The sequence below is a fragment of the Epilithonimonas sp. genome (genome assembly GCF_056329745.1).
The window spans coordinates 115,344-173,014 of record NZ_JBWEYV010000003.1 but is presented as its reverse complement, the minus strand read 5'-3'; the positions used below and the strand labels follow the sequence as shown (position 1 = coordinate 173,014).

Annotated in this window: 49 protein-coding genes (2 of these 49 cut by a window edge); 24 read left to right on the top strand and 25 right to left on the bottom strand. The window is 39.1% G+C overall.

The genetic code is table 11. The features are described from left to right. Nucleotides 1–476 carry the 3' portion of a hypothetical protein gene (locus AC00Y6_RS03860; RefSeq protein ID WP_474489297.1) on the top strand. 61 nt of this gene lie to the left of the window's left edge, so 476 of the gene's 537 nt are visible here — the last part of the coding sequence; its start codon lies off the left edge, out of view; it ends in the stop codon at nt 474–476. Between the two features lie 446 nt (nt 477–922). Here the strand turns inward: AC00Y6_RS03860 and acs are convergent, their stop codons facing one another. The 9 genes from acs to AC00Y6_RS03815 form a co-directional block, all read right to left on the bottom strand. Further along, nucleotides 923–2,851 carry an acetate--CoA ligase gene (gene acs / locus AC00Y6_RS03855; RefSeq protein ID WP_474489368.1) on the bottom strand — a complete coding sequence of 643 codons (1,929 nt, stop codon included), beginning with the start codon at nt 2,849–2,851 and terminating at the stop codon, nt 923–925. 328 nt (nt 2,852–3,179) lie between these two features. Continuing rightward, a complete protein-coding gene (locus AC00Y6_RS03850) occupies nt 3,180–5,075 on the bottom strand; it encodes an AMP-binding protein (RefSeq protein ID WP_474489296.1) in 1,896 nt (631 codons plus the stop codon). 34 nt (nt 5,076–5,109) lie between these two features. After that, nucleotides 5,110–5,472, bottom strand: a complete 363-nt coding sequence (locus tag AC00Y6_RS03845) for a response regulator transcription factor (protein ID WP_474489295.1) — start codon at nt 5,470–5,472, stop codon at nt 5,110–5,112. Beyond that, nucleotides 5,469–8,126: an ATP-binding protein gene (locus AC00Y6_RS03840; protein WP_474489294.1), complete on the bottom strand. Its 2,658-nt coding sequence runs from the start codon at nt 8,124–8,126 to the stop codon at nt 5,469–5,471. The genes AC00Y6_RS03845 and AC00Y6_RS03840 overlap by 4 nt, the downstream gene beginning before the upstream one ends. Next, nucleotides 8,119–8,313, bottom strand: coding sequence for a hypothetical protein (locus AC00Y6_RS03835; RefSeq protein ID WP_474489293.1), 195 nt, complete (start codon nt 8,311–8,313; stop codon nt 8,119–8,121). The genes AC00Y6_RS03840 and AC00Y6_RS03835 overlap by 8 nt, the downstream gene beginning before the upstream one ends. Before the next feature lie 154 nt (nt 8,314–8,467). Next, nucleotides 8,468–8,695, bottom strand: a complete 228-nt coding sequence (locus AC00Y6_RS03830) for a DUF6814 family protein (RefSeq protein WP_474489292.1) — start codon at nt 8,693–8,695, stop codon at nt 8,468–8,470. Between the two features lie 106 nt (nt 8,696–8,801). Then, on the bottom strand, nt 8,802–10,382 hold the full coding sequence (locus AC00Y6_RS03825) for an MFS transporter (RefSeq protein ID WP_474489291.1): 1,581 nt from the start codon (nt 10,380–10,382) through the stop codon (nt 8,802–8,804). A 26-nt stretch (nt 10,383–10,408) separates the two neighbouring features. Next, entirely contained in the window at nt 10,409–11,725 is a 1,317-nt protein-coding gene (locus AC00Y6_RS03820; RefSeq protein WP_474489290.1) for a DcaP family trimeric outer membrane transporter, read from the bottom strand. Between the two features lie 145 nt (nt 11,726–11,870). Then, nucleotides 11,871–12,287: a transposase gene (locus AC00Y6_RS03815; RefSeq protein ID WP_474489289.1), complete on the bottom strand. Its 417-nt coding sequence runs from the start codon at nt 12,285–12,287 to the stop codon at nt 11,871–11,873. A 161-nt stretch (nt 12,288–12,448) separates the two neighbouring features. On the opposite strand from AC00Y6_RS03815, the gene AC00Y6_RS03810 reads away from it, so the two are divergent. From AC00Y6_RS03810 to argH, 8 genes are all read left to right on the top strand, one after another. After that, nucleotides 12,449–13,027 (top strand): GNAT family N-acetyltransferase, encoded by a 579-nt coding sequence (locus AC00Y6_RS03810; protein ID WP_474489288.1) that lies wholly within the window; start codon nt 12,449–12,451, stop codon nt 13,025–13,027. Beyond that, nucleotides 13,020–14,213 (top strand): argininosuccinate synthase, encoded by a 1,194-nt coding sequence (locus AC00Y6_RS03805; RefSeq protein ID WP_474489287.1) that lies wholly within the window; start codon nt 13,020–13,022, stop codon nt 14,211–14,213. The genes AC00Y6_RS03810 and AC00Y6_RS03805 overlap by 8 nt, the downstream gene beginning before the upstream one ends. Before the next feature lie 196 nt (nt 14,214–14,409). Next, the gene (argC, locus tag AC00Y6_RS03800; RefSeq protein WP_474489286.1) at nt 14,410–15,375 is read left to right on the top strand and encodes an N-acetyl-gamma-glutamyl-phosphate reductase; all 966 of its coding nucleotides are present in this window, start codon (nt 14,410–14,412) and stop codon (nt 15,373–15,375) included. Nucleotides 15,376–15,679: 304 nt separating this feature from the next. Then, nucleotides 15,680–16,849, top strand: a complete 1,170-nt coding sequence (locus tag AC00Y6_RS03795; RefSeq protein WP_474489285.1) for an aspartate aminotransferase family protein — start codon at nt 15,680–15,682, stop codon at nt 16,847–16,849. A gap of 218 nt (nt 16,850–17,067) precedes the next feature. Further along, nucleotides 17,068–18,018 (top strand): Rossmann-fold NAD(P)-binding domain-containing protein, encoded by a 951-nt coding sequence (locus AC00Y6_RS03790; RefSeq protein ID WP_474489284.1) that lies wholly within the window; start codon nt 17,068–17,070, stop codon nt 18,016–18,018. Nucleotides 18,019–18,054: 36 nt separating this feature from the next. Beyond that, nucleotides 18,055–18,846 (top strand): acetylglutamate kinase, encoded by a 792-nt coding sequence (argB, locus tag AC00Y6_RS03785; RefSeq protein WP_474489283.1) that lies wholly within the window; start codon nt 18,055–18,057, stop codon nt 18,844–18,846. Continuing rightward, entirely contained in the window at nt 18,821–19,903 is a 1,083-nt protein-coding gene (locus tag AC00Y6_RS03780) for a M20 family metallo-hydrolase (protein ID WP_474489282.1), read from the top strand. Before argB ends, AC00Y6_RS03780 begins: the two co-directional genes overlap by 26 nt. Nucleotides 19,904–19,993: 90 nt before the next feature. Then, a complete protein-coding gene (gene argH / locus AC00Y6_RS03775) occupies nt 19,994–21,298 on the top strand; it encodes an argininosuccinate lyase (protein WP_474489281.1) in 1,305 nt (434 codons plus the stop codon). A gap of 18 nt (nt 21,299–21,316) precedes the next feature. Here argH and AC00Y6_RS03770 read toward each other — a convergent pair whose 3' ends face one another. Next, nucleotides 21,317–21,778, bottom strand: coding sequence for an Lrp/AsnC family transcriptional regulator (locus AC00Y6_RS03770; RefSeq protein WP_474489280.1), 462 nt, complete (start codon nt 21,776–21,778; stop codon nt 21,317–21,319). A 254-nt stretch (nt 21,779–22,032) separates the two neighbouring features. On the opposite strand from AC00Y6_RS03770, the gene AC00Y6_RS03765 reads away from it, so the two are divergent. The 5 genes from AC00Y6_RS03765 to AC00Y6_RS03745 all read left to right on the top strand — a co-directional run bounded on the left by AC00Y6_RS03765 (nt 22,033) and on the right by AC00Y6_RS03745 (nt 29,272). Continuing rightward, nucleotides 22,033–22,935, top strand: coding sequence for an aspartate carbamoyltransferase catalytic subunit (locus AC00Y6_RS03765; protein WP_474489279.1), 903 nt, complete (start codon nt 22,033–22,035; stop codon nt 22,933–22,935). A gap of 111 nt (nt 22,936–23,046) precedes the next feature. Beyond that, nucleotides 23,047–24,126, top strand: a complete 1,080-nt coding sequence (locus AC00Y6_RS03760) for a carbamoyl phosphate synthase small subunit (protein WP_474489278.1) — start codon at nt 23,047–23,049, stop codon at nt 24,124–24,126. Between the two features lie 75 nt (nt 24,127–24,201). Next, a complete protein-coding gene (gene carB / locus AC00Y6_RS03755; protein WP_474489277.1) occupies nt 24,202–27,381 on the top strand; it encodes a carbamoyl-phosphate synthase large subunit in 3,180 nt (1,059 codons plus the stop codon). A gap of 220 nt (nt 27,382–27,601) precedes the next feature. Continuing rightward, complete coding sequence (locus AC00Y6_RS03750; protein ID WP_474489276.1) at nt 27,602–28,873, top strand: sugar MFS transporter; 1,272 nt, start codon at nt 27,602–27,604, stop codon at nt 28,871–28,873. A gap of 96 nt (nt 28,874–28,969) precedes the next feature. Further along, nucleotides 28,970–29,272, top strand: coding sequence for a hypothetical protein (locus tag AC00Y6_RS03745; RefSeq protein WP_474489275.1), 303 nt, complete (start codon nt 28,970–28,972; stop codon nt 29,270–29,272). A gap of 66 nt (nt 29,273–29,338) precedes the next feature. On the opposite strand, the gene AC00Y6_RS03740 is transcribed toward AC00Y6_RS03745, so the two are convergent. Together AC00Y6_RS03740 and AC00Y6_RS03735 are read right to left on the bottom strand one after the other, a co-directional pair. Continuing rightward, the gene (locus tag AC00Y6_RS03740) at nt 29,339–31,480 is read right to left on the bottom strand and encodes an endonuclease MutS2 (RefSeq protein WP_474489274.1); all 2,142 of its coding nucleotides are present in this window, start codon (nt 31,478–31,480) and stop codon (nt 29,339–29,341) included. A 114-nt stretch (nt 31,481–31,594) separates the two neighbouring features. After that, entirely contained in the window at nt 31,595–33,316 is a 1,722-nt protein-coding gene (locus AC00Y6_RS03735) for a cellulase family glycosylhydrolase (RefSeq protein ID WP_474489273.1), read from the bottom strand. Between the two features lie 102 nt (nt 33,317–33,418). Here AC00Y6_RS03735 and AC00Y6_RS03730 point away from each other — a divergent pair, with 102 nt between their 5' ends. Beyond that, complete coding sequence (locus tag AC00Y6_RS03730) at nt 33,419–33,724, top strand: hypothetical protein (protein ID WP_474489272.1); 306 nt, start codon at nt 33,419–33,421, stop codon at nt 33,722–33,724. On the opposite strand, the gene AC00Y6_RS03725 is transcribed toward AC00Y6_RS03730, so the two are convergent. Next, nucleotides 33,662–34,813, bottom strand: coding sequence for a hypothetical protein (locus AC00Y6_RS03725; protein WP_474489271.1), 1,152 nt, complete (start codon nt 34,811–34,813; stop codon nt 33,662–33,664). The genes AC00Y6_RS03730 and AC00Y6_RS03725 overlap by 63 nt on opposite strands. A gap of 129 nt (nt 34,814–34,942) precedes the next feature. Further along, the gene (locus tag AC00Y6_RS03720; protein ID WP_474489270.1) at nt 34,943–36,040 is read right to left on the bottom strand and encodes a helix-turn-helix domain-containing protein; all 1,098 of its coding nucleotides are present in this window, start codon (nt 36,038–36,040) and stop codon (nt 34,943–34,945) included. Nucleotides 36,041–36,329: 289 nt separating this feature from the next. Between AC00Y6_RS03720 and AC00Y6_RS03715 the strand changes: the two genes are divergently transcribed. The 3 genes from AC00Y6_RS03715 (at nt 36,330) to AC00Y6_RS03705 (ending at nt 40,015) form a co-directional block, all read left to right on the top strand. Continuing rightward, nucleotides 36,330–38,174, top strand: coding sequence for a chloride channel protein (locus AC00Y6_RS03715; RefSeq protein ID WP_474489269.1), 1,845 nt, complete (start codon nt 36,330–36,332; stop codon nt 38,172–38,174). 222 nt (nt 38,175–38,396) lie between these two features. Next, entirely contained in the window at nt 38,397–38,594 is a 198-nt protein-coding gene (locus tag AC00Y6_RS03710) for a hypervirulence associated TUDOR domain-containing protein (protein WP_474489268.1), read from the top strand. A 53-nt stretch (nt 38,595–38,647) separates the two neighbouring features. Then, on the top strand, nt 38,648–40,015 hold the full coding sequence (locus tag AC00Y6_RS03705; protein WP_474489267.1) for an aldehyde dehydrogenase: 1,368 nt from the start codon (nt 38,648–38,650) through the stop codon (nt 40,013–40,015). Nucleotides 40,016–40,039: 24 nt separating this feature from the next. Here the strand turns inward: AC00Y6_RS03705 and AC00Y6_RS03700 are convergent, their stop codons facing one another. From AC00Y6_RS03700 to AC00Y6_RS03650, 11 genes are all read right to left on the bottom strand, one after another. Continuing rightward, nucleotides 40,040–40,900: a GLPGLI family protein gene (locus AC00Y6_RS03700; RefSeq protein WP_474489266.1), complete on the bottom strand. Its 861-nt coding sequence runs from the start codon at nt 40,898–40,900 to the stop codon at nt 40,040–40,042. A gap of 258 nt (nt 40,901–41,158) precedes the next feature. Beyond that, a complete protein-coding gene (locus AC00Y6_RS03695) occupies nt 41,159–41,914 on the bottom strand; it encodes an SDR family oxidoreductase (RefSeq protein ID WP_474489265.1) in 756 nt (251 codons plus the stop codon). Between the two features lie 193 nt (nt 41,915–42,107). Further along, on the bottom strand, nt 42,108–43,700 hold the full coding sequence (locus tag AC00Y6_RS03690; protein ID WP_474489264.1) for an MFS transporter: 1,593 nt from the start codon (nt 43,698–43,700) through the stop codon (nt 42,108–42,110). Nucleotides 43,701–43,704: 4 nt separating this feature from the next. Beyond that, nucleotides 43,705–44,814: an HlyD family secretion protein gene (locus AC00Y6_RS03685; RefSeq protein WP_474489263.1), complete on the bottom strand. Its 1,110-nt coding sequence runs from the start codon at nt 44,812–44,814 to the stop codon at nt 43,705–43,707. Between the two features lie 20 nt (nt 44,815–44,834). Beyond that, a complete protein-coding gene (locus tag AC00Y6_RS03680) occupies nt 44,835–46,145 on the bottom strand; it encodes a TolC family protein (protein ID WP_474489262.1) in 1,311 nt (436 codons plus the stop codon). A gap of 91 nt (nt 46,146–46,236) precedes the next feature. After that, a complete protein-coding gene (locus AC00Y6_RS03675) occupies nt 46,237–47,079 on the bottom strand; it encodes a helix-turn-helix domain-containing protein (RefSeq protein WP_474489261.1) in 843 nt (280 codons plus the stop codon). Between the two features lie 49 nt (nt 47,080–47,128). Continuing rightward, a complete protein-coding gene (locus AC00Y6_RS03670) occupies nt 47,129–48,880 on the bottom strand; it encodes a hypothetical protein (protein WP_474489260.1) in 1,752 nt (583 codons plus the stop codon). A gap of 320 nt (nt 48,881–49,200) precedes the next feature. Continuing rightward, nucleotides 49,201–49,407: a hypothetical protein gene (locus tag AC00Y6_RS03665; protein WP_474489259.1), complete on the bottom strand. Its 207-nt coding sequence runs from the start codon at nt 49,405–49,407 to the stop codon at nt 49,201–49,203. Nucleotides 49,408–50,060: 653 nt separating this feature from the next. After that, nucleotides 50,061–50,672 (bottom strand): Crp/Fnr family transcriptional regulator, encoded by a 612-nt coding sequence (locus tag AC00Y6_RS03660; RefSeq protein ID WP_474489258.1) that lies wholly within the window; start codon nt 50,670–50,672, stop codon nt 50,061–50,063. 55 nt (nt 50,673–50,727) lie between these two features. Further along, nucleotides 50,728–51,447 carry an MBL fold metallo-hydrolase gene (locus AC00Y6_RS03655; protein ID WP_474489257.1) on the bottom strand — a complete coding sequence of 240 codons (720 nt, stop codon included), beginning with the start codon at nt 51,445–51,447 and terminating at the stop codon, nt 50,728–50,730. A gap of 41 nt (nt 51,448–51,488) precedes the next feature. After that, nucleotides 51,489–52,076, bottom strand: coding sequence for an NAD(P)H-dependent oxidoreductase (locus AC00Y6_RS03650; protein WP_474489256.1), 588 nt, complete (start codon nt 52,074–52,076; stop codon nt 51,489–51,491). Nucleotides 52,077–52,328: 252 nt separating this feature from the next. Between AC00Y6_RS03650 and AC00Y6_RS03645 the strand changes: the two genes are divergently transcribed. The 6 genes from AC00Y6_RS03645 to pstB all read left to right on the top strand — a co-directional run. Beyond that, nucleotides 52,329–53,135, top strand: a complete 807-nt coding sequence (locus tag AC00Y6_RS03645) for an SDR family NAD(P)-dependent oxidoreductase (RefSeq protein WP_474489255.1) — start codon at nt 52,329–52,331, stop codon at nt 53,133–53,135. Next, nucleotides 53,125–54,033, top strand: a complete 909-nt coding sequence (locus AC00Y6_RS03640; protein ID WP_474489254.1) for a helix-turn-helix domain-containing protein — start codon at nt 53,125–53,127, stop codon at nt 54,031–54,033. Before AC00Y6_RS03645 ends, AC00Y6_RS03640 begins: the two co-directional genes overlap by 11 nt. A 336-nt stretch (nt 54,034–54,369) precedes the next feature. Then, nucleotides 54,370–55,227, top strand: coding sequence for a substrate-binding domain-containing protein (locus AC00Y6_RS03635; protein ID WP_474489253.1), 858 nt, complete (start codon nt 54,370–54,372; stop codon nt 55,225–55,227). A gap of 2 nt (nt 55,228–55,229) precedes the next feature. Then, complete coding sequence (gene pstC, locus AC00Y6_RS03630) at nt 55,230–56,120, top strand: phosphate ABC transporter permease subunit PstC (RefSeq protein ID WP_474489252.1); 891 nt, start codon at nt 55,230–55,232, stop codon at nt 56,118–56,120. Beyond that, nucleotides 56,110–56,967: a phosphate ABC transporter permease PstA gene (pstA, locus tag AC00Y6_RS03625; RefSeq protein ID WP_474489251.1), complete on the top strand. Its 858-nt coding sequence runs from the start codon at nt 56,110–56,112 to the stop codon at nt 56,965–56,967. Before pstC ends, pstA begins: the two co-directional genes overlap by 11 nt. Then, nucleotides 56,957–57,671, top strand: partial view of a phosphate ABC transporter ATP-binding protein PstB gene (gene pstB / locus AC00Y6_RS03620; protein ID WP_474489250.1) — the 5' portion only. Its footprint extends 32 nt past the window's final position; the window shows 715 of its 747 coding nt (coding positions 1–715); it begins with the start codon at nt 56,957–56,959; its stop codon lies off the right edge, out of view. The genes pstA and pstB overlap by 11 nt, the downstream gene beginning before the upstream one ends.

Here is a 57,671-nt window from a genome sequence, read left to right as displayed (position 1 = left end):
ATAATTTTTACAATCCTGAAAAATCTGTCAAATGGGAGAGGATAACATACACTCAATTAAATTTTGATCAATTACTAAGTGAGGTGAAAAACTCCGGAAGATTCTATGATATTGAACAAACTGACAATAAAATAATCGCAAGGTTTAAGGATCTAATTCCAAAATATAGGGAAGCTGGATTTACTCTTTTGGGGACAAATGCTTATTTGACAAGTGGTGTGTTGGCCGGGAGTGTCGTTATCGACTTCAAAGAGGGTAAATATAGATTTACTGTAAATAATGTCAAAATTAGACATAAAGTGACAACTTTGAATTATTCGATGGTGGATCAAACAACCGGATTAGAAGATGTTGCTTTAAATCGAAATGGTGATTTTAGAAAAGGGTTTTTTAATAAAGATTCAAAAATTTTCGATTACACTTTTACTCAATTCACAACATTTAAACAAGCCGAAAAACCCTCCGATAATTGGTAATTCTTACACTATTATCCCACCAACAAACCCGTTAATTAACACAAACCACCTACGACAGACACTTTACAAGTTTTTTTTAACTACCATGGAAGCTAGTTTACGGGTAACTGTTTAGAGGGTTAGAATCACTTTTTATCTGAAAAAATGTATTAATTACAGACTTTAAAAATACTTAATAAACCTAAAGAAACTAAAAATAGAAACCCAATGATATATCCTTAGAAAATAAATATGTTTACAACTTTCTCCTAGAATTGGCTCGGGATCTAAAGCAAATGGTAATGGAAAGTATTAATATTTACAATACAAAAGGCCACATCTTAGTCTGAAGATGAAAACACAGGAAGCAATGCATAAAAAATCCGGAAAAATGAAATCTTCCGGATTGGTATTTTAACTTATAAATTGTAATCTTATTTAGGACTGCCTCATTGCTTAAGAAATTTTTAGATTCTCTGGTTTTTTATTTCATCTACAACTTCAGGATTAAGAAGGGTAGAGGTATCACCAAAATTGGAGAAGTCACCTTCTGCAATTTTTCTGAGTATCCTACGCATAATTTTCCCCGACCTTGTTTTTGGAAGCCCGGATACAAATTGTATTTTATCCAGTTTTGCAATGGGCCCTATTTGTTCGGATATCAGTTGATTAATCTCTTTGGCCAAGTTCTCTCTGTTTCTTTCTTCGCCGGATTCTTTCAGGATCACAAAACCATAAAGTGCGTTACCTTTGATATCGTGTGGATAGCCAACAATGGCAGATTCTGCTACTGCCGGGTGTTCATTGATGCTGTCTTCTATAGGTGCGGTTCCCAGGTTGTGGCCGGATACAATTACCACGTCATCTACACGACCAGTGATTCTGTAATAGCCTACTTCATCTCTAAGCGCGCCGTCACCGGTAAAATATTTTCCCGGAAAAGCAGAGAAATAAGTTTCCTTGTACCGCTGATGGTCGCCCCAGATAGTTCTCGCAATTCCTGGCCAAGGGAATCGGATACACAGGTTTCCTGTTACCTGATTGCCGGAGATCTCATTACGCTTATCGTCCATCAGCACAGGCTGAATGCCAGGCAACGGCAAAGTGGCGTAAGTCGGTTTTGTAGGGGTTACAAATGGGATTGGAGAGATTAAGATTCCACCGGTTTCGGTTTGCCACCAGGTATCCACAATCGGGCATCTTTTGTGTCCAACATTATCGTTATACCAATGCCAAGCCTCGTCATTAATAGGTTCACCTACAGAACCGATTACTTTTAGCGATTCCAGGTCGTGTTTCTGTACCCATTCTATATTTTCTTTGGCTAGGGATCGGATGGCTGTTGGTGCAGTATAAAATTGGGTCACCTTATGTTTCTCAATCACTTCCCAGAACCTGCCTGCATCAGGGAAAGTAGGGATACCTTCAAAAATAACAGTGGTAGCGCCATTCAATAACGGGCCATAAAGGATATACGAGTGCCCTGTAATCCAGCCAATATCGGCCGTACACCAATAGATGTCATTCTCTTTGTAATTGAAAACATTCTTAAAAGTATAAGCCGTATACACCATATATCCCGCGCAGGTATGTAGCATCCCTTTTGGTTTTCCTGTAGATCCCGATGTGTAGAGAATAAACAATGGATCTTCTGCATCCATAATGACAGATACAAAATCGGCTGAAGCTTTGTCATAGAAATCGGACATCCAGTGGTCACGTGGTTCTTTCATTTTCACATCATTGTGTGTTCTTTTTACCACAAGCACATTTTCTACGCATTCGCATTTTTCAAGGGCTTCATCCACAATGCTCTTCAGGTCAAGAACTTTGTTTCCCCTGTAACTTCCGTCTGAGGTAATGACCATTTTTGCGCCGCAATCATTCACCCTAGATGCCACCGCAGAGGCAGAAAACCCAGCAAATATCACCGAATGTACCGCTCCTAATTTTGCACAAGCCAGCATCGTTACCGCCAGTTCCGGGATCATTGGCAGGTAGATGCACACGCGGTCGCCTTTTTGGATTCCCAGTTCGCGCAGGACGTTTGCTGTTTTGTTCACGCGTTCATAGAGCTCGTTATAGGAGATATGCTGCGCTTCTTCTTTGGGATCGTTTGGTTCCCAGATGATGGCCGTTTTATCACCCCGTACAGACAAGTGCCTGTCCAGACAGTTTTTGGTAATATTCAATTTTGCATTTTTAAACCATTTGATCTGGGCTTCATTCATATCATAATCCACCACTTTGGACCATCGCTGGTACCACACAAAGTTTTCGTCGGCAATCTTGTCCCAAAACTTTTTCGGGTTTTTGATTGATTTCTTATATTCCTTAAAATAGTCCTGCAAATTCTGAATGTGATAGTTTCTCATATATTTTGTTTTATAATTTATTGATTTAAAATTAGAAGCACGATGTTTATGTTATCGTACACTTTTGCAACCCGCTTTCCGCACTCGCTTCCCAATCTCCGCCGCATTTTTCCACTGCCTATTGGGAGAGCTCAGACAATTGCTGCAATCGGGGCTAGGTTCAGGCTTTGTATTTCTTTTCCTTTTTTATTAATGTTTTCATTTGTGAAAATATAATTCTTTAGCTAAGGGCTTACAGAGGCTCATTCTGGTACTTTTATTATTTTTGCCTAACAAGCGTTTAATATTAGCGATGTCAGGCTGAGCCTGTCTAACCTTAACTATTCATCAATATCTAAAATTCCGAAAATTATTTGGCACTGCTTCTATAATTTTCGATTTTATTTTGGATTTCTTCAACAATTATTTCATCATCTATCGTCGATGGGATTTGGAAATCTTTCCCGTCCAGCATGGTACGGATAAGCTTCCTCAAGATTTTTCCGGATCGCGTTTTTGGCAGGCGTTTCACAACCATTACATTTTTGAGGCAGGCAACAGCCCCAATTTTTTCCCGTACACTTTGCACAATTTGTTGTTCCAGATCTATTTCAGAGATGTCGGTACCACTTTTCAGGACGGCACAGGCAAACGGGATTTGGCCTTTCAGACTGTCTTCTATCCCTACAACAGCGCATTCTGCAACGTGTGAGTTGGAAGAAACCACTTCCTCCATTTCCGAAGTTGATAACCGGTGACCCGCCACATTGATGACATCATCCACACGACCGGTGATGAAGATGTAGCCGTCTTCGTCCATAATAGCGCCATCTCCAGAGAAATAATACCCCCCAAACTGTGAAAGATATCCACTTTTGAACCTTGGGAAATCTTTCCAGATGCCTAGCATTGCACCGGGTGCCAATGGTAATTTGATCACCAAATATCCTTCGTGGTGCGGTGCAAGTTCGTATCCGTTTTCATCAAAAATTTTAATGTCATAACCCGGAACTGGTTTTCCTGCCGAGGCTCTTTTGATGTGGTAATCATTATTTCCGGTGAGTAATCCCAGCATTGGCGATCCGGATTCGGTTTGCCACCAGTGGTCTATGGCAGGCAATCCAATATGCTGCTCAAACCAGTCGAGGGTTGCCACATCGCAGCGTTCGCCCGCCAGAAACTGCTTTTTGAAATTCGATAAGTCATATTTTTTAACCAATTCGCCATTCGGATCTTCTTTTTTAATAGCCCGGATGGCAGTTGGTGCCGTGAACATCGCTGTAACCTTATATTCGGAAATAATTCTCCAATAGGTTCCGGCATCGGGTGTCATGATGGGTTTGCCTTCAAAGATAATGGTCGTGTTCCTGTTAATCAAAGGTCCATAAACCGAATAACTGTGTCCAACAGCCCAGCCAAAATCCGAAGCGGCCCAGAAGGTTTCCCCTTTGTCAATGCCATAATGGTATTTCATAGAAAATTGAAGTGCCGTAGCATAACCGCCGGTATCTCTCACAATTCCTTTCGGTTTCCCTGTTGTGCCGGATGTGTAAAGCAAATACAGCGGATGTGTGGATTTTACAGGAATGTAGTCTGCGGGTTCTGCATGGTTCACGATTTCTTCGTAATCAATAATGCCTTCGAACATCTCGTGTTGGTTATCTACCAATCGCCTATTGTAAACAATGATGTGATCTACTTTGTCTTGGGCTAGCTCAATGGCTTTTTCTACCAGTGGGAGATAGGGAATTCTTTTGGAGATTTCTACGCCTGCGGTGGCTGTTATTAATACTTTTGGTTTGCAATTGTCTATTCTTACGACCAATTCGTGAGGTGCAAATCCTCCAAAAACGACATTATGAATCACGCCAATTCTCGCACACGCCAGCATAGCGAACAAAGTCTGCGGGATCATCGGCATATAGATGACGGCGGTGTCGCCTTTTTCCAAACCCAAGGATTTTAATGCACCGGCAAGTCGCGAAACTTCATTTTTTAATTGATTAAAAGTGAAAGTCTGTTTTTGCTTTGTCACCGGAGAGTCGTAGATGACGGCAGTCTGATCGCCAAAACCATCTTCGATATGTTTATCGATGCACAGGTAACTCATATTCAGTTCGCCGTCTGCAAACCATTGGTTGTAGTTGTTCTCATCGGGAGAGGTGATGGTTTTTGGAAACTTGAACCAGCTGATTTCCCGTGCCTGCTTTTCCCAAAAGGATTCTTTATCTTGGATGCTGTCGTTGAATAATTGGTCAGAATTCATAGCTTTCTAAGTTTATCTTCGTTTTTTTATCTTTTTACGCCAACATTTCTTCGATCTGCTGAATCAGTTTTTTGATAGAGTAGGGTTTTGTGACATAAGCATCAGCTCCCAAATTCAAGCCTTTTTCAATATCCTTTGGATTGGTTTTAGCACTCAGGAAAATCACTTTGGTCTGGTCTAATTCTTTCATCGTTTTTATTTCTCCTAGCGTGCTGTAACCGTCCAGGTTCGGCATCATAATATCGAGAAGGATAGCATCCGGCGTAATGGTTTTCAGCAATTCCAATACTTCGGTTCCGTCTCGGGCTATAAAAACCTCGTACCCCTGTTTGCGGAAGCTGTATTCCAGAGACATCAGTATCTTATGTTCATCATCAGCAATTAATATCTTTTTCATAGTATAATCTTTATTGTTACGCCCAAACCGCTGTTTTCTGCCAAAATTTTCCCCTGATGCGCTTCGATGATTTTTTTGCAGATCGATAATCCCAATCCGCTTCCCAAAGGTTTTCTGATGTTTTGGTTTTTCGATTGGTAAAATTTATCAAAAATCAAATCCAGGTCTTCTTCCGGAATCTGTTTTCCTGTATTGAACATCGAAATCACCAGTTGCCCATCTTTTTCCTGAAACTTGGTTTGTATCGTCCCTTGCTCATCGGTAAACTTCAGCGCATTGCCCAAAATATTTTGGAAAACCTGAATCATCCGCGCTTCATCGTACTCAAAGTTAGCATTGGACAGTAGATTAACCTCGCTCAGGTGGATGTTTTTTTGGTAAATCAGATGGCTGATTGGCTTTAAGGCTTTTTCGTAAGTTTCGGTAATATTGTTATTTTGGATGTTCAAAGCAATTTCGCCGTGTTCTAGCTTGTCTAGGTACAGGATATCATTGATAATCTCATTCAATCGGTCAGATTCTGTAATGATATTATTGAGGAACTCCCTCTTGATGTCCAAAGGCATATCGTCATCATCGGCCAAAATTTCCCCAGCAGAGCGGATGGCGGTTATTGGTGTCCTGAGTTCGTGCGCCACCGAATCCAAAAAGTCATCTTTTTGTTTGTCTTTGTAGATCAGGTTTTCGTTGGCAGAGCTTAGTTCGTCTGATAATTGCCGCAATTCCCGGCTTTGTTCCGTGAGTTTTTTGTTGAGGCTGATGTTTTCTTTGGATTCTTCTAGGATTTCCAAAACTTCTTTCAGTGAGATTTTATCTTCGTAAGTCACGCCTTCGATCAGGATTTTGGCAGATGCCGTCCCAATTCTTCCGGACAAAAGGTTTTCGGAAAATTTGATAAACCGCGCATCGGCAGACTCATTACGTGTATCGATATTATATTTCAGGTTAAAGATGCGCATCGCCTGCTCGGTTTTTTTCTCGCCAAGAAATTTCACCAAAATATTACGGATGTCTGCTACGTAGGCTTTTCCACGCCAGATAAAAGCATTCTCGTGATTTTGGATATACTGATCAATATCAACATATATTTCGGCAAAATTCCGTTCGCGGTAATCTCCTTTTTGGCTGACCGAAATGATTGTAAACAATGCCAAATTAACCAAAATTGACCAGAAGAAAACCTGCGAAATCCTATCCAGATAAGAAATGTTGAAAAAGCTGAACCAGTCATACAAATCCCTCAAAAATCCTTTGAACTCTTGATTGTATGAGAAATAATATTGCGGAATAATCAATCCAAAATAACAAATAACGAGCCCGGCAATCAGCCCGAAAACAGCACCTTTGTAACTGCCTCTTCTCCAAAATATCGCTCCGAAAAACGACGGCCCCAACTGGGAAATCACCACAAACGAAATGAGACCTACCGAATATAAACTGTTCTGTAAAATGAAAAATTTATAAAAAATGAAAGCCGTGACAATTAGGATAAAAATACTGACTTTACGGATGTTGGTGATGTTTTTTGTGTTTTTGGTTTCGTTGTCAGATTTCAGTTTATCCAGCCAGCTATAAGGGATAATGAGGTTGTTGGATAACATGATAGACAAGGTGATGCTGGAGATAATCACCATTGATATTGATGAACTCAACCCGCCCAAAAATACCAAAACTGTTATCAATTGATTGTTAAAATACTGCGGAATGAGGATCGAATAAAATTCGGGGTTTACTGCCTTTCCTTCAAAAATAATCCTGCCACCCCAGGCTATAGGGAAGACAAAAAAACTAAAAATCAACAGGTAAAGCGGGAAAAACCAAATGGCCGTTTTCAGATGTTTTTCCTGCCTGTTTTCAACAATTGTTGTGTGGAACTGCCTTGGCAACAGAAAAATTGCGGAAGCAGAAATAATACTCAGAACCATCCAGTTGATGCTGCCTTCCAAACCCGAAAAGGTATTTTTCTCTTTAAAATCAGCAAATTTACTGGCTTTCGCATAAATATCGGAAAATCCGTCGAAAGCAAAAAAAGTAACGAAGATTCCTAAAACGATTAAGAAAATCAGTTTGAGAAAACTTTCCAACGCTACGGCGGAGATAATGCCTAAACGTTTTTCTGACGCATCTACGTATCTTGTGCCATAATAGGACGAAAATAGCGCAAGAAGGACTACCACATAAGTGGCATTGTCAGAAAATATATTTTTGGAAACCGGTGTCTGCGTAACAAGGTGGAAGGTCTCAGAAATCGCCTTGATCTGAAGCCCGATGTACGGGATAATCCCAAAAATACAAACCAGCGTTATAATGGCACCAAATGATCTGCTGTTGCCATATCTTAATGATATAAAATCTGCTATGCTGCTGACTTTGTTGATTTTGGTAATGCGGATAATTTTGCGGTTGATGTAGATCCAAGCAGGGATGATGATCATTGGCCCAATGTAAATCGGGAGATAATCCAGCCCGTCATTCACGGCGACGCCAATGCTGCCGTAATATGTCCAGGCGGTGCAGTAAACAGCCAGCGACAATGCATAGATGTAGGGATTGTTGACCCAAATCTTGCTCTTCTTTTTTTCTGCGCGGTGGGCAATAATAAAAAGAAGGGCGAGATAGAGAATCACCACTATAAACAGGGACAGGCTATTCATCGTACTTTTTTATAATAAAAAATGACATCAGAACCGATAAAAACCACACGCCAAAAATGTAAATATAGATCACGGGAAAGCCAAACAGTTCTTTGGCGCTATTGAACAACAGGATAATGGGTGCGCTGAAGAGTATCATCAGCCCAAAACTTAGTAAAATCAGCTTTTGCTCGTGTCGTTTTTTCATAAATGATCAATCAAAATGATAAATGATTTGCGATCCGGGGTTTTATTTTATCGTTGCATAGATTTGCCGTCCGCCACTTTCTCCACTATTTTAAAAGATAATTGATGGATGACATTTCACCCACCAATTATCAGCTATCAATTGTAATTTAGTGTCACATATTTTCTTCGGAATAATCACCGCTCAAGGCGTAATACCCGAAAACGCCCAGTCCGCCAACCACTATCGGCAAGAGAACAAAAACGATGATAATCCCAAATACCAGATCTTCTTGCTTACCCGATGTCAGTTTCGGGATTCCCATTACGGTAAGCCCAAAATAAAGAACTACGAGTGCCAGTAATATCCAGATGATGCCTAATATTTTTTTTAGTCCGTCCATTTTTCTTTGTTTTTAAAATTAATAAAACGTGAATTAATTTGTAATATATTTTTTGTTTTTTATTGATGATGAGTAATCAGTTGTTAATTATCATCCATCAATGGTATTAATCGTGGATATTTTGGTTTTTGCGCTTAAGGTAAACCAATCCAATGATCAGACAGACGGCGGCAACACCAATGGGGTACCAGAGCCCTTCCAGATACCAGCCCGGATGCCCTGCTTCTTTCCCTGTCGTAACCAGATAAGTGGCCACAGCCGGCAATAGTCCTCCGAAAACACCATTACCAATATGATATGGCAAAGACATTGATGTGTAGCGGATTCTTACCGGGAACATCTCTACCAAAAATGCAGCTATCGGCCCATAAACCATCGTTACAAAAATCACCTGAATGAAGACTAAAAATACCAGATACCATCTTGTGTCATCACTGATTTTGACTGATTTTGATACTTTTGGTTCTTCTGCTTTACCGTCTTTCATAGCGATGCCGGCCGCTGACCAATGGACAACGCTGTCTTTTTTAATTAGAGTTCCATCTGTGTAAGCAATTTCTTTATGGAAAGTAATCAGGCTGTCTGTAGTAATTTCATCGTGTACTTTGGCGGTTTTAGTTTCTGTAATTCCGCCCGCTGCTACCACTTTGTTGCTTGTATCCACCGATTTGAACATGGCGTTGTAAATAGGTCTGTAAGCCAGGATGGCTACCAGCATCCCGGTCATCATGACGGCTTTTCTTCCAATCTTGTCAGAAAGCCATCCAAAGAATACGAAGAAGGGCGTTCCTAGGAAAAGGGCTAATGCCATTAGTGAATCGACCTGTGTAGACTCGATATTCATTACTTTTTGCATAAAACTCATCGCGTAAAATTGCCCTGTGTACCAGATCACACCTTGTCCCATGGCTGCCCCGAAAAGTGCAAGCAATACAAATTTAAAATTGAAACGGTTACCGAAGCTTTCTTTCAGTGGATTGGTAGATGTTTTACCTTCACTTTTAGCTTTCGCGAAAAGGGGAGATTCTTTCATATTTTTTCTGATGATATATGAAACACCTACCATCAAAATCGAAATCCAGAACGGGATTCTCCAGCCCCAACCATCAAATTCTTCTGCTGATAATGACGTCTTAGTAATCAGGATAACAATTAATGAAATGAAAAGTCCTGCCGTTGCGGTTGTCTGTATCCACGAGGTCCAGTAGCCGCGCCTTCCAGGTTGTGCATATTCTGCCACGTAGGTTGCTGCACCGCCATATTCACCTCCCAGGGCCAAACCTTGTAAAAGTCTAAGGATCAAAACTAAAACCGGTGCCATAAAACCAATCGTTTCATAACTTGGGATACAGCCGATAAGGAATGTTGAAAATCCCATAATGAGAAGCGTAACCAGAAAGGTGTATTTTCTTCCGATTAAGTCGCCCAGTCTCCCGAAAAACAATGCTCCGAAAGGCCTTACCACAAATCCCGCCGCAAAGGTGGCTAATGTAGATAGGAACGCCGCCGTTGGATTATCCGCAGGGAAAAATTTGGTAGCCAAAACAACGGCCAAACTGCCGAAGATGTAGAAATCATACCATTCGATAAGGGTTCCCAGGGAGGAAGCCATAATTACGCTCCAGATGGTGCGGTTTTTCTGCTTATCGCTCAGGTTTTCGTACTGTTCGTGATGTAGATCGCTCATATATTTATGTTTATTTGGTTAATTAATTAGAAAGAATACATAACTCTAACGAGTCCACGTAGATTGCCGACTGTTTTAAGATTGTTTTCAGCTTTGGCTTCGGGGTTTGTATCACCCCATTTGGCAGAAGTGTATTCTATTTCTGGAGTAATACTGAATTTATTTTTTTTGAAATCAACTCTGGCAGAAGTTCTCCAAACATGGTCAAGAATCCGGTTACCTGAGTTGCCTCTTATGTAAAGATTTTGAAAGCCAGAGTCAACACCACTATTTCTAGTGTAGCCAAAAAATATTCCCGGTGCAATTTTGGGGTTGGCACTTGCAAGATCTGCCCAGGCAGATGTTGTTTTGGTAGGCTTATAAGATTCTTGTCCATTGGGTTCTTTGTATCCTGCAAATCCACCTAACATGACAAAGTGATTGAGATTTCCTCCCGTTATTCCGTAAGCTTTTGCGATAATTTTATCATTGGAATAGAGAAAGTAAGCTAAGAAATTAGAAGAATTTACTTTTTCGGTAGAAGCGAGATTATTAGACTCGATAACAGGTTTCAAAGATTGATATTCTGCAGCTACCCCTACCATTATATTTTTCGTTTTGTATTGTAATCTTGCGTGTAATGACGGTATGCTGGAGTTGAAGGTTGCGCTGTTTGCCGATGCGCCGCTTGCAGAAGCAGTCTGGAACTCACGGTCTTTATAAGCAGCAGCGGTAAAAGAAAGTTCTTGTGTTAATTTTTGGGTTACTTTAACTTGGCCAGCCCATCCAAAAGGATTAAACAAGATGCCGGTGTTGAAGTTAGCAACGCCAGGATAAACCTCTGGTATAAATGCAGGATACCAGGTTTGTCCAAAGGTGACAACAGTTTTTCCCCAATCCAATGTTGCGAATGCATGTCTTAATCGCAATAAGCCAGTGCTGCCAGAGCCTGCGGATGTTTTGTTTAGCTCTGTATTACCAAAAAAATCGGCTTCTATTTGGCCACTTGCTTTAGCGCCCCAAACATCTGGTCCTTTAATCTTGGTTCCTAAGCGGGTGGTTAGGGAAAGGAAATTGCTTGCACCTGCACCGTTGATGTCTTTGCCATTGGCGTCTCTTTTTTCATCAAGTGGGTATAGATTGAGATTGTATTCCCTTACATAAGCAGATTGTCTAGAATCAAAAATATAATCTGTCCTAACCCAACCGTAGAAAGAAACATCCCATTCTTTAACCTTGTTTTTATCGGCCTCAAGAGCTTCAATTCTTTTAAGAAGTTCTTCCTTAGTCACCTCTTGTGCTTGAAGTTTATTTTGATGAAGAATCAAAAAAACTATTCCTAATGAATAAAAAATTTTCTTCATAAATTAATAATAATTTGGTGTTTATTTTGTGATTGCCAAATTGTTATTAATATTTTGTTTACGAAAATTTAATATATATTATTGCTAATGATATAGTTTTGTCTATAATTGATCAATTTTATTGATGAAATAATTTTGAAACCTCTTACTTCTTGAAACGTTCCCATTTAATCAACATATACTTATCAGCGAATTGTGTGATAATTAATCCAGAATTGTCCAAGTTACCTTCCTGAGAAATGTATTCAATTAATTCATTCTGTTTCAGGATTTTATAAACCGGATGAAAGTCTGAGTGTGGTGGCCTTACAATATTGTATTTTTTGATCCAGGCACTGATGGTAACGTGCGAAACGCCGATGATACGCTCGATTTCCCGATAGCTTAATCCTTCCAGATAGAGTTGAAGAGCCTTGGTTACGTAATAATCATCAATCTGTTTTCCCAGCTTTTTAACCGTGAAATAATAGTTGCAATTTTTGCAATAGAACCTTTGCTTATCATTAATGATACCGCTTTTTGATACTTGCGTATTGCTACATTTCGGACATTGGTTTTGCATAGCTATAGTATTTTAGCAAAGATATATTAATTTAGCAAAATTGGTTTTGTACTCAAAGATAATAATGTTGTTAAAATATAATTAACAGATAAAATTATCTGTAATATTTGGTTTATAAAGTAAAATAATTATACTTTTGCTCCTTAATTTAGATAATATCAATGAAATTAGAAGTTTCTACAGAGAATCATTTGATATATGTAGAAGAAATTAGAAACGAAATGGAAGATTCCGCGAAAAAGCGCGGAACAGGGATTGCTAAGCGTTCTTCTGACTATCTGAGTAAAAAAATCTCAGAAGGCAATGCTGTGATTGCTATTGATGATGATGGCACCTGGGCAGGCTTTTGTTATATAGAAACCTGGACCAATGGCGAATATGTCGCCAATTCGGGCTTAATTGTATCACCACAGTTTAGGAATGCTGGTTTGGCGACCCATATTAAGGAAAGGATTTTTCAGCTATCTAGGGAAAAGTATCCCAATGCCAAGATTTTTGGTCTGACTACTGGTTTGGCTGTAATGAAAATTAACAGCAAAATGGGGTACAAGCCGGTCATCTATTCTGAGCTGACTCAGGATGACCAGTTCTGGAATGGCTGTAAAAACTGTATTAATTATGATATCCTGATGAAAAAAGAACGCAAAAACTGTCTTTGCACGGCGATGCTTTTTATCCCGGAAAACCTTAAAGAATCGAATAATAACAATTTTGAATCAATCAAAAATAACAATGCATAAAAAAGTTGTTTTAGCCTTTAGTGGTGGTTTGGATACGTCTTACTGTGCTAAATATCTAAGTGAAACTTTGGGTTACGAAGTTCACGCCGTTACGGTGAACACTGGTGGTTTTGACCAATCTGATGAGGTCTCTCTTCAGGAAAAAGCACAAAAATTGGGCGTTGCTTCTTACCGTTTTGTGGATGCATCAGAGAAATATTATAATGACTGTGTTAAGTATTTGATTTTTGGCAATGTGCTGAAAAACAATACTTATCCATTGTCTGTAAGTGCGGAGAGAACCATTCAGGCACAGACGATTGCTGAGGTAGCTTTGGAAATAGGTGCTGATGCCATTGCGCACGGAAGTACCGGCGCAGGCAATGATCAGGTTCGTTTTGATTTGATTTTCCAGGTAATGTATCCGAAAATCGAAATCATAACACCTATCCGTGATCTTAGCCTATCCAGACAGCAGGAAATCGATTTTCTGAAAGATCATAACTACGATATGGATTTTGAAAAAGCCAAATATTCCATTAACAAAGGGCTTTGGGGAACTTCCGTTGGTGGAAAAGAAACGTTGACATCTGCAAATAACCTTCCAGAAGAGGCTTTTCCGTCTCAGGTAGAAAAAACAGAGCCGTCTCAACTGGAAATCGAATTCAAAAAAGGTGAATTATTCTCCGTCAATGGGGAAACATTTTCGCATCCTGTTTTGGCAATCCAGAAAATCGAAGCCCTGGCTTCGCCGTACGGGATTGGGCGTGATATCCACGTTGGAGACACCATTGTTGGCATCAAAGGCCGTGTTGGTTTCGAGGCTGCTGCGGCATCCATCATCATCAAGGCGCATCATTTGCTGGAGAAGCATACCTTGTCAAAATACCAGCAAACCATCAAATCACAACTGGCAGATTGGTACGGAAACTGGCTTCACGAGGCACTTTTCCTAGATCCTGTGATGCGTAATATCGAATCTTTTTTGCAGGATTCCCAAAAAACCGTGAATGGCAAAGTCTTCATCACGCTTCATCCTTACCGTTTTGTTTTAAACGGCATCGAATCCAAAAATGACTTGATGGCTTCAAAATTTGGTAGCTATGGTGAAGAAAACTTGGCTTGGAGTGGCGATGATGTCAAAGGTTTTACCAAAATCCTTAGCAACTCGCTCAATATATACCATCAGGTTAATAGGCAGGATTAGAATCATTAGGGCAGCTTAATCCGTCTTCCGCTCCCGCTTTTTTCTTTTTTTTCAAAAAAGAAAAAGAGCTCCGCTCAAGCCGGGCTGCGTGCAATTCAATGATAAACCTGTTAAATCAGAAAAATCTGCGACTTAAAAGCAGTTTGAAAATAAAAAAATCTTTGCGCTCTTTGCGTTCAAAATATTAAAAATTAAAATGAAAAAATCAGTCGGAATCATCGGAGCCAATGGTTACACAGGAAGCGAACTTGTTCGGTTACTGGCTTTTCATCCGAATACAGAAGTAAAGTTCTTGTTCAGCCGTTCCAATGCCGGAATTAAAATTTCGGATTTGTATCCGGACTTGGAAGAGGTTTGCGAACTGACTTTAGCTGATGCTGTTCAGCCGGTGGATATTCTTTTCCTTTGCCTTCCTCACAAAGAAAGTCAAAACTGGCTAAATGAAAATCCAATTTCCGACGACACTTTAATCATCGATTTGGGCAATGATTTCCGTTTAGATGGTCATTTTAAAAACAGGGATTTTATCTACGGTTTGCCAGAGATTTATTTTAATGAAATCGCGGGAGCTAAAAGCATTGCCAATCCGGGATGTTTCGCAACATCCATCCAGCTGGTATTGTTGCCTTTGGCAAAAGAAAATCTGCTGAAGGATGTTTACACAACGGGAATTACAGGTTCTACAGGAGCCGGGCAATCTCTGCAAAAAACCACATATTTTACGTGGCGTAACGATAATATTTCGGCTTACAAAACTCTGAATCACCAGCACGTAGATGAGATTTTACAGCAGGTTAATTCTTTAAATCAAGATGAAGTAGAACTTAATTTTGTGCCTTGGCGCGGCGATTTTGCCCGGGGGATTTTCACCAGTTCTATTATAAATTGTGATTTGGAATTAGAAAAAATTTACACATTATATCAAGACTTTTATAAAGAGTCACCTTTTGTAAAAATTTCAGAAAAACCGATTGATATGAAGCAGGTGATTAACACCAATTTCTGTGCGATCCAAATCGAAAAACAAGGAAACAAAATTGCCATTCATTCCACGATTGACAACCTTTTGAAAGGTGCATCGGGACAGGCAGTTCAGAATATGAATATCGCCAACGGCTGGGAACAAAATTTAGGTTTGAATTTAAAACCTTTAGCATTTTAAAAAACATCAATAGGATTGGGCTTTAGCCCATTCAACAAATGATAAATATAAATTGGCTTTAGCCAAAAAATTAAAGAAAGAATTAGTTATAAGTCTTCGAGAACCTCAGGCTGACAATGCTTAACATTAGAATGCTACGCTGAGCGGAGTCGAAGCGTTTATAAATAAAAAAAATGATGTTTTGAGCTTATCTGAGCGAAGAGGCTTTGTGAACTTAAAAACTGTTAGTAGTAAAAGAAACTTTGTGACCTTTGTGTTCAAAAATTAATCAATAATCATTTATCGATTATCAATTATAAAAATTATGAATTTATTCAACGTATATCCACTTTTCAATATCAATCCGGTAAAAGCCCAGGGTTCTTTTCTTTGGGACGAAAACGGACAGCAGTACCTCGATTTTTACGGTGGTCACGCTGTGATTTCCATTGGTCACAATCATCCGCATTACGTAGAAAAACTGAGAAATCAATTGGAGAAAATCAGTTTTTATTCCAATTCTGTAGCGAACAAAATTCAGGAAGAATTGGCAGATAAACTGGGGAAATTATCAGGTTATGAAGATTACTCTTTATTCCTGTGCAATTCTGGGGCGGAAGCCAATGAAAATGCTTTGAAACTGGGATCGTTCCATAACGGGAAAAAGAAAGTGGTGTATTTCTCAGAGTCTTTTCACGGTAGGACTTCTGCGGCAGTTGCGGTAACTGATAATCCAAAAATCGTAGCGCCGGTCAATGAATCCGATAATTTCATCAAGTGTGAATTCAATAATTCAGAAGAACTGAAAAGGATTTTTGCAGAAAACCAGAACGAAATTTCCGCGGTTATTGTAGAAGGGATTCAAGGTGTTGGCGGTATCAATTTGTTGACTGAAGATTTCATTTTAACGGTTGAAAAGTTGTGCCAAGAAAACGATGCGGTTATGATTCTGGACGAAGTTCAGTCGGGTTACGGACGTTCAGGAAACTTCTTTGCGCATCAGGAATTCGACATCAAACCGGACTTGATTACGGTGGCAAAAGGAATGGGGAATGGTTTCCCGATGGGCGGCGTTTTGATAAGTCCAAAATTCAAGGCCAGTTACGGATTGCTGGGAACCACATTTGGCGGTAATCATTTGGCCTGCGTTGCCGGATTGGCAGTTTTGGAAGTCATTGAGAATGAAAACTTAATCGAAAATGCTGAAAAAATTGGTAAGTACATCGAAGAGAAAATTAAACATTTCCCTCATATCAAAAAAATCAAAAGGCGTGGCCTAATGATGGGTATTGAGCTGGATCAGCCTTGTGCGGATGTCAGGAAAGAATTGTTGTTTGAGCATTTTATTTTTACCGGAAATGCCAATGACAAAAGTGTTCTAAGGATTTTACCTGCGCTCAACATCACCGAAAAAGAATCCGATTTGTTCATCAATGCTTTGGAAAAAACTTTGAAAGCGATTGATGAGAAACAACAGGTTTTAACAGAGAATTAAAAACGTAATTTTTGTCATTCCGTAGGAATCTAAACATTGGGATTCCTACGGAATGACAAAGTGAATGTTTTAAAATTGTATAGCTGAGCGTAAGCGCCTTTATATCAATTTATTATTTGATTTTAAAGGCATCGATGAATCTTCGATTTGCGAACCTTAAAATATTTTCAATAATTAGTAAAAATCTTTGCGCGCTTTGCGTTCAAAAAATCTTCAAAATGAAAAATTTCACATCCGTTTACGATATAGATAATTTGCAAGACACCATTGCAAAAGCTTTAGAAATAAAAGAAAACCCGTTGGTAAATCCAACCAAAGGTAAAGGGAAAACGATTGGTCTTGTTTTCTTGAATTCCAGCCTTAGGACAAGGTTAAGTTCACAAATTGCAGCTCAGAATCTCGGACTGAATGTTTTGATTCTTAACGCCGCGCAGGAAGCCTGGAATCTCGAATTCGCCGACGGAACTGTGATGGATGGCAATACGGTGGAACATGTCAAAGATGCAATAGAAGTACTAAACCAATACTGTGACATCATTGCCGTGCGATGTTTTGCAGGGATGAAAAATAAGGAAGATGATGTGAAAGAAAGTATCCTCAGCCAGTTCCTGAAATATGCAAAAGTTCCGGTTGTTTCCCTAGAATCAGCGACAAGACATCCCTTGCAAAGTTTGGCGGACTGCATTACGATTACAGAAAACTGGACAGAAAAACGTAAACCAAAAGTTGTTTTGACCTGGGCACCGCATATCAAACCGATTGCCCACGCCGTCGCCAATTCTTTTACCGAGTGGATGCAGCAGATGGATGTTGATTTTGTGATTACCAATCCGGAGGGCTATGACTTGGACAAAAAATTTACAAAAGATACGCCTGTCATCCATAATCAGGACGAAGCTTTAAAAGATGCAGATTTTGTTTATGTCAAAAACTGGTCGTCATTCGATGATTATGCCGCGATGCCAAAAGTGGAGGATGAGTGGATGCTGACTAATGAAAAGTTGGAAAATACCAATCAAGCCAAGGTGATGCACTGTTTGCCCGTTCGTAGAAATCTGGAATTGAGTGACGAGGTGATGGATGGCGATCATTCCATAATTTATCAGCAGGCCAAAAACAGGATTTTTTCTGCCCAAACAGTTTTCAGCGAAATTTTGGATAATTTATAAAAGTTCCCTCTACTTTTGGGAGGGTTAGGGAAAGGAATGCAAAAATTATATATCATAAAAATTGGCGGGAATCTAATTGATGACGAAAAGTCATTGAACGATTTTCTCATTCAGTTTTCCGGGATCGATGCTCCCAAAATACTGGTGCACGGTGGTGGTAAATTAGCCAATACGCTTGCTGAAAAACTAGGCGTTCCTCAGCAGATGATTGATGGTCGTAGGATTACGGATAAAGCCACGCTGGATATTGTGACAATGGTGTATGCCGGGAATATCAATAAAAATATCGTGGCCAAACTGCAGCATCTTGGTTGTAATGCCATTGGGTTTTCCGGGGCCGATGGCAATGCTATCCAGGCAAGCAAACGCCAGCACCCAAGCATTGATTTTGGTTTTGTAGGCGATATCGATAAAAATAGTATCAATCAGGAGTTGATTGTTAATATGATAAATCTGGGTTTGGTTCCGGTGTTTTCTGCGATCACTCACGATAAAATGGGAAATCTGTTCAATACCAATGCGGATACGATTGCCGGAACTATCGCTCAGTCTTTATCAGAAAAATGGGATACGGAACTGCTGTTTTGTTTTGATAAAAACGGCGTTTTGGAAAATGTGGAGGATGACCATTCCACATTGCAGACCATTAATAAAGAAGAATTCCTTCAGCTTAAATCCGAGGGAAAACTTCACAAGGGTATTTTACCCAAATTACACAATGCTTTTCTGGCCAAAGAAAATGGCGTGAAAAAAGTATTTTTGATTAACGAAAAAAAACTGTCAGCTCAAATATTACAAGGAAATGAAGGAACTGAAATCTGTCTTTAGCCGCGAAGAATTAACGGAAAATGCCGTCAAGTTACTTAAAAAATTGATTGCAACACCCTCTATGAGCCGTGACGAATATAATGTGTCACTTATTATAGAAGGTTTTTTTAACGAACATCATATTGCTGTCAACCGATTCAAAAATAACATCTGGGCAACCAACAAACATTTTGATCCGGCCAAGCCGTCCATCCTGCTCAATACGCACCACGACACGGTAAAACCCAACAAAGCTTATACGCTGGATCCCTTTATTCCGGTGGAAAAAGACGGAAAGTTATTCGGTTTGGGAAGCAATGACGCCGGTGCATCTTTGGTGGCAATGGCACAGACATTCCTTTATTTTTATGAAGCCGAAGATTTAGCTCACAACCTCATTATTGCGTTGACGGCAGAAGAGGAGATTTCAGGTTTAGACGGCATCGAAGCTTTGTTCCCACAACTTCCAAATGTAGAATTGGCGATTGTTGGCGAGCCTACCAAAATGAACCTTGCGATTGCAGAAAAAGGTCTTTTGGTTATTGATGGCGAAATGACGGGAACGCCTTCCCACGCGGCACATCCAAATGATGACAATGCTATTGTAAAGTGTATGAAGGATTTGCAGACCATCCTGGACTTTAAATTTCCTAAAGTTTCAGATTATTTGGGTGAAGTGAAAGTAACTTTATCGGTTATCAATGCCGGCACGCAACATAATGTGGTTCCCGAGAAATGCAACTTCACGCTGGACGTGCGTGTGACGGATGAGTATAATAACAGGGAAGTTTTCGAAATTATCCAGTCGCAGATGAAATCCAAACTGACGCCAAGATCTTTCCGCCTCAACTCGTCTAGGATAGATATCAGTCATCCGTTTGTTCAGGCTGGGATTGCGTTGGGCAGGACTACTTATGGTTCGCCAACATCCTCGGATCAGGCCATTATTCCGTGTACATCGGTAAAATTGGGTGTGGGCGACAGCCTGAGGTCTCACACGGCAGACGAGTTTGTTTACATAGACGAGATCCGGGAAGGGATTGATATTTATATCAAAATTTTAGAAAAAGTTCTTTAACAGACATTAGAATTGAGCTTTTAGAAATTAGAAAACCAAATTGAATCTAGCTTCTAATCTCTATAATCTAATGTCTTAAAATTGATTAAAATGAAAAAAATCTGGCAAAAAGACAATATCAAAACCAATGATTTAGTGACCAAATTTACAGTTGGTAAAGATCTTGATTTTGATGATAGGCTGGCAAAGTACGATGTTGTAGGCTCCATTGCCCACGCCAAGATGCTGGCAGAAGTTGGACTGATACGTCTGGATGAGGAGCAGGCAATCGTTTCGGTTTTGGAAGAAGTTCTTTCCGAAATCGAAAAAGGCAGCTTCGAGATCGATAAAACGGCAGAAGATATCCATTCTCAGATTGAAGCCATCCTGATTGAAAAACTCGGCGAAACCGGAAAAAAAATCCATACCGCAAGATCAAGGAATGATCAGGTTTTGACGGACATCAAACTTTATTTGCTTGATGAAATCCGGGAAATTACCGAGCTTACAGATTCATTTTTTCAAATACTGAAAGACAAAGCCAATCAACATAAAAATGTGTTGTTGCCAGGCTACACGCACTTTCAGGTCGCAATGCCATCATCTTTCGGCTTGTGGTTTGGCGCTTATGCAGAATCTCTCGTAGATGATTTGGAGCTGCTGTTCGCAACCAAGAATATCATTAACAAAAACCCCTTGGGTTCGGCAGCCGGCTATGGTTCATCATTTCCTGTGGATAGGGAAAGTACGACTTATAAGTTAGGATTCAGGACTTTGAATTATAATGTGGTTTATGCACAGATGACGCGTGGGAAATCAGAAAAATTACTGGCTAATGCATTGTCCGTTTTAGCAGGAACTTTGTCTAAGTTTTCTTATGATGTTTGCCTTTACCTGAGCCAGAATTTTGATTTTATCAGCTTTCCGAAAGAATTTACAACCGGAAGCAGTATCATGCCGCACAAAAAAAATCCGGATATTTTTGAGCTGGTAAGAGCAAGATGCAACCGGATCCAGTCTTTGCCTAACGAATTGATTTTGGTGACCAATAATCTCCCATCTGGCTATCACAGGGATTTGCAGATGACTAAGGAAATCCTTTTCCCGGCCATCGATTCCCTAAAAGAATGTTTGGAGATCTTGGCTTACACACTGCCGAATATTGAGGTAAGAGAACATATTCTGGATGAGGATAAGTATAAATATATCTTCAGCGTAGAGAAAATCAACGAAGAAGTGAAAAACGGGAAATCGTTCCGGGATGCATACATCCAAATCGGGCAGGAGATAGAGAATAACGCTTTTGAATACGATTACAAAGAGCTGAACCATTCTCACCAGGGCAGTTTGGGTAACCTTTGCCTGGATGAAATCGAATATCAGTTCAACAAATTGAGGGATAAATTATTGGGTTAAGTTGGATGAGGAATTGGTCTAATCCAGCTTGAACTTAGTGGTTTTTTTAACCTCGTGAAGAACAATAGAGCTGTGATATTGACCGATGTTGGGACTATTAGAGATGACCTTTACGGCAAATGTGTTGTATGAATTAATATCTGTAGCCAGGATTTTCAGCATATAGTCATATTCGCCAGAGAGGCTGATGATTTCTTGCACCTCGTCGTAAGCGGTAATATATTCTTCAAAATCCATCAGGGTTTTTTGGGATTGCTCTTTTAGGCGGACATTGCAATAGACCACGATGTTGATGCCGAGTTTTTCCCGGTTCAGGATCGCCACATATTTTTCTATAATGTCCTGTTTTTCGAGGTTTTTAATCCGCTCATAAGTAGGGGTAAAAGTCAATCCGATTTTTTCGGAGATTTCTTTGACCGAGAGGGTAGAGTCCTCCTGAAGCAGCTGAAGAATTAATTTGTCTTTTTTGTCAAGGCTCATAGCAAAATATCATTCTTTCAAAAGTAAAGAAAAAAAATGACAGAAAGGACCACGAACAGAAGTTCATTGATTTAACATAAAATATTGTGAATAAGATTTCATAATAAAAAAAATAGTGGTATATTTGCACGCAATGAATCTGATAAAGAATTTAGCGACAAATACAGTTGGCAGCTTTGCCGACAACAACAATATTTTTTATATTTAACGAAGTCTTTTTAGGCTTCGTTTTTTTTTATTTAAAAATCTGAATTATGATTAAGCTTTCACGCATTTCCACCAGCAGTCTGGAGAAAATTTTAACAGAGGCACAGCAGTTTGCCGATGGCAAAACCAGCAAGATCAACGGTGATGTTTTTGCTGCCAACCTATTTTTTGAAAACAGCACCAGGACCAAAACGAGTTTTGAGGTTGCCGAGAAAAAACTGGGACTGAAGGTCATCGATTTTGAAGCCGATAAAAGTTCTATTGCCAAAGGCGAAACCCTTCTGGATACCATTAAAACCCTAGAGGCGATAGGAGTGGAACTTGCTGTAATCAGGCATCCTCAGAAACGCTATTATGATGAGCTGAAGGATACCAAGCTGAGCATCGTTAATGCTGGAGACGGCGCAGGCAGTCATCCTTCCCAAGCTATTCTGGATGCATTGACCATCACGCAGGAATTTGGAAAAATAGAAGGTCTTAAAATTGGGATTGTTGGCGATGTAAAGCATAGCCGGGTGGCCAATTCCGGGGCAGGGCTTTTCAGGAGATTGGGTGCCAAGGTGTACTTTTCCGGACCCGAATTTTGGTTTGATGAAGGGATGTTGGTAAACGGGACTTATATGCAGTTTGATAATCTGGTGAAAGAAGTGGACGTTTTGATCCTGTTGAGAATTCAACACGAGCGCCACGAGAGAAGCTTTAATTTTAGATCAGAAGATTATCTGAAGAAATTTGGCTTGACCAAGGAACGCGAAGCGATGATGAAACCCACTGCCATTGTGATGCATCCGGCGCCTATCAATAGAGGTGTAGAGATAGATTCTGATTTGGTAGAGTGCAAGCGATCGCGGATTTTTAAACAGATGCAAAACGGCGTATTTGCAAGAATGGCAATTTTGAAATTTGATTTGGAAGAAAAAGGTTTCAAATTTACCGATTCCGAAATTTAAATATATAATTCACGCTTAAGGGCGTGTTTTTTTTGAGTAAAAATCTAAAGTAAGTCTTTAAACTGTCACTCTGAGCTTGTCGAAGAGTTTGACGTTTGATAAAAATTAAAAATGAAAAAGAAATTAATATTAGAATCCGGCGAAGTATTTCATGGGACAGGGTTCGGTGCAGACCAGGACACTTCTGGTGAAGTGGTTTTCAATACCGGTATGACGGGCTATCAGGAACTGATTTCTGATCCCAGTTATTGTGGGCAAATCGTTTGTATGACCTATCCGCTGATTGGGAATTACGGCATCAACCGTGATGATTACGAAAGCATAGAACCTGCCATTAAAGGTCTTATCGTAAAAGAATTGTGCGATTTGCCATCCAATTTCAGGACACAATTGACATTGGATGAATTATTTAAAAAGAAAAACCTTTCCGGAATTTCAGGGATTGATACCCGAAGATTAACCCGTTTAATCCGTAATAAAGGCGTTGTAAAAGGCAAAATCGTGAATGCTGATGCAGATGAAAACACAGTTATTCAGGATCTTGATACTACGAATTTCCCAACCAATCAGGTGGAGTTTGTATCTACAAAAACGCCTTATGCAGCGCCAGGAAGAGGTTTTAAAGTGGTGCTAATGGATTTTGGATCTAAGTTGGGAATCATCCGCGAACTTTCTGCCAGAAATTGCGATATTATCGTGGTTTCCCAGGATACTACTGCCGAAGAAATCCTTTTGATGGATCCGGACGGTATTATGCTTTCCAACGGTCCTGGTGATCCGGAGGATGTACCTCACGTTCACGAAACTATCCGAAAATTACTGGGTAAAGTTCCGATTTTCGGGATTTGCCTAGGCCATCAGTTGATTGGTTTGGCTTGTGGTGCAAAAACCTACAAACTGAAATTCGGGCATAGAGGTGGTAATCATCCGGTTTTGGATTTGGCAAAAAACAAAGTCGCCATCACTTCCCAAAATCACGGTTATGCAATTGATCAGGAATCTTTGAAAAACACCGATTTGGTAGAAACGCACATTGCTTTGAACGACCGTACTAATGAAGGCATCAAGCACAAGACTCATCCTTGTTTCTCGGTACAATATCACCCGGAAGCCAGTCCTGGCCCGGAAGATGCCAATTATTTATTTGATGAGTTTATTGAGTTAATGGAGGAGTTTAAAAGTAAGAATTAAAGAAATATTTGTCATTCAAGTGAGCCACAAAGTGGTGCAACAATAATAGCCACAGGTAAAGCCTGTGAAAAAAAAATGAAAAGAACAGACATAAAAACAATTTTAGTAATCGGCTCGGGGCCAATCATTATTGGTCAGGCGGCAGAATTTGATTATTCGGGGACACAGGCTTGTTTGTCTCTGAAAGAAGAAGGTTACAAAGTGATTCTCATCAATTCCAATCCGGCAACCATTATGACGGATGTGGAAATTGCCGACAAAGTCTATATCGAACCGATTTCTTTGGAATTCGTTTCCCGAATCATTCGCAAAGAAAGACCCGATGCTTTGCTGCCAACTTTGGGCGGACAAACCGGGCTTAATATGGCCGTACAACTGGAAAAATCTGGAATCCTTGAAGAATGCAAAGTGGAAGTTTTGGGTACAAAATTGTCTGCGATTAATCAGGCAGAAGACCGGGATCTGTTCCGCGAATTGATGCGTGAGCTGGGCGAGCCGGTGCCCGACTCTGACATTGTGCATACGGTAGAAGAATCTTTGGCTTTTGCAGAAAGAATCGGTTATCCTGTGATTGTGCGTCCTGCTTTTACAATGGGCGGAACAGGTGGCGGAATTGCTGCCAACGAAACAGAACTAAAGGAGATTTCAGAATTAGGACTGAAATACTCTCCAGTAACGCAGTGCCTGATTGAGAAATCCATCGCTGGTTTCAAGGAAATTGAATATGAAGTCATGCGAGATTCCAACGACAATGCCATTGTGGTTTGTAATATGGAAAACATCGATCCTGTCGGCGTTCATACCGGGGATTCTATTGTGGTGGCACCTTCGCAAACACTTTCCGACAGAGAATATCAAATGCTCAGAAATGCATCTTTGAAAATTATCAGAGCTTTGGGGATTGAAGGTGGTTGTAACGTTCAGTTAGCACTCGATCCGCATTCATTCAATTATTTTATTATTGAAGTTAATCCAAGGGTTTCGCGTTCTTCGGCTTTGGCAAGTAAAGCTACGGGTTATCCGATTGCCAAAATCGCTGCTAAAATCGCAGTTGGTTTGACTTTGGATGAAATTATGAATCCGGTAACCGGAACCTCTTACGCTTGTTTTGAACCGGCTTTGGATTATGTAGTGACCAAGTTTCCAAGATTCCCTTTCGATAAATTTGAAACTGCTGATAGAAGATTGTCAACCCAGATGAAAGCGACCGGCGAGGTGATGGCCATCGGACGAAATTTCGAAGAATCTTTACAGAAGGCCATCCGCTCTTTGGAAACGGGACTTCGTCATTTGGGATTAAAGAAAAAGCAGGCCGATGCTTTAAAGCCTGAAGAAATCGAAAGAAGAATCCGGGTTTGTGATGACGAAAGGTTATTTATTATAGGAGATGCATTGCGCAAAGGATACGATTGGGAACAGATTGTGGAATGGAGCAAAATTGACAAATTCTTTATCTGGAAAATCAAGAAACTGATTGATTTTGAAACAACCATCAAAGACAACAAATTCAATAAAGATATTCTCCTCGAAGCTAAAAAATTAGGTTTTGCAGATCTTAATATTGCGCATCTTTGGGAAACAACTCAAAAAGAAGTTTTCCAGTTTAGGAAAGAGAACGGCATTATGCCGGTTTACAAAATGGTAGATACCTGCGCGGCCGAATTTGAATCGGAAACACCTTATTTCTACGGTACTTACGAAGAAGAAAACGAAAGTGTGGTTTCTGATAAAGAGAAAATAATTGTTCTGGGTTCCGGGCCTATTAGAATCGGGCAGGGCGTTGAGTTTGACTACGCTACGGTGCATTCGGTTTGGGCTATTCAGGAGATGGGTTATGAGGCGATTATCATCAACAATAATCCGGAAACAGTTTCCACAGATTTCTCAATTTCGGATAAACTCTATTTTGAACCACTCACCGAAGAAGATGTGATGAACATCATCGAACTTGAAAAGCCAAAAGGCGTGGTGGTTCAGTTTGGTGGTCAAACGGCGATTAATTTAGCGGATAAATTAGCCGCTCACGGCGTTCAGATTTTGGGAACTTCCCTAGAAGATCTTGATCGTGCCGAAAACAGGGATAAATTCGAGAAAGCGTTGCAAGAATTGGGAATTCCTCAACCGCTAGGGAAAACTTCGATCTCAAAAGAAGAAGCGATTGTGATTGCCAACGAAATCGGTTATCCCGTTTTGGTTCGTCCGAGTTATGTTTTGGGCGGTCGCGCAATGGAAATCGTTTATAACGAAAATGAACTCGCTCACTATATGGAAAATGCGGTGGAAGCAAGCCCGGATCAACCGGTGCTAATCGACCGTTACCTTACCGGGAAAGAAGTGGAAGTGGACGCTATCTGTGATGGTGAAACGACTGTTATCCCAGGAATTATGGAACATATCGAGCGGGCCGGTGTCCACTCAGGAGATTCAATCGCCGTTTATCCGCCACAAAATCTGACTGAAGATCAGGTTAAAACTCTGGAAGATTACACCATACGTTTGGCGAAAGGTCTTAAAGTTATTGGGTTAATGAATATCCAATATGTGATTTCAAATGGTGAAGTCTTTGTGATAGAAGTGAATCCAAGGTCATCCAGAACGGTTCCTTTCTTATCCAAAATTACAGAAGTTCCTATGGCAAAACTGGCCACCAAAGCCATTTTGGGTGCCAAGCTTAAAGATTTGGGCTACACCTCAGGATTGGTTCCGAATAAAGAAGGTGTCTACGTGAAAGTTCCGGTTTTCTCATTCAGCAAATTGACGAAAGTGGATATCTCTCTCGGGCCAGAAATGAAATCTACAGGGGAAGTAATGGGTAAAGATTCTACGCTGGAAAAAGCTTTGTACAAAGGATTGATTGGAGCAGGAAGAAAAGTCCCAACCCACGGTTCAATTCTCTTTACCGTTGCCGATGCCGATAAGGAAGAAGCGGCGGCCATTGCAGAGAGATTTTACAATATCGGATTCAGGATTTGGGGAACCGAAGGAACTGCCAAATTCTTCGAAGAGAAAGGCATCCCAACCAAAATCGGATACAAAATCGGGGAAGAAGATGTGAACTTAATCGATCTGATCCAAAAAGGAAAAGTACAATATGTGGTGAATACAACGACCAAAGGAAAGCAGTCCGAACGCGACGGTTTCCAAATCCGCAGAATGTCTGTTGAAAACGGCGTGCCATGTCTGACCTCGATGGATACGGTAGAAGCCATACTGAAAGTGATAGAAAGCATGACATTTAAGATGGAGGCGATGTAAACCTCTGTTAATGCACTTAAACCTTTAACCAAACAGATTATTGAAAATCTGTTTGGTTTTTTTATTATTCAACATCAGAGAAAGGACGCTGCTGTGATAGTTTGTTTATTCAAATTAAAAATCTTTATACAATATTCAATTTAAGGATTTTGTTGTAAAAAACATGTTTCATTACAGGAAAAAATTTTTATAATCACTATTATTGTTAAAAATTAAATTAATGGAGAAAAAAAGTGTTAACCAATCTATGGTCATTATCGGGATTTTATTTTTTATTTTCGGTTTTGTGACATGGTTAAACGGGCCTCTCATCACATTTGTAAAATTTGCATTTGATTTGGATACATACTCCAAAGCATTTTGGGTCACTTTTGCATTCTATATTTCTTATTTTTTTCTAGCCCTTCCTTCTTCCTTTATTTTGGAAAAAACCGGGATGAAAAAGGGGATGGCCATAGGCTTGCTAGTTATGGCTGCCGGAACTTTGGCATTTGGAGAATTTTCTAATAAGCGGTTTTACATCCCGGGATTGTTGAGTTTGTTTGTCATCGGTTCCGGGCTTTCTTTGATACAAACCGCATCCAATCCTTACATCAGTATCCTCGGCCCTATAGAATCTGCCGCAAAGCGAATCAGCTTGATGGGGATTTGTAACAAAATTGCAGGTATTTTGGCGCCTTTTGTATTTTCGGCTCTGGTTTTTCACGGTTTGGATGACCTGCCTGCAACATTGGCCAAAGCTTTGCCGGCAGAAAAAGAAGAGATTCTTAACCAATTTGCTTCGAGGATCTTATGGCCATACAGGATAATGGCATTTGTACTGCTGATACTTTCTTTCTGGATTTCCCGATCGGCCTTACCCGAAATTGATTCGGCAACGGCAAATGCTGAACCGGTTGGCGATGTGTTGAACGCAAAGGAAAAAACCTCTGTTTTACAGTTTCCGCATTTGGTTTTAGGCGTGCTATGCTTGTTCCTTTATGTAGGAGCAGAAGTGATGGCGGGAGGCGCGATTGGTGTATATGCTCAGGGTTTTGGTATTCCACCAGCAAAATCTGCGTTGTACACTTCTCTTACACTGGCTTTTATGTTAGTTGGTTATATTATTGGGATTATTGGCATTCCCAAATATTTTTCTCAGGAATCTGCATTAAAAGGATCTGCGCTACTTGGTATTATTTTTTCTGCCGGCGCTTTTGCAACGAGTGGACTGACATCTGTTTTTTTTGTGGCTTTACTGGGACTGGCTAATGCTCTGATGTGGCCGGCAATTTGGCCCTTAGCCATTTCTGGGTTAGGAAAGTTTACGGAGAAAGGCTCAGCATTACTCATTATGGGCATTGCCGGCGGTGCTGTCATTCCTAAGGTATTTGCAACTTTTAAAACCGCAGATAATTTTCAGCTAGTATTTGCAGGTATAATGATAATCTGTTATTTGTTCATTCTCTTTTATGCTACAAAAGGATTTAAGATAGGAAAGAGTAAACTTTGAAATAGAAAATGTTATAAAATTTCCGGGTAATGGATCCTTATTAAAAATATTTTTGCAAACTAATGTAATTATCTATCTTTAGTGAAAAATAAAATTATGAAAACCATCCAGCTTTTGTCACTTGCGATTATAAGCGTTGCTACATCTTCCTGCGCTGTAGTACATGACCGTTTGAATACAGGAACCATCGTGCGAGATTGCACCGGTACTTACCTACGTGTAGGAAATAATGAGGATTACCTGATCTGCAATACCGAAGCAGTTGCTTCTAAAAAGGAAGGTGAAAAAGTGTCACTCATCTTTGATTATACAAAAACCTGCCCGGAAAGAGAAGGGAAAATTATGTGCATGATGTACCATGAGTACAAAGGGATGATTATGGTTAAAGATGTGAAATAGTTTTTTAGATTATTCACAAGATATTTTGAGAAATAAAAAAACTTTCAAGTGCCTACTTAACTTCGGTTAAATCCGTTCCAATTCGTCAGGGCTGATGGTTGTTTTGAAGGTACCATAGTTAACGATAACCTTATTCCTGGAGATTTTTTCTATGGTTCCTACGCTGGAGCTTCCGGCGATGCGCACGCGCTGGCCAACTTTCATCCAAACGGCGCGCTCTGCCTGGCGTTTCTCCTCCAGTTTGCCGTGTGTTTCCGCAATTTTTTCCTGCACATCTTCTTTCTTCAGCTGTTGCGTAATCTTACGTTTTACAACCTGCAGGCGTTTGCTTTCGTCTTTGTCGCTTCCCAGTTTACGAAATTTTTCCTGCTCAAGAATTTTTACAAAATCTTTGACCACATCTTTCCTCGATTTACCTTTGGTATAACTATCAATAAACCCTTCAATCTTATTCCCGAATTGCAGTTTGCGGTGCTCTTCTTCATACAATTTTTGAAAATTGAATAGTTTTTGCTCCAACTGCTGATTCAGTTTTTGAAGGTTATCGCGTTTATCTTCTACAGATTCTTTGGTTTCGGCAAGATTGGTTTTCAGTTTTTCGACTTCAAATTTCTCCTGTTGCAGTTTTACAATGGTTTTGTCCAGGTTTACGATGTCGTGTTCAACCTTTTTTCGCGCATTGTTGATGATAAATCTCGGGATCTTATTTTTCTCTGCGACCTCAAAGGTAAAAGAGCTCCCTGCCTGCCCAATTTCCAGCTTATAAAGTGGTTCCAGGGAATGCTCGTCAAAAAGCATCGCCGCATTGGTAGCGGCTGGCAACTGTTCTACCACCAGCTTGATATTGGTATAATGCGTGGTGATAATCCCGAAGCTTTTTTTATCGTAAAAATACTCCATAAAGCTTTCTGCAAGCGCACCGCCCAATTCCGGGTCAGAACCGGTCCCGAATTCATCTATTAGCAATAAGGTTTTATTATCGGCTTCGCGGATCATCCCCGACATTTTTTTCAATCGGGAAGAGTAGGTGGAGAGGTGGTTTTCTATGGATTGGTTGTCTCCAATATCCGTCATGATTTTATCAAAGAAAAACATCTCAGATTTTGGATGAACAGGTACCAAAATCCCGCTCTGGATCATGAGTTGCAACAATCCCACAGTCTTTAGTGTGATCGATTTTCCTCCGGCATTAGGTCCTGATATACAGATAATCCTGTTGTGCTCGGTCAAAGTCAGCGATTGCGAGAAAATGGATTTGTTTTCGTTTTTATTACGGATCCAAAGCAGCGGATGGTAAGCGTCTTTTAGACGAAGCGTCTGGTGCCTGTTGATTTTAGGCAGGATACCATTAACTTTTTCGGCAAATTTTGCCTTGGCGCGTACCATATCCAGATCAAAGATATAGGTTTGATAGCTGGCAAGTTGTGGCTTGTATTCAGCCAGTTCCGCCGTTAATGCCCGCAGTATTTTATCGATCTCTTTTTTCTCTTCTTCCTGATTTTCCCTGAGTTTGAAATAATGTTTTACCACGCGCTCTGGTTGGATGTAGGTAATAGATCCCGTTTTTGAAATGCCCAAAACGCGGCCGGCCACCCGCTTTTTAAACCCAGATTTTACAGCCAAAACCCGTTGGTCATCAATAATACTTTCGCGGATATCCTCCAAAAAATCGGAGTTAGAAGACAACGAACGGTTAAAATTTTCATCAATGGATTTGCGTGCATGCTGAATCTCGGTTCGCAGTGTTTTCAGTGTGGCAGAAGCCTCGCTTTTCACTTCCCCAAAACGGTTAAACACTTTATCTACTTTCTCAATAATTTCTTTCCGAAATTCCAAGTCCCGGACTTCTTCCAAAAGATTTGGGAATGCTTCGGCAAATTGCGGGAAAAACTTCTGAAGTTTCCCAATCTGCTCGGTAATCTGCTTGATTTTGATAAACGATTTATTTTCAAGCCGATAATTCTCAATGTGCATCAGGCGGAGTTCTTCCTCTATATCTTCATATTCATCAAAAGGAATGGCATTGTCACTCTCAAAACTGGTCAGGAACTCTGACGTTTTTTTAAGCGCCGCCTCCGCCTCATCAATAGGCATGGGAAGCAGTTCCATAATCCGGTCTGCGGTTTTTGGGGCGTATGCAAAAGGCGCAATCTCCGCAAGAAGTTCCGGAAATTCGAGTTCGTTAAGGTCGGTCTGGTTAATTTTCACCTTGCAAATTTACGAATTTGAAAATTGAAATTTAAGATCTTCCTAAGTACCGAATGGGATAGTTTAATAGTTTCAATTAAGAATTGAAATTTATGTTTGCCTTAAAGATTTGAATTACTTAAACGAAAAATGAGATAGATTAACACCGTCATTTTCAAATACAATGCGTATTTTATTGTCTCCTTTTTTGAGCGGTACAGTCCTTACTGTAGCTGTTTTCCATATTTCGTTTCCGCCGGTGGAAGGTAAGGTCAATTCTGCCAGAAATTTTCCTTTTTCATCCTGGATTTTGATTTTAGAATCCTTAAGACAGGCATAGCTTACTTCCAGAGCAAAAGATTGATTTGCCGGTGATTTAACGGTGTACTGAAGCCATTCTCCGATTTCGGTTTTCCCGACGTAATAGTGATTGTCTTTGGTTTTGTAAATATCCACACCATCGTTTCTCAGCTGATTGCCATAATTCCATTCAGATTTTTTGGCGGGATCGCTCACCCAAAGATCCATGTAATCTTTATCTAGGTAGGCAGCTCCCATTCTGCCAAGGTCATAATCTGTAGCCTGAATCGTCAAACCAGTTTTAAGATATTTGAATGGCTTTGTAGAAGCCTCTTTGGTCTGCCTGAACATGGCGTCAATCACATCTTTTTTAACTTCCAACTCACAAAATTTATAATGATCTGCAATGGTCATCAATGCTTTTTTCGCAAATTCGGGGGAAGGTTTTTGGCCGCCTTGTTTCCAGTAATCCAGCAGTTTTTGATATTCTGGGGTGATTTTGACATTGGTGATTCCTGCGATATTGTCGATTTTTTTCATGGGCCAAAAAGCATAGCCAATGTTATGCTGATCCAACAATTGAATCAGCTCTGTAAACCATACATTAGAGTTTTCTCCGGTTTCTCCCAGCCAAATTGGAGCGTTGTATTTTTCCCTGAGATCTAAGGCAAAACGGATATTGGCCTCGTTATTATAAGTCCAGTATTTATGAAAACTGAAAACTAAATTGTCATCCCAAAGCTTAGGCAAACCATTATAATTGTTGCCCCAACCGTTTCCTTCTATAAAGATGATATGGTTTTTATCCACCGTGCGGATCGCTTCCGTAATCTCTTTTTGGAGTTTCCAAAGTGGCGCGTTGGATTGCTCATCTGTACCGTTTGGATTTTTGCCGGTAAAGTTGATATTAGGTTCGTTAATCAGGTCGTAACCACCTATCCATACCTCGTTTTTGTAACGCTCTGCCAATCTTTTCCATAGGGCAATGGTCTTCTTTTGATTTTCCTCACTTTGCCAAAGTGAGGGTTTTGACTTGTCATTGTCGGAGATATTAGCATCATTTCCTTGTCCACCAGGAGCGGCATGCAAATCCAGAATAAGATAGATTTTGTTGTCTTTGCACCATTGCAAAAGTTCATCAGTCATTCTGAAACCATCCTCAAGCCACGTATTTTCACCTTTTACAGGTTCTTTTTCTATGGGCAAAGTGTACAGGTTGTAATGCATGGGCAGGCGAATTGAATTGAATCCGGACCTGGCCAGAAAATCAATATCGGCTTTGGTAATGCCATTTTTTAGATAGGCTTTGTAAAATTGTTCTGTCGCTTCGTGCCCAATTAATTCTTTGATTTTTTGTTTAATCTGATATTGTGGACCTGCAAAATCTGCAGTTTTCAGCATATAGCCTTCCTGCACCATCCATCCGCCAAGCCCAAGGCCACGCAATTGGATATTTTCACCTTTATCATTGACTATTTTTTGACCATTGGTTGTGAGAAGCTGAGATGAGAATAATTGTGCGAGTACGATGGATGGAAGAAGGAAGATTCTTTTCATTGGTTTTCTATTCTAAATTAAAGGGCAATCCCGATACAGGCAAATATATCTATTTTATCAGACTGTTGACCAAATAATTTTGTTGGGGTAAAAAGTGATTAAATGGCGGTTACTGGCAGAATTATTTTCAACCAGCTGAAAAGATTAACATTGAAGGTTTATGGTATTGATCCCATGAAAATTACCTATCTTGGAATCATTAAAACTTCTAGCAAAGAGCAAAGAGCAAAGGCTGAAGTGGCTGCAAAAGGTGGCTCAACTAGGAAGTCAGCAGAAATAGTTAGAAAGTGGCCTTTTAATGGTTTCAGTGCTGTTGAAGTCATTGATTTTCACTTTAGAATAGGGTTAGATTTTTGGATGGTAGATTGTATTTTGATCTTTGTTGAAATGGTAGCGATACGTGGTTAACGTTCGGGTTCTTTGCCCTTTTAAACTTTTGATGATACGTTCCATTTTCACATTGAAATCACCAATCCACTGTACTTCAAATGCCTCATACTTTGTTTTGGAGCGGATATATTGCAAGGCAGTTGAAATGAGATACGCCTCAACACCTTTGCCCTGAAATTGAGGAATGACGCCAAAAATGAGACCTACAAATTTTTTTGCAGGGCGGAATTTTGTCAACCACCACCATTTTATTTTAGCGGATATCGTTAGTTTTGGATTAAGTTTTTTAACATATTCATTCAGATCCGGAAGGTTGATCCAGAACGCAATTGGAGCCTTATTGCAATAAGCAAACCAGATGATTTTTTCATCCATAACGGTTTTCATTTGATAAAAAATGCCTAAGGCTTCATTTTCGTGCATGGTTTTGCCTTCTCCATGCGTTTGCCAAGCACTGTTGTAGATGGCCGCAAAGTCTTTCGCAAATTTTTCAAGATGATTCTTATCAATTGTCTGTACGTGATAGGAGGGATTGGAACTAAAAACATGGGCTATTCGGTTGTATTTTTCAGGAAGTGGGTGGGTTATGGAAATATTGTAGCAATTTTGCTCGTAGTAGGGTCGAAAACCATAGCTTTCAAAAAGGATTTTGTAGTAGGGCGGATGATAATTCATCGCATACAGCGGAGGCTGGAAACCTTCAGTAAGAAGTCCCCAGAATTTCATCCGTTCTCCAAAATTAATAGGGCCATCCATCGCAGAAATTCCTTTTTCGGCGAGCCATTTTTGGGCGTGGCGAAAGATAAAGTGGGCCGGTTCGGTTTCATCAATACAATCAAAAAAGCCAATTCCGCCAGTGGGCTGTGCTTGCCGATATCCAAGATTGATGAATACAGCGATTCGACCAATTGGTATTCCGTTTTCATTTAACAAAATCCATCGTGTGCATTGTCCTTTTAAAAACAGTGGATTGGTTTGAGCATCAAAAATGTCTTCAATCTCTCTGTCTGGCGGACGGATGTAGTTGGGATTATCCTGATGGATGGTATCCGGAAAATCTAGGAAAAGGCTGATGTCTTTTTTGGTGACGACCTGCTGCAAATACATGTCTGATTTTTTTTCAAAAATAGACTGCAGCGCCGTTTCAATTGCTCCGGTTTATAACCTTGTGAAAAATCATGCTTATTTTGTAACTTATTGCAAAACAGATTTTTACCTTTAGTTACATGTTCGGATTTATAAATCCTTCTGTTGTTTTCTGAATTCCGAAGGTGTTTTGCCTGTCAGTTTCTTGAAGGTCGTATTGAATGATGTCTTGGAATTGAATCCCGCTTCAAAGGCAATTCCTACCATCGAGAGTTTTTGATGTTCAGGATTGGTGAGTAGTTTTTGAGCCACTTCTATCCGATAGGTGTTCACAAACTGGAAAAAGTTTTTGCCAAAACCTTCGTTAAGTAAATAGGACAGTTGATGCGCGTTGAGATCCATATATTTCGAGAGCTTGGCAAGATTCAGTTCGCCGTCCAGATAAGGTTTTTCATTTTCCATAATATGGACAAGTTTCTGCTTCATCGCTTCAAACTCACTTTCCGGAATCAGTTTTTTCTTCTCAAACGGTTCCTCTTCCAGTTCTATAGAAAGCAGTTCCCGCCGCTCATTTTCATCCGTCGGATAGATTTCCTGTTGTCTCAAAACCTGAAATGACGTACTGTACACAATTAGCAGGTACAACATACTCATCACCACATGATGATGGAGCTTGTACACAAACATATTGAAAAGCTCATAACCTACTGTGACGATGATAATTGCCAACAGCAAAACTGCCAGTTTTGAGAACCATTGGAGGTTGATATTTTCTGTATTGGAGGAGATATTTTCTATGCGCTTTTGGTATTTTTTAATTCTGAAATAGATGAGCGCGATATATGGGAGATTATGAAGGACTGCCAGAAAATCTCGAACCTGTTCTATGTTTTTATTGTTTTCTGAATTGAATAAAATGATCAGGTAAATCAAGGGCACGACCAAACATACCAAATCTCTTTTTTGAAACTGATAATTGGGATTGGCAAAAAACACAAAGCTGTAAAATAAAAAAATGGGTGTGAAAATCTGGATAAGCTCCACAAAGAAAATGAAAGTGGGACTTGGCATAAAACCACAAAGTGACAAAACATCCAAAATCCAATAGTTGGACCATAAGAATAAGAAAATGCTGAAGAAAAAATTGGCTTTTCTGTTTACTTTCATCGGATTGAGTAGAATGGTGAAAAACATCATGATGAGTCCACCGTACAGCAATACCAACATTAGATTCTGTAAACTTTCCAAAGGTTTTTTTATTTCAAAGATACTGTTTTTTAGTCCCCAGCAAAGGAAATTACATTTAGTTTAGGCTAGATAAGATCAATTTTATTCATAACTTTTTAATAAAAAGGAAGACCTTATTATGATGTAAGAACGTCTTGCTAATTATAAAAGGGAATGAATCAAGCTCAAATTACATCTTAATTAAGTCAAATATGTATCAAATTATAAACTGGATGGTCATTAATTATTTATTTGGTTTAGCGTTTTCAATCAATTGTTATCGGTATATTTGTGAGATAAATGCCTTCACGTGAATATCGGGAATAAGAGAAAATACCTGAGCTTTTTAAAATTTAAAAGGGACTTTCGCCAATATGGGCTGGAAAAAGCCCGCAGCTACGAATTGGTTTTGCATTGGTTGAAAAACAGGCTTAGCAGAAATCAATTTTTAGTGGTTTCCGGTATTTTGGTTGGTTTCAGTGCTGGTTTGGCAGGTGTTATTCTTAAAACGCTGGTTCATGAAATCCATTACCTGATTACGCATAAAGTTCATTTTGAATATCAGATTTTTTTTTACATTGTTTTTCCTTTTCTAGGCATTGTGCTTACTACCATCACGGTTCTGACATTTTTCAAGGGTCAAGCCAGAAAAGGTATAGCATCCATCTTGTATGAGATTGCACAAAATTCTAGTATTGTCTCGTCGGTAAAAATGTACTCTCAAGTGATACAGAGTGCCATTACTGTTAGTTTGGGTGGGTCTGCAGGTTTGGAAAGCCCCATTGCCGTCACCGGTGCGGCCATAGGATCTAATTATGCTCAAACCTATAAGCTGGATTACAAAGAGCGTACACTTCTATTGGCAGCAGGTGCCAGTGCGGGGATTGCTTCTGCTTTTAACGCGCCAATTGCCGGGATTATGTTTGCGTTTGAGATTTTATTGACCGGCGTTATTTTTACCGATTTTATTCCGCTAGTTGTGGCGGCTGTATGTGGTAGTTTGTTGTCAAAAATTCTTCTGCAAGAAGATGTTCTCTTCCATTTTAATACCCGCGAGGCATTTGATTACAGGAATATCCCTTATTATCTTCTTTTGGGCTTATTGACAGGACTTTACGCCCGTTATTTTGTTTTGATATCTCAGAAAGTGGAACACATCATCAAAAAATTGGAATGGTCACCTATGCGTCGGGCAATTGCAGGTGGTGCTGTACTTTCGGTTTTATGTGTTTTGTTTCCTCCGCTGTTTGGTGAAGGTTACGATACGGTAAAGGCTTTTACCAATGGGCAAACACTTTCTATTATAGACAACAGTCTTTTCCGCTACATAGATGTCAGCAGTTTCAGTGTGGTTTTGTTCTTAATTATGGTTTTGCTTTTAAAAGCTGTGGCCACACCTGTTACAATTTTCAGTGGAGGTAATGGAGGTAATTTTGCGCCTTCGTTGTTTGCAGGTGGTACCATGGGCTTTCTTTTTGCGGTAATCTGCCAATTGGCAGGACTTAAGGATGTGCCGGTCACCAATCTTGTTTTGGTAGGGATGGCGGGTGCGATGAGTGGCATTATCTATGCACCGCTTACGGCGATATTCTTGATCGCAGAATCCAGCTCCGGCTATGATCTATTTGTTCCGCTAATGATTGTTTCGGTGATATCATACCTTATCGCCAGAAGTTTTTCGCCTATTTCGCCTGAACTCAAATCCCTTGCAGCACAGGGTAAAATCTTTACTTTGGAGCATGATAAAAACCTTCTATATTCCCTGCATACCACTGATTATATCGATAAAAATGCGCAAAAGATACACGATGGGGCATCGGTTAATGAATTGGTAGACATGATTAAACATGGCAAAAAGGATGTGTTCGCTGTTGTAGATTCTAATAACCATCTAAAAGGTATCCTAAATCTAAATGATATCCGGCCTTACCTTTTTTCTACAGACAACCAGGAACTGTCCATCGCAGCACTTATGAAATCTCCTGCCGCGATTGTGTATCCCGAAATGAATGTCGCTCAAATATTCGATATTTTTGATGCCACTGGATTACCCGATCTTCCTGTAACTAATCATGAAAATGTATTTGTCGGTTTTATCTCAAAAGCATCTATCCTTGTTGGCTACCGGAGATTATTGCGGATCTACTCTGAGTAAATGCTTGCATTTTGAAGTTAAGATGTCAGTTTGAAGTTGTAGGCTGGTCTCAAATTTGTTTTTGAATTTGACATTTAAAACTGCATACATTTTGTTAATTAACTGATATTTAAATCACTATTGAAGGCAAGCATGCTGTAAATTTCATATAAAAGACTTAATTGCATACTCATTTTTACCAATATCAGGTCAATATTAATCAGTCTAAAAACATTATTAATTATGAAAATAGGAGATCATGTGAAATGGAAATTTCGGTATGGCGAAGCATACGGCATTATCATAAAAATTCACACGCAAGATTTTATATTTATGGGACGGCAGCGTCGCGCCAGCAATGAGGAACCACAATACGAAGTCATGAGTGAAAAGACTGGCAAAACGGCTGTTCATAAATCATCAGCACTTAAAAAGAATTAAATTTACTTGTTATTTTGCCATAGGCTTAAGATGACATTCCAATACCTTTCCATATGACAGATATCGCCCAAATGGTTAAAAACCAACATAGTTATTTCCTAAGCGACGCTACAAAGTCTGTAGATTTTAGGATCTCGCAGCTCGAAAAGTTTCGAAGTGTTCTTAAACTTTATGAAAACGAAATGTTTGAGGCCATTAAGGCAGATTTTTGTAAATCAGAATTTGACACCTACACCAATGAGCTGGCATTGTTGTACATAGATATTAAAGAAGCAATTCGCAAAATAAGACGGTGGACAAAAGTGAAAAGAGTAAGGACTAATTTGATTAATTTCCCTGCTAAAAGTTACATCATCCCAGAACCGCTGGGTGCGTCGCTTATAATTGGTGCTTGGAATTACCCTTACCAATTGTCTTTGGCACCCGTGATTCCCGCCATTGCGGCAGGATGCACTGTGGTCCTGAAACCGAGTGAACTGCCATCCAAAAGCGGCGGCATAATAGCCAAGATGATCAATGAAAACTTTGATCCCCAATATTTCTGCGTTGTAGAGGGAAGTATAGCGGAAACAACGGAACTGTTAGAACAAAAATTTGATAAGATATTTTTCACGGGAAGTGTGCCGGTGGGCAGAATTGTTTATCAGGCGGCAGCAAAGCACCTGACACCCGTGACTCTGGAACTGGGCGGAAAAAGCCCTGCATTTGTCACAGAAAAATGCAATATGAAAATGACAGTTAAAAGACTGGTGTGGGCAAAGTTTCTGAATGCCGGCCAAACCTGTATTGCTCCTGATTATATTTTTGTTCATCATTCCGTAAAACAGGCTTTTTTGGAGGCCTTGGTTTCGGAAATAAAAACAGTTGATTTTAGCTTGGAGGCTGGCGCCTATGTTCAAATTATCAATGATAAAAACTTGGATCGATTGGTGGGGCTTATTCATCCTTCGAAAGTATATTATGGCGGCCATGTTGACATCGCCAACCGTTATATAGAGCCCACAGTGCTTACAAATGTTGAATTGACAGATGCCGTGATGCAGGAGGAGATTTTTGGTCCCATTTTACCTGTAATATCGTATAATAACCTGTCCGAAGCGATTGGCTGGGTCAAATCCAGGCCACGTCCATTGTCGTGCTATGTTTTTACGGATGACCAAAGCATTAAGAATCGCATTCTAAATGAAATTTCTTTTGGTGGTGGTGCAGTTAACGATGCGGTAATGCATATTAGCAATTCGCAGCTGCCTTTTGGAGGTGTAGGTGAGAGTGGTATGGGCTCTTATCATGGTTTTGCCGGCTTCCAAAGTTTTACGCACTATAAAAGTATCCTTGACAAACCTACTTGGCTGGAATTTAGTTTAAAATATTATCCTCATACGGCGGGGAAACTTAGGCTGATAAGGAAATTGCTAGGATAATAAACCTATATTTTATAATAATCTTTATCGGAAGAGTTGGGGTTCTATATAATTATTAAACCGTTTGAAGTATGCGCGGTCTCTTTCTTCTTTTCCCCTAATTAGTTCTTGTTTTGTCATCGGTTTGCCCGTGTTGGAGTTAAACAGCAGTGTCTCCGACATCTCAGAAGAGCTATGCATCAGCTTAATTGTTTTGGCGGGATCATTTTTAAATTCATTCCATAATTGGTTGAATCTTTGCGATGAGACGAGCGTTTTTTGTGTCGTCATTGTCACCGGATATTGCATTGCATCCAGTTTTTTACTACCTACCAATTTAAATATATGCTCACCTTTATCATCTTCAACTGATAATATCAAACCCGGTAAACCACAAAATTTATAAGGGCCATCCTGTATTTGTATTTGATTGGTGAACCAAGCCGTCCAATGCCTTCCTCCAAAATCAGTTACCGCTTTCTGTACATCAAATGCCTGAATTTTATCAGTGTCTGGTAAAATTTTCCAATGCATTATGTTTTGTGATTTTATCGCAAGATTGCTGGCACCTACTGGATAACTGAATATGATCTCGAAGTCAGGGTATTTTTTTGAGATAATAAATTTGGCTTGCGCTCTGGGAGTTTTTCTCATATCAAGCTCAAATGATCCACCACTCCGTATTCCTTTTTCTATCTGATTTTTCAGAATAGAGTCACTTTTAAGATGCAGGCTACTGTAGAATAATGAACCTTTTTTTTCAACATCCAGATTCATCAATTCTTCAATCTTAAAACTGTGGTCCAAAGAATCCGGTTTAAAGGTGTATTCATAAACAAAACGTTGATTTTGTCCCCAGGCAAAATACGTTGAAAGAAGGACTAGCAGTAAGTATAAATTCTTCATTGTTATCAGTCGTTAAATTTTCAGGTCATTAATAATTTTTCTAAAAGTACCAAAAATAAGACATTAAACAGAGATTTATTTACAAAGGGATGTTGCAATTTTTTCACTTAATACTTGTCCATATCCAAACGATTGAATTTTCCATAATCATTTTGATGGAATTTAAAATAAACGGGAAAATTTGAAGTCGTTTGGCTATTTTAATTAAAAAGGCAAATAACAGTGTCATTTGCCTTTTTATATATATAAATTTGTGATTTATCTTGTTGTATAACCGCCATTTGCGAAAATGGTTTGTCCGGTGATCCACCATCCGTCACTTACCAAAAACTCAACTAATGGAGCAATGTCTTTGATGTCGGTTAATCCGCCCAAATCTGATGCCTGTTTGTGATAAGCCACGGCATCATCGCTTTCCTGTCCGTAGAAGAATGGTGTATCCATTGGTCCCGGCGCAACTGCTGTTACGGAGATTCCTCGGGAGCCAAATTCTTTGGAAGCCGCTCTGGTAAAATGTTCTACCGGAGCTTTTGCACCTGCATAGGTAGAGTAGTATCCGGTAAATGCGGCTAATAATGACGTTACAATTGTACATATTTTCCCATTATCATTCAGTTTTTTTCCGGCTTCCTGAATGAAGAAATATGCCACTTTGGAATTGATGTCGCTCATGCTGTCGTATTCTTCTTCCGTTGTTTCAGCAAAAGGTTTTTTCAATACTTTTCCTACCGTGTTGATTGCAATATCAACACCTCCAAACTTATTAATAGTTGCATCAAAAAGTTGGCTAATATTCTTAACATCGGTGAGGTCTGCTTGATAGATAAATGCTTCTCCTCCGGCATTGATAATGTCTGCCAGTGTTTTTTCGGCATCGGATTTCGTACTGTCGCTGTTATAATGAATGGCTACTTTCGCGCCTTTTGCAGCAAAATCCCGGCTTAACAAACCGCCTAAGTTTTTTGCACCACCCGCAATTAAAACTACTTTTCCTTTTAAATCATTTCTTGTCATCTTTTTTAATTTTAATGTTTTACAATTTGATTGCTACAAAAATGCAAAGATGATAGGTATGGTATATGGTGAACTTTTCGGGAATTTATATGAATAGTATTGATCTAAAAAAATGAGTTGTTAGATTATTAATTAAAAAGCAAAGCCCAATCTCATACAAGAAAGGGCTCTGCCAATGAAAAACAAGGTATTTTTAAAGTGCCGATCCAGATGCATCCTGCAGCTCTTGTGCTAGTCTTTTCCTTTCATTTAAACGTTTTCTGGCAATAACGGATTTTCCATTCACGAGTCTGATAAATCGCGGATATCTGAATTTTTCTCTACCAAAATGATGGGCTAATACGTATAGTAAAATGCTGAACCCCACCAATATGATGTAACCGAATAATCGCTTATTGGCAGAGAGGATGGCATTCAGCTGGATGTTTTTCAAATTAGCTGGTAAATTTTGCGAAGTCAAGGTCATACCGTCCAGATATACGGCTAGGTTTCCTAAGCTCTCTATCTGAAACTGATACTGAAACCACGAAAATAAAGCAGAAAATAATGCCACGGCTAGAAATGTTCGCCACACCAGCACAAGGCCAATGGCCGCCAACATATCATCCAGTTCCAGTTTATCCAGAGTGTAGTACCAGATTGCTATAAAAAGGGCACCCATGCCATAGCCTTTCAAAAACAAGGGCAGATACCACAAATCATAACTGAACTCAGGAACCATAGAGAAATACATGATAATGGCATAAGCCAACATGCCTGCAAATCCGGAAAAGATAAACATCTTAATTGCTATTTCTTTCTTAAACCAAAAAACTGCCATAATGCCTGACACCAAAAGCCCGGGAATCATCATAAGGTTGAGTTTGGCATTGGTGAGTTGGTCGTAGCCTAAGACACCTACCGAAAAGATATTCTGTACCGACGTTGTTCCCAAAAACATCCCTAGAAACAGGAGCATCAACAAGCCATTTTGTACATTGCTTTTGGTGAAAATTTTAAATGAGAGGTAAGGTCTCTTAAGTGTAGTTTGCCGAATGCAAAGAACTGCAAAACTGATAAAAGCGGCTATAGATGCATTAATAATCCTGGGTGAATTGAGCCAATCCTGCTGCTTGCCAAATGTAAAAACATAGGCGGAAAGCATAAACGTAGAGACAAACAGGAGGATGCTCAGCCAGTCTATATAGTGCAAAGGGACTTTCATCGCAAAATATTTATTATGCATAAAAATCCAGCAAACTAAAGCCATCACCAAACATTCTATGGATGCAATGATAAAAAATTGCTGCCAGTTGTAGAGGATTGATATTTCTACAGCATAATAAGCTGATATTTGATTCAGTACCAAAACAAAAGTATAGAAAACACTATAGAAAACACCTCTGTGTCCTAACATGACCATAAGTGGAAGAAAAAGCTCTATGGTGATCATCATTTTCAGAAATCCAATTATTAAGGCACTTGCAATGATAATAGCAGGTTCCATAGTCGTTGAATTGATGTAACTTAAGCATCCCAAAAGTACAAGCAGCATCACCACCTTATCCCGAATCCTGAACCTCATCTTGATCCTTAGAACCACTGGCATGCAGGCTCCCATCCCAATTGTGGTGGCATAATTGGCCCACATATAATATTCGGTGAGTTGACCGGTACCACTTACCATAAAGCTGATGTTACCAGTGTAAACGCCACCCAGCGGCATAACAACTACCAGCAGCAAAACAATGAGAAGCAACTGTAGAGGCTTGGGCACCCAGTCATTAAAAAGACCTTTGTTGTACATTTTTTTACTTATTAATTGAGACATTCATATTCATCCCAGCACTCAGTTTATCAATATCTTCTTTTTTATTATTGGATGTAAACTCGATTCTTACAGGGATTCTTTGCTGAACCTTTATAAAATTACCAGTCGAATTATCGGTAGGCACACTAGAATATCGGGAACCTGTAGCTGCTGAGATGGCAGTGACTGTCCCTTCAAATTGTTTACCGCCCAATGCATCGGCCGTCATGATCATTTTTTCGCCAAGTCTTATGTTGGGCATCTGGCTTTCCAAGAAGTTGGCAGTAACCCATTTTTGATTGTTGAGAACAATGGTGCCTATCTGTTGCCCTGGCTGTATCAGTTGCCCTTCGGAGATAATCCTTCGCCCCATGACGCCATCATAAGGTGCAGTGATGATGGTATATGATAAATTGATTTTCGCCATATCCAGAGCTGCTTTTGTCCTTTTGATTTCAGCATCGTTAATCCCTAATTTGCTTTTGACTTCGGTAGTGGAAAGGTTCGCAGATTGTTTTTGGTTTATAAGTGTTTGGTAAACTGATTTTTGCGCATCGTATTCGGTTTTCATTTGGTCGTATTGCTGCCTTGTCACCGCTTCGGAAGCCAATAGGTTTTTGTACCGGTTGAGGTTCTGCTCGGCATTCCAAAGTCTGGCTTTGGCACCGGCAATATTAGATTCCATCACATTTACATTGTTAGAAACGGTATTAACAGAGGAGCTTGTAGCAGATCTCTGTGCCATTGCATTTTGATAAGCAGCTTCTGCCTGTCCAAGCTGGGTTAGGATTTCCCGATTGTCTAGGATCACCAGTGTATCGCCTTTTTTCACATGTTGATGTTCTATGAATTTGATCGCCTTGATGTAGGCCGAAACCCTTGTGTTGACAGGGTTAATAAATTCTTCTACCTGTGCAGATTCTGTATAAGTTTTGTCACCGATATGAAAATATTGACGCACCAGCCAAAAAAGCCCCAAGCCAATCACTGCAAAGACGATGATGTTGGAGAGGGTAGCTCTTATTTTGTTCTTTTTATTTTGTTTTTTCTTTACCACAGCGTTAGGTGTGGCAGGTTTTGTATCTGGAGTAGTTTGTTCCTTGTTTTCCATTATGTTGATTTCAGTTGAGGTTAGAGTGTTCCTGTAGCTTTCAGAAGGTTGTAGTATTGATAGAGGATGTTGATTTCGGCATTGGCAAAGTCAAGTTCAGATTGCAGTTTTTGGTTCTGCGCGTCAATCATCTCAGCCTGCACAGCCAGTTGATTCAGGTATTTGGCTTCTGTAATTTTGTAATTTTCATCGGCCAGGTTTTTAGCATCATTTAGGATCGAGGCCTGCTGTATGGCTTCCTGATATTTGGTATAAGCAGCATTCACAGCCATGTCCAAATTTTGCTGTACCAGGATCATGGCATCATTAGCCTGATTCTTCTGGAGTTCGCCCAGCTTTACTCTTTCTTTGGTTTTATAAAGGTTGTCTATATTGTAACTCAAAGATATCCCGCCCTGCCAGCCACTGGCATACATGTCCAGAACTGGGTTTCTTGTCGTAATAGGCCGTTGGAGAGAATAGCCACCAAAACCCGCTATTGTAGGCATTTTGTCAGTTTTGATGATTTTGATGTTTTTATCAGCGACTTCAATACTCGTTTTTGCAGATTTTATCTGTGGATTGCTTTCATGCGCCAGCGTCAGGTAATAATCCAGCCCAATTCCCGTTTCTCTATTGCCCAAATTTTCAACAGGGATAATCTGTGTATTTTGATCCAGTCCCAAAGCAGTATTTAGGTTATAGTTGAGGATCTTTCTGTTGTTGCTTAGGGTCAGGATGCCTTGATCCAGATTTTTGATATTCAGTTCACCACGGATGACTTCATTACGGGTAATCATTCCCTGTTTGTAAAAATCATTAACGTTTTTCAAACGTTCCAAAGCCAGTTTTTTATTGTTCTGAAAAACCTGCTCCTGATTAATAATTTTATAAATATCGAGATAGTTGGAGATCACCAATAATTTAACGTCCTGCTTGTTTTTCTCCAGATCCAATTCAGAAAGTTGTTCCCTAAGCCCCGCCATCTCTATGGACTTATTTACCAATCCTCCTTTGAAGATGAGTTGTGTCGCCTGTACCGCGTAGGAACTCCCATAGTGCGGCATTGGGATGGTAGTAGAATTAGAAAAATCTTTATCTATGGCTACCACGTTCCCCAAATAGAATTGGCTGGTAGAAGCAGTGATAGAGGGCAGTTTTTGCAGTTTGACAATAGTTGTCTGTTGTTGAGCAATACCTATATTTTGTGCAGAAACCCGCAATTGCTGATGATTGCGTATGGCCAGCTGTGCCACGTCATCCGCTGTCATATGTCTGGTCTCTTGTGAAAATACCAGCGCAGGAAACAACGCTATCATGAGTGATAGTGCCGTTTTTATAGAATTAATCATTATACCTTGTTTTACGAATGCAAAATTAGGTAGATTAAGACTTCAAACAAATGTTTGAATTTTGGAAAAAGATGTTCAAATGTAGTATTTTCTACAAAAACTGTTGGCGGTATTGGCTCGGACTAAGTCCCAAGTTTTTTTTGAAAAAATGGGAAAAGGAGTAGGGATCACTGAAGCCAAGAATGATGGAAATATCAGAGATCGGCATCTTTGACGAATTAAGATAAACCTTGGCTTCATTAATGACAATGGAGGCGATGATGTGGCTGGCTGATCTTCCCGTAACCGATTTTACCACAGCGGAAAGATGTCTGGTTGTAATCGACTGTCGTTCTGCGTAGAACTCAACATTGCGGTTGTTGAGATGGTGGTTGGCCAGATCATTCAGGAAAAGAAAAACAATCTCTTCTTTTCTGGACATTTGGCTCATGGCGCTATTATCCTCCTGGCTGATGATCCCGGCAATCTGATAACAGAATACTGAAAAGAGATGCTCTACAATTTCCTTTTTATAAATCATTTCGGTCTCTGTATCCAAGATGTACTTCAGGAAATTAACACTTTTCCAAACAACCTCAAGATCAGCCTGCGAGAGCGGGACGCCAATGTTCATTTGCTGCCGGAAATAACGGAAGGTGATGAGCCTATTGAACTTTAAAGATAATGTGCTGATATATTCGCGTTTGTATGATACCATTCTCGACTGGAAATCATCGCTTACCGAGATTACTTCATAAACAGTCTGTGGATCGGTTACCATGAAGGTGTTTGCCCGAAGTTCGAGATCATTAAAATGCTGTCGGAGTTTGATAGAACCACTTTTAATAAAAATAAAGGAAGGATTAGCCGGGCGAAAAGGTTTGTCTGCAGAGATCCTTTCAAAGATATTATGTTGCGTAAAAATCTCGACACCAAACTGTTCTAAAGCTGTCATTATTAACTCTTAATTTTTAATAAATTTCTATTTAAAATCTCTATCTATATTAAAATAAACGGATGAAGCTGTCTTTTTGCAAATGGTCTAAAGATAAATTATAATCAGCCTTTTCACTATCTTCTACAATCTCTCCTCCAAAAGCTATTAAAATTTCTCTTAGTGTTATCGGATTATGCCATTGTTGGTATAGAGCTTTGGTTGCAGTAATAGTAATTTCCGAATGTCCAGATACTCTGCATTGTCCGGCGCCAAAATTAAGCAAAACAAAACATTGTCTTTTGTTTTCTGGAAGAAGTATACCTAGAATTGTTTGCTTTTGTACAGCCTGGCATTTGGTTTCCAAAAAAAGCTTGTTGGGGTTCATCATAAAATGATAATCGATTTGGTCACCTTTACCAAGAATTATCTTATACTCACAATTACTTTCTCCCAAATATATATTGGTATTCACCAGCGTAGGTTCATTTAATCCATTGTTGGCATACAAATATTCCACCGCTCCTTCTGGTGCATCTGTAATATCACCGGAGTACATCAAGTTTCCGTTGCCCTGTTTATAATCGGCATTCCAACCCACTTTACCCCCAATGTTGATCCCAGAAATATCTATATCGTGAGCTCTCCAGTGATTTTCCCAATAGACGCCTACGGCGAGATTTTCACCATAAAATTTACTGCCTGTGGGGATATTCCCTACAAACATTTTCTCGGATATCGGCAACGCATATTCTACATCCTTTGGCAGGAAAAAGCTTTTTCCGGCAAGGTTAAATCTATTCTTACAATAACTTATCAAAAAATCATAATTTGCCCGAGCGGCACCAGAAACTTTGTTGGTTTTGATAAATGATTTTCCATTTCTTATTCTGTAAGCAAACGCATATTGCCCGTGTATTCTTGTATGGCAAGCGGAAATGGCTCTAAACAAGGCAAATGGCGTTGCATTATCTAGCCAATGTAAATCTTCTTCCTTATTTAGGATGATGCTCGTTACATAGTTCAGTGGATTGGAAACCAATGGCTGATGATAGATTTTTGAAAGTTTTGAAATTTTGTTAATCGTTTTTGGACATTTTGTTTTGAATGCCAAAAATAAAGGTTTGAAACGGTTGAAAATTTCAGCCAATTTTTCTAATCCAAACTTTTCAAATGCGGCGGCCGGGTTATAATTGGCAACTTTGATAGCGTCAATCACTTCCTTGCTTTTTATCAGAAGAGATTGCCCTGTGGCACGATAGAGAATGTAGCGGAAAAATTCCAAAGTATCATTTGGGATAATCCCGTACATATCGGCAATTTTAACAAGAGCCTCTTTGTTTTTAATATTTTCGTTGCCACTAAATTGATACGAAAGTTCATCTACCAAAACCGATAGGATGTCATTGATGGTTTTTTCTTCCAAGGCAATACCAGATTGCAGCAGATCCAGGCATTTCTGAATCATTATTTCTTTGGGATAGGCTTTTATAACCTTAAAAATAATTTTTGTATCTGGGGTGTTAAGTACTTCGTTTGGGATATAGATTTCATCTTGAAAATCACTTCCGTAAGTGGAAATATAATGTCTAATCTGCTCAATTAAAAGATCGTATCGTGAACTCTCAAAAATAGTTTTCCAAGATTTGTGAAAAGTTTTATTAAGGCCGTAGCCGTCCAATTTTTCATTTTTGTAAAAATTGATGATCTCTTTTTTTGCCCAAAGTGCGCCCGGCTCTATAATGTATCCTTGTTCCGATACAAATGGCTTTTCTGCACTTTCGCGGGCAACCACGGCGTTAAATAATTTTAATGTTTTCATTTTTTGTCTTTTTAAAAAAGTGAGGAGTAAAGTTGACAAATAGGAACTCCCTTTACCTATTAAAAAGAATTCGGCGGGAAGTAAAATACCAAATTATAGGAACTTCCTATGCCGAATATTTTTGTTTCATTTTTGGCGATGTAATGTTTCTACTCATAAATTTATTAACCCAACAAAGTTAGTGTATAAATCATTGGGCTTGATTTTTATTTCTACATCTTGTTTTATCCCTTTTGAGCCTTACTTAAAATAGGGTTTGTTTGCGACTTACAAAGAGAGGATAGAAGTACAATACGCTCACTGAATTATCTTGTTTTGAATTAAAATGAATGAATGTCAGCTAGAACTTCTTTTGGATTTTCATCTTTTACGCCATGCCCAGTATATTCATAAATTTTGTGAGTGATATATTGCGCCTTTGCAAGTGCCATATTTCCCTTTTCAAAATCAACATTCTCCAATAGTTTTTGTGCCTGTAAAAAAATTCCGAAACTAAAAAACAAGGTTAGCAGAAATTGCTTTTTCATTAGTTGGAAATAAAGTGTAATGCTTTATTATTGACCAAATTAGTAATAAATGATGATCTGACCTAAATGTTGTGTTACTGTTACAATATTTCTTGAACGCTTGCAACCCAAATTTGCAGCACTATAAAAATCAATATTAAAACTTACAAAGTCACTTTGTTGGTAATTAAACCTTAGCTTACGACTAAACTCTTCAGACAATGAGATTCTTCAAGTTTTGACATTCTATGAAATATTAATAACATCTTTCCTAGCTAAGAAAGAAAACTAGCAAAGAATGAAGGTATTACTTATCTTAATTTTTAGAGCTATCCTGATATAGCTGGTTTGATAATGATAATTTATAAGATTAGTTGATATTTGAAAGAAGAAATGATAGTATCTTTTTAATTCTTCGCTTTCACTAAATAAAAATGTTAAAATTAATATTCTGATCATCCATTTTTTGTTTGTTACATTGGAACAGTAAGTTATTAATTTGTGCAGAGTATTAATAATAAAATTTGTGCAGTAAGATTCAAACATACAGAACATGAATTACTCCCTGCATGAATGATTTGACTTATTATTTTAAATCTTACTTTCGAAAACGCAAAATTATATAAGTTTGTTTTTTTTGGAATAAAAAGATTACTATCTGAAGAACTGACAATTTATTTATTTTTACTTCGTATTCTAGTCAAGGTTTGCCTTTCCATTCCCAGATAACTACTTAAATGGGTAACTGAAACTCGCTTTAACAAGTCGGGATATACCTTTATAAAATTTGAGTACCGTTGTTCAGCAGTTTCAAATAAAAAACTTTCTACACGCATATGGTGATTCTGACAAATTTTTTCTGCGATAATACGCCCGAAACGCTCAAAATTATGTGAAAAATCATAAGCATCAAGTATTGAGGTATATGGTATATTTACCAATATGGTGTCCTCCAAACATTCATACGTAAACCGGCTTGGCGTGTTGTTTAGCAAGGATGAATAATGAGAGACAAAAGTTTCTTCGGGCATTAATTGCTGCGTAACTTCTCGATCATTTTTATCGTTATAAAATGACCTGATAAGCCCCTTTGTAACAAAACCAATATTGTCTTTCATTTGACCTAATTCTATAAAATGATCTTTCTTTTTTAATCTGCAGATAGATAATCCGACACTATGTACATCAAGCTCCTCGTCTGTTATCCGGGGACAAAGACTTTTAATAAAGTTGAGATACTTCTTGATTTCAAAGGTATTATGATCTATTTCTTTTTCATTTCTCATTTAAAGGCAAAGCTAATTTAAATTTAATGACAGACCGCAAAGATCAAAAGTTTTGTTAAGTTAAATATAGATCAGATTTAAGAAAATTTCTTTTAAGTTTTTGATTTGCTTTGCTCATAATTGCTGGTCCGTGCCCGAATACTGCAATGTCAAATGGCAGCGCAGCAGCTTTTAAAATGGATTTTAGTGTCAGTTCTTTGTCTTCATACAAAATACTATTCCCTAAACCCATCGTATTCGCACAGATATCAGCAGCTATCAAAACACTATCCTTGTGCATTAGAAAGCATAGATGACCTGCAGAATGACCAGGTGTATGTATAACTTCAATATCAGGTGCCATTGGTAGTCTGTCACCCTCTTTTAAAACAAAGTCGACATTAAAGGGCTCATATGCTACGCCGTAGGGCTTAATGAAAATCTGATTAAGAAGGTAAGGAATAACTCCAGCCGATACCTTAGTTCCCTTATGCTCTGCATGTCCGCCAGTTATCAGGTCAAGATCGCCATGGTGGGCATAGACTTTAGCACCTGTACGTTTTACTATCTCGGCCCCACTGCCTGCGTGATCCCCGTGACCGTGGGTTAGTACAAGATGCTTAATATTGAGAGGATCTAAATTGGCCATTCTAACTGCGGAAAAAATCTCATCAGCCTGATTTGGCCATCCCGAATCCACTAATATTAAACCATCATCAGATGTAATAAGGTAGGCATTAATATTGCCCATTTTTAACTGCCACAATCGAGGCGTTATTTGTATAGCTTTTGACATTATTTTCGTTTAATAATATAAAATTTTAAAAAATAGAGTTACTAAATCCCTTTGAGTCCAAGGTGTTTTACTTTTTTTAGCCATTTGATACGATCATTTTCGCTTGATGTTCTCATGGAACCAAACGTTGTAAAACGTACTGGGCTGATACCGACAAACTCAAAAATCAGCTGGCGCAACATTCTGTATTGTGCTCTTCTAAAGCCGAGGTTAAACCACAATTTGGGAGTATCCATCGTTACCAGTAAACGTACACTTTTTCCTTTGAGAAGTTTCTCTTGAAATGCTTTCCCCTTATGATATTTGTATGCGAAACCTGGTAAAAATACCCGGTCGATAAAACCTTTGGTAAGTGCTGGCAGTGAACCCCACCAAGTGGGATAGGCTAAGACTATATGGTCTGCCCAGGCAATCAATTCTTGTGATTTTTTTAAATCATCCTCCAGATTCATGCCCTCTCTATTTTTATATCCTTCCGATAAATTAGGATTAAAATCTAGCTGGGATATAACTATATGCTGGCAGGTTGCCCCTCGGGATACCGCCCCAAGACGGTATGATTCTAATAAGGCGTTGGAAAATGAGGCGGAAGAAGGATGTCCTGAAATTAGTAATATTTTGTCCGTCATTAATTATGCTTTATGGAATCAAAAATAATATTAAGATTTCTTTAAAGCGTGACACATATGTGTCGAAATTATTGCATTAATCATTTTTGGAATAAATGTGTCACAACAGTCATTGTGGAATTTATTATTGTTGTAATTTCCAGAATATGAAAAATGCAAATCTATTTTCCGAAATATGAATACGAGAAACCGATTTTTGAACACTTTATAATTTATTGATCGCAATAACTTTGTGAAAAATAATAGGAAACAATGAAGGTATCATTAATAACCGGTGCATCGAATGGAATTGGCGAGGCTTTCGCAAAACGATTGGCACTAGAAAAACACAATTTATTGTTAATAGCAAGAACAGAAAGCAAATTAAAATTGCTCTGTGAAAATTTAAGCAATAAGTATAATATTATGGCACAGTATATTGCTATTGATTTGACAAACAGGGATTGCAGTAAAATAATTTTAGAGGAAGTGCAAAAAAGGAATCTGGAGGTAAATTTTTTGATCAACAATGCTGGAATAGGATCTGGGGGAGACTTCCTGGAATATAGTATAGCCGACTATCAAAATATGATGAACTTAAATATGAATGCGATGGTTGCCCTTACTTACTCTTTTTTGCCACAAATGAGAGAAAAAAGAAATGGCACAATCATCAATGTTGGATCAATGGCAGGTTTTGGAAGTATCCCATATATGAATGTATACGCCGCAACAAAAGGATTTGTAAAGTATTTCACAGAAGCACTTTGGGAAGAGAACAGACCATATAAAATTCAAACAATGTTATTATGCCCTGGTGCTACTGAAACAGGCTTTTTTGATGCGGCAAAAATTGGCAATGACAGAAAAAATAGCTTTTCCACAAAAAAGTTGGAAACGCCTGAGCAGGTAGTTGAAACAGCAATGGAAGGATTAAAACAACATAAAATAATTGCGATAAGCGGCTTAAAAAATAAAATTACACGTCGATTAACTTCTCTTATTCCAACCAAATATATTTTAAAAATGTGGGGCAATATGATGAGAAAAAATTTAAGAATAGAAGTAGATGGACAATAAAGAGTATCTAAATATCAACAGCGTTCAAGCATATTACGACATTTGCAACTTAGGTAGTCCTAAACATCCTATGTTAGGTATCTATTCGTTTGAGGATTTGTCAAAAGTTGAAGTTACAGATGATGTCAATTTAACACTCGGACTTTACACAATCACGATAAAATATGATTGCAATTGCAAGTTACTATATGGACAGACAAGCTACGATTTTGATGAAGGCGTTATGGGATTTACAGCCCCTAACCAAATGCTGGTTTTGAGCAAAAACTTTCAAACGCCAAGAAAAGGCTGGTGCTTAATATTTCACCCAGATTTTATATTAGGGTATGAGCTATTTTCAAAAATACAGAATTATAATTTTTTCGATTATTCCGTAAATGAAGCTTTAATCTTATCTAAAGATGAGGAGCAAGATATAGAAGAGTTATTTCGAAAAATAAAGCAAGAAGAAAGCCGTCCGATAGACAATTTTAGCCAAGATGTATTAATTGCTCAAATAGATTTATTGCTTACACTAAGTAACCGTTTTTATAATCGCCAATTTACTACACGAAAACCCATAAACAATCATTTGTTTTTGAAGTTTCAAAAGCTTTTGGACGATTACTATTGCGAACAACAATTGGATAGTTTGCCCTCAGTACATTATTTTGCAGATCAACTGTGCATCTCCAATAAATATTTGAGTGATGTTCTAAAAAATTTAACAGGACAGACTACCCAGCAGCATATACATAATAAAGTGCTTAAAATAGCGAAAGAAAAACTAGTATCTTCAAATTTATCTGTTAGTGAAGTTGCTTATCAATTGGGCTTTGAATATCCTCAATCCTTCAGTAAATTTTTCAAGTCTAAAACACATTTATCACCCTTGGATTTCAAGAAATTTTTTAATTGATGGGGACTGACTTCTAGTCGCAATTTGTTTTCTTGAGCGTAGAAGGCATATCTTAAAAACATTAAATGTTAGAAGAAAAGATCCAAAAATTACTATTAAATATTTCTAACCTCCGAAAAGAATCAACAACATAAATCCGTTTTCTATACAAAAATTTTTGACTATATGACAAGCTATTAGATTGATTGATGGGCATTACAGGTACGATAATGATGAATGCGGCTCGCGCTCTACAATACAGTTGTAATAATTGCAATTAGGATAAATATTTTGATTAATGAAAATTTAATATTCCGTCAATGATCAGTTTGCCTTAGAGTTCTAAATTTGCCAGAGATGGTTAAGTTATTCAATACAAGATTTTCTGGTCTGCTGATGCCATTGCTTTTTGTTGTGCAATCCTGCAATCGCGCGGATCATACAATAAAAATTAAAGGATCTGACACCGAGGTAAATCTGGCAATTAATTTGGCAGAGCAATTTGATAAAGTCAATCCAGAGCTAAGTATTGCAATTTCCGGTGGTGGTTCTGGGTTGGGTATTACCTCTTTGATGAATGGCCAAGCTGATATCGCCAATTCATCTAGACCACTTACAGATGATGAAATTGCCATGTTCAAGAAAAAAAATATTATTCTAAAAACCGTCATTTTTGCAGAAGACGCGACCGCTTTTGTAGTGCACAAGGATAATCCAATTAGCGAAATTGATGCCCCAACTTTAGCGAAAATTATGAGTGGTAAAACCGAGAGTTGGTCCTCGGTATCCAGCCTTAATATGCCTATCAATATTTATGGTAGGCAAAGTAGTTCTGGAACCTATTCTTTTATCAAAAACAAACTAAAGATTGAGTACAGCCCCAAAGCAAAAGAAATGACCGGTAATGCACAAATCCTAGAAGGGATTAAGATTGACAAGTCTGGCATTGGTTATGTGGGGGCGGGTTATATATCAAAAAATCTACACGATAATCAAGGGGTTAAGGTTCTTTCTATTAAGGAAACAACTTCCTCGGCCTCTATTTCACCATTGGATATAAAGGCAATTAAAAGTAACAAATATTTCTTTCAGCGACCTCTTTATCAGTTTATTCCAGCCACCTCTTGGGATAAGGTTCGGCCATTTATCGATTATGAAACCAAAGGCGCCGGCAGACACATTATAGAAAAATCTGGTTATTATCTAATTAACTGATTATGCAGTATAAACAAAGAATCTGGATAGATAATTCGGTAAAGATTATTTTTAAAAGCACAGGATTATTGGTTCTCGCACTGTTAGCAGGCATATTCTTTATGCTGATGTACAACGCGGTATCGTTCTTTACCAAAATTTCTCCACTTGACTTTATCACCGGCAGTGAATGGAATCCTACAGCCGCCAAACCCGAATATGGTTTGTTGCCATTAATTATGAGCACCACTCTTGTTTCTTTCGGTGCTATGGTTATTGCAGTTCCTTTAGGGATCGGTACTGCCGCATTTATATCAGAATATGCTGGTTCCAAACTTAAGACCTTTTTAAAACCGGCTATAGAAATGCTGGCTGCAGTACCTTCTGTAGTGATTGGATTTCTGGGAATTGTGCTTGTTGGTCCTCAGATTGCCAAGATGAGCAACCTTCCTAATGGGCTTAATGCCCTTAACGGCGCGATATTGTTAGCCATTATGGCATTACCAACTATTATTACCATTTCGGAAGATGCCATCCATTCTGTACCCCAAACCTACAGGGAGGCTAGTTACGGTCTTGGAGCATCCAGATGGCAAACTCTCCGCAAGGTAACCATACCGGCTGCCGCTCCAGGTATTATTGCTGCAGTGATGCTGGGTCTTGGTAGAGCCGTTGGAGAAACAATGACTGTACTGATGGCCACCGGCAATGCCGCTGTTTTTCCAAAAGGATTTTTTGATTCTGTTAAAACAATTACGGCGACTATTGCTATAGAAATGGGAGAGGTGCCTTACCAAACCACGCATTACTATGCCTTGTTTGCCATCGCTGTAGTTTTATTTTTTATGACACTTGTTGCAAACTTGATTGGGGAATATTTTATCAACCGATTTAGAAAATACCATGCAGTTTAGATTAAAAAAAATTTCTCCAGTTATAGAATGGGGGACGCTTCTCTTTTGTACGGGAATGGTTTGTCTTTTTCTCGTAGTCATATTAGCAGATATAATAACGAAAGGAATGCCTGTGTTGTCTTGGGATTTTATTATTAAAGCTCCAACCGATGGGATGACAAAAGGTGGTATTCTAACGCCCATCATAGGAACTGTATTTCTGACTATTATCACAGCTCTTTTCTCAATTCCTTTTGGGATTTGTTGTGCTATTTATCTTAACGAATACGCCAGCAATAGTTTACTAACAAGAATTATAAGAGCCTCGATTCGTAATTTGTCTGGTGTGCCATCCATCATTTATGGGCTTTTTGGGCTAGCACTTTTTGTACAGACTTTACATCTGGGAACATCGGTTTTGGCTGCGGGTTTTACATTAGGTCTTTTGTCATTACCTTATATCATTACCACAACAGAAGAAGCTCTTTTGCGCGTTCCGGCCAGCATGCGCGAAGCTGCATTGGGTGTGGGTGCTACCAAATTTGAGTCTATCAGAGATGTGGTTTTGCCAGCATCTATGCCAGGGATATTAACCGGCGTAGTATTAACGCTTTCCCGGGCTGCAGGAGAAACAGCGCCCATACTTTTTACCGGTGCCGCATTTTATATTACCAATGCCTTATCAAGCCCAGGACAGGAGTTCATGGCTTTACCATACCATTTGTACATGTTGTCTACCCAACATCAGTCCATAGAGGAGGTGCGACCTATTGCTTATGGCACGGCACTCGTCCTCATTATTGTTGTGTTTCTGATGAATCTTACAGCGTTCTACATAAGGTATAAATACAGACAAGATGAAAAATAAATTAACCGCTGAAAACCTTAATCTATCTTTTGGTAACAAGCAGATTCTTAAAAATATCAATGTAGGATTTCCTGAGAAAGAGGTGACTGCACTTATCGGTCCTTCGGGATGCGGGAAAAGTACTTTGTTGAGGTGTTTTAATAGGATGCATGATCTCTATCCAGATGCGCACATCACTGGTAAAGTAATGCTGGATGATCAGGATCTTTATGCAAAAACAGCAGAGGTTACCAACATCCGTCGGCGCGTTGGGATGGTTTTTCAAAAAGCCAATCCTTTTCCCAAAAGTATTTATGACAATATTGCATACGGGCTCAAGATCAATAATCTGCCTGTGAATCATGATGTTGTACAAAAAGCGCTTGAAGAAGCCTACCTTTGGGATGAAGTAAAGGATGATCTTAAAAAACCGGCAACAAGGTTATCAGGAGGGCAGCAACAGCGTCTCTGCATTGCCCGTACAGTGGCTCTGAGGCCGGAAGTGATTTTGATGGATGAGCCCTGTTCTGCATTAGATCCTATCAGTACTCTAAAAATTGAGGATCTTATCAAAAAACTTAAAAGTCAATACACGATTATCATTGTAACTCATAATATGCAGCAGGCTCAGCGTATTGCAGACCGCACGGTTTTTATGTACCTGGGAGAAAAAATGGAGGAAGGCACTACAGAAGATATTTTTAACCATCCGAAAAACGAAACTA

What these genes read in the sequence shown, in the direction of transcription:
- AC00Y6_RS03700 (WP_474489266.1), bottom strand. Translation starts at nt 40,900, where the DNA reads ATGAAGAATTTATACTTACTGCTAGTCCTTCTTTCAACGTATTTTGCC.
- AC00Y6_RS03680 (WP_474489262.1), bottom strand. Translation starts at nt 46,145, where the DNA reads ATGATTAATTCTATAAAAACGGCACTATCACTCATGATAGCGTTGTTT.
- AC00Y6_RS03795 (WP_474489285.1), top strand. Translation starts at nt 15,680, where the DNA reads ATGAATTTATTCAACGTATATCCACTTTTCAATATCAATCCGGTAAAA.
- argH (WP_474489281.1), top strand. Translation starts at nt 19,994, where the DNA reads ATGAAAAAAATCTGGCAAAAAGACAATATCAAAACCAATGATTTAGTG.
- AC00Y6_RS03635 (WP_474489253.1), top strand. Translation starts at nt 54,370, where the DNA reads ATGGTTAAGTTATTCAATACAAGATTTTCTGGTCTGCTGATGCCATTG.
- AC00Y6_RS03690 (WP_474489264.1), bottom strand. Translation starts at nt 43,700, where the DNA reads ATGTACAACAAAGGTCTTTTTAATGACTGGGTGCCCAAGCCTCTACAG.
- AC00Y6_RS03760 (WP_474489278.1), top strand. Translation starts at nt 23,047, where the DNA reads ATGAAAAAGAAATTAATATTAGAATCCGGCGAAGTATTTCATGGGACA.
- AC00Y6_RS03660 (WP_474489258.1), bottom strand. Translation starts at nt 50,672, where the DNA reads ATGAGAAATGAAAAAGAAATAGATCATAATACCTTTGAAATCAAGAAG.
- AC00Y6_RS03710 (WP_474489268.1), top strand. Translation starts at nt 38,397, where the DNA reads ATGAAAATAGGAGATCATGTGAAATGGAAATTTCGGTATGGCGAAGCA.
- AC00Y6_RS03640 (WP_474489254.1), top strand. Translation starts at nt 53,125, where the DNA reads ATGGACAATAAAGAGTATCTAAATATCAACAGCGTTCAAGCATATTAC.
- AC00Y6_RS03750 (WP_474489276.1), top strand. Translation starts at nt 27,602, where the DNA reads ATGGAGAAAAAAAGTGTTAACCAATCTATGGTCATTATCGGGATTTTA.
- AC00Y6_RS03655 (WP_474489257.1), bottom strand. Translation starts at nt 51,447, where the DNA reads ATGTCAAAAGCTATACAAATAACGCCTCGATTGTGGCAGTTAAAAATG.
- AC00Y6_RS03685 (WP_474489263.1), bottom strand. Translation starts at nt 44,814, where the DNA reads ATGGAAAACAAGGAACAAACTACTCCAGATACAAAACCTGCCACACCT.
- AC00Y6_RS03745 (WP_474489275.1), top strand. Translation starts at nt 28,970, where the DNA reads ATGAAAACCATCCAGCTTTTGTCACTTGCGATTATAAGCGTTGCTACA.
- AC00Y6_RS03780 (WP_474489282.1), top strand. Translation starts at nt 18,821, where the DNA reads ATGAAGGAACTGAAATCTGTCTTTAGCCGCGAAGAATTAACGGAAAAT.
- AC00Y6_RS03730 (WP_474489272.1), top strand. Translation starts at nt 33,419, where the DNA reads ATGGCGGTTACTGGCAGAATTATTTTCAACCAGCTGAAAAGATTAACA.
- AC00Y6_RS03850 (WP_474489296.1), bottom strand. Translation starts at nt 5,075, where the DNA reads ATGAATTCTGACCAATTATTCAACGACAGCATCCAAGATAAAGAATCC.
- AC00Y6_RS03830 (WP_474489292.1), bottom strand. Translation starts at nt 8,695, where the DNA reads ATGGACGGACTAAAAAAAATATTAGGCATCATCTGGATATTACTGGCA.
- AC00Y6_RS03820 (WP_474489290.1), bottom strand. Translation starts at nt 11,725, where the DNA reads ATGAAGAAAATTTTTTATTCATTAGGAATAGTTTTTTTGATTCTTCAT.
- pstA (WP_474489251.1), top strand. Translation starts at nt 56,110, where the DNA reads ATGCAGTTTAGATTAAAAAAAATTTCTCCAGTTATAGAATGGGGGACG.
- pstC (WP_474489252.1), top strand. Translation starts at nt 55,230, where the DNA reads ATGCAGTATAAACAAAGAATCTGGATAGATAATTCGGTAAAGATTATT.
- AC00Y6_RS03845 (WP_474489295.1), bottom strand. Translation starts at nt 5,472, where the DNA reads ATGAAAAAGATATTAATTGCTGATGATGAACATAAGATACTGATGTCT.
- AC00Y6_RS03825 (WP_474489291.1), bottom strand. Translation starts at nt 10,382, where the DNA reads ATGAGCGATCTACATCACGAACAGTACGAAAACCTGAGCGATAAGCAG.
- AC00Y6_RS03815 (WP_474489289.1), bottom strand. Translation starts at nt 12,287, where the DNA reads ATGCAAAACCAATGTCCGAAATGTAGCAATACGCAAGTATCAAAAAGC.
- AC00Y6_RS03770 (WP_474489280.1), bottom strand. Translation starts at nt 21,778, where the DNA reads ATGAGCCTTGACAAAAAAGACAAATTAATTCTTCAGCTGCTTCAGGAG.
- argC (WP_474489286.1), top strand. Translation starts at nt 14,410, where the DNA reads ATGAAAAAATCAGTCGGAATCATCGGAGCCAATGGTTACACAGGAAGC.
- AC00Y6_RS03670 (WP_474489260.1), bottom strand. Translation starts at nt 48,880, where the DNA reads ATGAAAACATTAAAATTATTTAACGCCGTGGTTGCCCGCGAAAGTGCA.
- carB (WP_474489277.1), top strand. Translation starts at nt 24,202, where the DNA reads ATGAAAAGAACAGACATAAAAACAATTTTAGTAATCGGCTCGGGGCCA.
- AC00Y6_RS03725 (WP_474489271.1), bottom strand. Translation starts at nt 34,813, where the DNA reads ATGTATTTGCAGCAGGTCGTCACCAAAAAAGACATCAGCCTTTTCCTA.
- AC00Y6_RS03840 (WP_474489294.1), bottom strand. Translation starts at nt 8,126, where the DNA reads ATGAATAGCCTGTCCCTGTTTATAGTGGTGATTCTCTATCTCGCCCTT.
- AC00Y6_RS03695 (WP_474489265.1), bottom strand. Translation starts at nt 41,914, where the DNA reads ATGACAAGAAATGATTTAAAAGGAAAAGTAGTTTTAATTGCGGGTGGT.
- AC00Y6_RS03790 (WP_474489284.1), top strand. Translation starts at nt 17,068, where the DNA reads ATGAAAAATTTCACATCCGTTTACGATATAGATAATTTGCAAGACACC.
- AC00Y6_RS03810 (WP_474489288.1), top strand. Translation starts at nt 12,449, where the DNA reads ATGAAATTAGAAGTTTCTACAGAGAATCATTTGATATATGTAGAAGAA.
- AC00Y6_RS03835 (WP_474489293.1), bottom strand. Translation starts at nt 8,313, where the DNA reads ATGAAAAAACGACACGAGCAAAAGCTGATTTTACTAAGTTTTGGGCTG.
- argB (WP_474489283.1), top strand. Translation starts at nt 18,055, where the DNA reads ATGCAAAAATTATATATCATAAAAATTGGCGGGAATCTAATTGATGAC.
- AC00Y6_RS03665 (WP_474489259.1), bottom strand. Translation starts at nt 49,407, where the DNA reads ATGAAAAAGCAATTTCTGCTAACCTTGTTTTTTAGTTTCGGAATTTTT.
- AC00Y6_RS03675 (WP_474489261.1), bottom strand. Translation starts at nt 47,079, where the DNA reads ATGACAGCTTTAGAACAGTTTGGTGTCGAGATTTTTACGCAACATAAT.
- AC00Y6_RS03705 (WP_474489267.1), top strand. Translation starts at nt 38,648, where the DNA reads ATGACAGATATCGCCCAAATGGTTAAAAACCAACATAGTTATTTCCTA.
- AC00Y6_RS03805 (WP_474489287.1), top strand. Translation starts at nt 13,020, where the DNA reads ATGCATAAAAAAGTTGTTTTAGCCTTTAGTGGTGGTTTGGATACGTCT.
- AC00Y6_RS03645 (WP_474489255.1), top strand. Translation starts at nt 52,329, where the DNA reads ATGAAGGTATCATTAATAACCGGTGCATCGAATGGAATTGGCGAGGCT.
- AC00Y6_RS03650 (WP_474489256.1), bottom strand. Translation starts at nt 52,076, where the DNA reads ATGACGGACAAAATATTACTAATTTCAGGACATCCTTCTTCCGCCTCA.
- AC00Y6_RS03765 (WP_474489279.1), top strand. Translation starts at nt 22,033, where the DNA reads ATGATTAAGCTTTCACGCATTTCCACCAGCAGTCTGGAGAAAATTTTA.
- AC00Y6_RS03735 (WP_474489273.1), bottom strand. Translation starts at nt 33,316, where the DNA reads ATGAAAAGAATCTTCCTTCTTCCATCCATCGTACTCGCACAATTATTC.